At 53.4% G+C, this 49,798-nt stretch carries 46 protein-coding genes; 9 read left to right on the top strand and 37 right to left on the bottom strand.

Annotation, left to right across the window (positions count from 1 at the left end; translation table 11 throughout):
* From C5O24_RS14565 to galE, 9 genes are all read right to left on the bottom strand, one after another.
* Positions 1–115: YccF domain-containing protein (locus C5O24_RS14565; RefSeq protein ID WP_275541800.1), on the bottom strand; the 115-nt coding region annotated here is incomplete at its 3' end.
* Position 116: 1 nt separating this feature from the next.
* Positions 117–1,640, bottom strand: a complete 1,524-nt coding sequence (gene guaA / locus C5O24_RS00525) for a glutamine-hydrolyzing GMP synthase (protein WP_107034893.1) — start codon at positions 1,638–1,640, stop codon at positions 117–119.
* 115 nt (positions 1,641–1,755) lie between these two features.
* The gene (locus tag C5O24_RS00520) at positions 1,756–3,996 is read right to left on the bottom strand and encodes a cation:proton antiporter (RefSeq protein WP_107034892.1); all 2,241 of its coding nucleotides are present in this window, start codon (positions 3,994–3,996) and stop codon (positions 1,756–1,758) included.
* Positions 3,993–4,718, bottom strand: a complete 726-nt coding sequence (locus C5O24_RS00515; protein ID WP_107034891.1) for an MgtC/SapB family protein — start codon at positions 4,716–4,718, stop codon at positions 3,993–3,995. Before C5O24_RS00515 ends, C5O24_RS00520 begins: the two co-directional genes overlap by 4 nt.
* A complete protein-coding gene (locus C5O24_RS00510; RefSeq protein ID WP_107034890.1) occupies positions 4,715–5,632 on the bottom strand; it encodes a DUF8429 coiled-coil domain-containing protein in 918 nt (305 codons plus the stop codon). Before C5O24_RS00510 ends, C5O24_RS00515 begins: the two co-directional genes overlap by 4 nt.
* Before the next feature lie 87 nt (positions 5,633–5,719).
* A complete protein-coding gene (gene secA, locus C5O24_RS00505; RefSeq protein ID WP_107681329.1) occupies positions 5,720–9,070 on the bottom strand; it encodes a preprotein translocase subunit SecA in 3,351 nt (1,116 codons plus the stop codon).
* A gap of 182 nt (positions 9,071–9,252) precedes the next feature.
* Positions 9,253–10,860 (bottom strand): alkaline phosphatase family protein, encoded by a 1,608-nt coding sequence (locus C5O24_RS00500; protein WP_107681328.1) that lies wholly within the window; start codon positions 10,858–10,860, stop codon positions 9,253–9,255.
* On the bottom strand, positions 10,803–12,065 hold the full coding sequence (locus C5O24_RS00495; RefSeq protein ID WP_161553746.1) for a lipoprotein N-acyltransferase Lnb domain-containing protein: 1,263 nt from the start codon (positions 12,063–12,065) through the stop codon (positions 10,803–10,805). Before C5O24_RS00495 ends, C5O24_RS00500 begins: the two co-directional genes overlap by 58 nt.
* A 28-nt stretch (positions 12,066–12,093) precedes the next feature.
* Positions 12,094–13,131: a UDP-glucose 4-epimerase GalE gene (galE, locus tag C5O24_RS00490; protein WP_107034886.1), complete on the bottom strand. Its 1,038-nt coding sequence runs from the start codon at positions 13,129–13,131 to the stop codon at positions 12,094–12,096.
* 289 nt (positions 13,132–13,420) lie between these two features.
* Here galE and C5O24_RS00485 point away from each other — a divergent pair, with 289 nt between their 5' ends.
* Entirely contained in the window at positions 13,421–14,185 is a 765-nt protein-coding gene (locus C5O24_RS00485; protein WP_107681327.1) for a YczE/YyaS/YitT family protein, read from the top strand.
* Positions 14,186–14,207: 22 nt separating this feature from the next.
* Here C5O24_RS00485 and cysK read toward each other — a convergent pair whose 3' ends face one another.
* From cysK to ispE, 7 genes are all read right to left on the bottom strand, one after another.
* A complete protein-coding gene (gene cysK, locus C5O24_RS00480) occupies positions 14,208–15,140 on the bottom strand; it encodes a cysteine synthase A (RefSeq protein WP_107034884.1) in 933 nt (310 codons plus the stop codon).
* A gap of 39 nt (positions 15,141–15,179) precedes the next feature.
* Entirely contained in the window at positions 15,180–15,929 is a 750-nt protein-coding gene (gene cobS / locus C5O24_RS00475; RefSeq protein ID WP_107034883.1) for an adenosylcobinamide-GDP ribazoletransferase, read from the bottom strand.
* A complete protein-coding gene (gene cobT, locus C5O24_RS00470; protein ID WP_107034882.1) occupies positions 15,929–16,969 on the bottom strand; it encodes a nicotinate-nucleotide--dimethylbenzimidazole phosphoribosyltransferase in 1,041 nt (346 codons plus the stop codon). Before cobT ends, cobS begins: the two co-directional genes overlap by 1 nt.
* Positions 16,966–17,478, bottom strand: a complete 513-nt coding sequence (gene cobU, locus C5O24_RS00465; protein WP_107034881.1) for a bifunctional adenosylcobinamide kinase/adenosylcobinamide-phosphate guanylyltransferase — start codon at positions 17,476–17,478, stop codon at positions 16,966–16,968. Before cobU ends, cobT begins: the two co-directional genes overlap by 4 nt.
* Before the next feature lie 82 nt (positions 17,479–17,560).
* Entirely contained in the window at positions 17,561–18,724 is a 1,164-nt protein-coding gene (dnaJ, locus tag C5O24_RS00460) for a molecular chaperone DnaJ (protein WP_107034880.1), read from the bottom strand.
* Between the two features lie 25 nt (positions 18,725–18,749).
* Positions 18,750–19,349, bottom strand: coding sequence for a nucleotide exchange factor GrpE (locus C5O24_RS00455; protein WP_107034879.1), 600 nt, complete (start codon positions 19,347–19,349; stop codon positions 18,750–18,752).
* A 92-nt stretch (positions 19,350–19,441) separates the two neighbouring features.
* Positions 19,442–20,266, bottom strand: a complete 825-nt coding sequence (gene ispE / locus C5O24_RS00450; RefSeq protein ID WP_107034916.1) for a 4-(cytidine 5'-diphospho)-2-C-methyl-D-erythritol kinase — start codon at positions 20,264–20,266, stop codon at positions 19,442–19,444.
* Positions 20,267–20,461: 195 nt separating this feature from the next.
* Here ispE and rd point away from each other — a divergent pair, with 195 nt between their 5' ends.
* Positions 20,462–20,623, top strand: coding sequence for a rubredoxin (gene rd / locus C5O24_RS00445; RefSeq protein ID WP_107034878.1), 162 nt, complete (start codon positions 20,462–20,464; stop codon positions 20,621–20,623).
* A gap of 347 nt (positions 20,624–20,970) precedes the next feature.
* On the opposite strand, the gene C5O24_RS00440 is transcribed toward rd, so the two are convergent.
* The 20 genes from C5O24_RS00440 to C5O24_RS00340 all read right to left on the bottom strand — a co-directional run bounded on the left by C5O24_RS00440 (position 20,971) and on the right by C5O24_RS00340 (position 39,125).
* Positions 20,971–22,089, bottom strand: coding sequence for a universal stress protein (locus C5O24_RS00440; RefSeq protein WP_107034877.1), 1,119 nt, complete (start codon positions 22,087–22,089; stop codon positions 20,971–20,973).
* Between the two features lie 354 nt (positions 22,090–22,443).
* A complete protein-coding gene (locus C5O24_RS00430) occupies positions 22,444–22,701 on the bottom strand; it encodes a DNA-binding protein (RefSeq protein WP_107034875.1) in 258 nt (85 codons plus the stop codon).
* Positions 22,702–22,826: 125 nt separating this feature from the next.
* On the bottom strand, positions 22,827–23,612 hold the full coding sequence (locus C5O24_RS00425; protein ID WP_107034874.1) for a tetratricopeptide repeat protein: 786 nt from the start codon (positions 23,610–23,612) through the stop codon (positions 22,827–22,829).
* The gene (locus C5O24_RS00420; protein WP_107034873.1) at positions 23,609–25,441 is read right to left on the bottom strand and encodes a BatD family protein; all 1,833 of its coding nucleotides are present in this window, start codon (positions 25,439–25,441) and stop codon (positions 23,609–23,611) included. The genes C5O24_RS00425 and C5O24_RS00420 overlap by 4 nt, the downstream gene beginning before the upstream one ends.
* A gap of 91 nt (positions 25,442–25,532) precedes the next feature.
* Complete coding sequence (locus C5O24_RS00415) at positions 25,533–26,360, bottom strand: tetratricopeptide repeat protein (protein WP_107681326.1); 828 nt, start codon at positions 26,358–26,360, stop codon at positions 25,533–25,535.
* Positions 26,344–27,426: a vWA domain-containing protein gene (locus C5O24_RS00410; protein WP_107681325.1), complete on the bottom strand. Its 1,083-nt coding sequence runs from the start codon at positions 27,424–27,426 to the stop codon at positions 26,344–26,346. The genes C5O24_RS00415 and C5O24_RS00410 overlap by 17 nt, the downstream gene beginning before the upstream one ends.
* A 30-nt stretch (positions 27,427–27,456) precedes the next feature.
* On the bottom strand, positions 27,457–28,443 hold the full coding sequence (locus C5O24_RS00405; RefSeq protein WP_107681324.1) for a vWA domain-containing protein: 987 nt from the start codon (positions 28,441–28,443) through the stop codon (positions 27,457–27,459).
* 22 nt (positions 28,444–28,465) lie between these two features.
* Positions 28,466–29,530 (bottom strand): cell wall anchor protein, encoded by a 1,065-nt coding sequence (locus tag C5O24_RS00400; protein ID WP_133165416.1) that lies wholly within the window; start codon positions 29,528–29,530, stop codon positions 28,466–28,468.
* A gap of 25 nt (positions 29,531–29,555) precedes the next feature.
* Entirely contained in the window at positions 29,556–30,434 is an 879-nt protein-coding gene (locus tag C5O24_RS00395; protein WP_107034868.1) for a DUF58 domain-containing protein, read from the bottom strand.
* A gap of 45 nt (positions 30,435–30,479) precedes the next feature.
* Positions 30,480–31,475 carry an AAA family ATPase gene (locus C5O24_RS00390; RefSeq protein WP_107034867.1) on the bottom strand — a complete coding sequence of 332 codons (996 nt, stop codon included), beginning with the start codon at positions 31,473–31,475 and terminating at the stop codon, positions 30,480–30,482.
* A gap of 210 nt (positions 31,476–31,685) precedes the next feature.
* A complete protein-coding gene (locus tag C5O24_RS00385; protein WP_107034866.1) occupies positions 31,686–32,603 on the bottom strand; it encodes an HU family DNA-binding protein in 918 nt (305 codons plus the stop codon).
* Positions 32,603–32,875 carry an HU family DNA-binding protein gene (locus C5O24_RS00380; RefSeq protein WP_107034865.1) on the bottom strand — a complete coding sequence of 91 codons (273 nt, stop codon included), beginning with the start codon at positions 32,873–32,875 and terminating at the stop codon, positions 32,603–32,605. The genes C5O24_RS00385 and C5O24_RS00380 overlap by 1 nt, the downstream gene beginning before the upstream one ends.
* The gene (locus tag C5O24_RS00375; RefSeq protein ID WP_107034864.1) at positions 32,872–33,843 is read right to left on the bottom strand and encodes a glycosyltransferase family 2 protein; all 972 of its coding nucleotides are present in this window, start codon (positions 33,841–33,843) and stop codon (positions 32,872–32,874) included. The genes C5O24_RS00380 and C5O24_RS00375 overlap by 4 nt, the downstream gene beginning before the upstream one ends.
* A 64-nt stretch (positions 33,844–33,907) precedes the next feature.
* On the bottom strand, positions 33,908–35,389 hold the full coding sequence (proS, locus tag C5O24_RS00370) for a proline--tRNA ligase (protein WP_107034863.1): 1,482 nt from the start codon (positions 35,387–35,389) through the stop codon (positions 33,908–33,910).
* A gap of 30 nt (positions 35,390–35,419) precedes the next feature.
* Entirely contained in the window at positions 35,420–36,118 is a 699-nt protein-coding gene (locus tag C5O24_RS00365; RefSeq protein WP_107034862.1) for an OmpA family protein, read from the bottom strand.
* A complete protein-coding gene (locus tag C5O24_RS00360) occupies positions 36,096–36,398 on the bottom strand; it encodes a hypothetical protein (protein ID WP_107034861.1) in 303 nt (100 codons plus the stop codon). Before C5O24_RS00360 ends, C5O24_RS00365 begins: the two co-directional genes overlap by 23 nt.
* A gap of 53 nt (positions 36,399–36,451) precedes the next feature.
* Positions 36,452–36,982 carry a ribosome maturation factor RimM gene (gene rimM, locus C5O24_RS00355; RefSeq protein ID WP_107034860.1) on the bottom strand — a complete coding sequence of 177 codons (531 nt, stop codon included), beginning with the start codon at positions 36,980–36,982 and terminating at the stop codon, positions 36,452–36,454.
* Positions 36,983–37,010: 28 nt separating this feature from the next.
* The gene (locus C5O24_RS00350; protein ID WP_107034859.1) at positions 37,011–37,598 is read right to left on the bottom strand and encodes a DUF4290 domain-containing protein; all 588 of its coding nucleotides are present in this window, start codon (positions 37,596–37,598) and stop codon (positions 37,011–37,013) included.
* A 135-nt stretch (positions 37,599–37,733) separates the two neighbouring features.
* A complete protein-coding gene (gene fabG / locus C5O24_RS00345; protein WP_107034858.1) occupies positions 37,734–38,480 on the bottom strand; it encodes a 3-oxoacyl-[acyl-carrier-protein] reductase in 747 nt (248 codons plus the stop codon).
* Positions 38,481–38,492: 12 nt separating this feature from the next.
* On the bottom strand, positions 38,493–39,125 hold the full coding sequence (locus C5O24_RS00340; RefSeq protein WP_107681322.1) for a TetR/AcrR family transcriptional regulator: 633 nt from the start codon (positions 39,123–39,125) through the stop codon (positions 38,493–38,495).
* Between the two features lie 151 nt (positions 39,126–39,276).
* Between C5O24_RS00340 and dacB the strand changes: the two genes are divergently transcribed.
* From dacB to C5O24_RS00315, 5 genes are all read left to right on the top strand, one after another.
* Positions 39,277–40,770, top strand: a complete 1,494-nt coding sequence (gene dacB / locus C5O24_RS00335; RefSeq protein ID WP_107681321.1) for a D-alanyl-D-alanine carboxypeptidase/D-alanyl-D-alanine endopeptidase — start codon at positions 39,277–39,279, stop codon at positions 40,768–40,770.
* A gap of 67 nt (positions 40,771–40,837) precedes the next feature.
* On the top strand, positions 40,838–41,554 hold the full coding sequence (locus C5O24_RS00330) for a DUF8457 domain-containing protein (RefSeq protein ID WP_107681320.1): 717 nt from the start codon (positions 40,838–40,840) through the stop codon (positions 41,552–41,554).
* Positions 41,554–42,285: a 16S rRNA (cytidine(1402)-2'-O)-methyltransferase gene (rsmI, locus tag C5O24_RS00325; protein WP_107034854.1), complete on the top strand. Its 732-nt coding sequence runs from the start codon at positions 41,554–41,556 to the stop codon at positions 42,283–42,285. Before C5O24_RS00330 ends, rsmI begins: the two co-directional genes overlap by 1 nt.
* A 47-nt stretch (positions 42,286–42,332) precedes the next feature.
* Complete coding sequence (locus C5O24_RS00320) at positions 42,333–43,193, top strand: Cbp1 family collagen-binding glycoprotein adhesin (RefSeq protein ID WP_128702784.1); 861 nt, start codon at positions 42,333–42,335, stop codon at positions 43,191–43,193.
* Between the two features lie 203 nt (positions 43,194–43,396).
* A complete protein-coding gene (locus C5O24_RS00315) occupies positions 43,397–44,794 on the top strand; it encodes an undecaprenyl-phosphate glucose phosphotransferase (protein ID WP_107034852.1) in 1,398 nt (465 codons plus the stop codon).
* A gap of 362 nt (positions 44,795–45,156) precedes the next feature.
* Here C5O24_RS00315 and C5O24_RS00310 read toward each other — a convergent pair whose 3' ends face one another.
* Complete coding sequence (locus C5O24_RS00310; protein WP_107034851.1) at positions 45,157–46,965, bottom strand: DUF349 domain-containing protein; 1,809 nt, start codon at positions 46,963–46,965, stop codon at positions 45,157–45,159.
* A 228-nt stretch (positions 46,966–47,193) separates the two neighbouring features.
* On the opposite strand from C5O24_RS00310, the gene C5O24_RS00305 reads away from it, so the two are divergent.
* Positions 47,194–47,877, top strand: a complete 684-nt coding sequence (locus tag C5O24_RS00305; RefSeq protein WP_107034850.1) for an IspD/TarI family cytidylyltransferase — start codon at positions 47,194–47,196, stop codon at positions 47,875–47,877.
* On the top strand, positions 47,865–49,798 hold a 1,934-nt coding region (gene recG, locus C5O24_RS00300), incomplete at its 3' end, for an ATP-dependent DNA helicase RecG (protein WP_107681319.1). The genes C5O24_RS00305 and recG, both read left to right, overlap by 13 nt.

Raw genomic sequence — 49,798 nt, 5'->3', positions numbered from 1 at the left:
GTCCGAACGGTATGCCGATGATTGTCACCATCATGCCGATGCTCGCCACGGCATATTCGATGGCTATCATCAGTCCGCCGAACACTACCCAGATGATATTGAGGACTATATTCATATCACTCCCACTCGATCGTCGACGGCGGTTTTGAGGAAATGTCGTAGGTGACGCGGTTCACGCCTTTTACCTTATTGATGATCTTGTTTGACACCTCGGCGAGAAAGTCGTAGGGGAGTCGTGCCCAGTCGGCGGTCATGGCGTCGGTCGATGTGACAGCGCGCAGAGCCACGGCGCGTTCGTAGGTGCGTTCGTCGCCCATCACTCCTACGCTCTGCACGGGAAGGAGTATCACTCCGGCTTGCCATACCGAATCGTAGAGGCCATGGTCGCGGAGACCCTGTATGAATATGGCATCGGCCTCCTGCAGCACGGCCACCTTTTCAGGAGTGATGTCGCCGAGAATTCTGACTGCCAGCCCAGGCCCCGGGAACGGATGACGGCTGATGAGATGTTCGGGCATTCCGAGCTGGCGTCCGACGGCGCGCACTTCGTCCTTGAATAGCAGACGCAGGGGTTCGCACAGTCTGAGGTTCATTTTCTCGGGAAGTCCGCCCACATTGTGGTGGCTCTTGATGGTGGTGCCGGTGATAGAGAGCGATTCGATGCAGTCGGGATATATTGTGCCCTGTCCGAGCCACTTCACATCGGTGAGCTTATGTGCCTCTTCGTCAAACACGTCGATAAATCCTTTGCCGATGATCTTGCGTTTCTTTTCGGGATCGGTCACTCCGGCGAGTTCCTTGAAGAACTTTGCCGAAGCGTCGACTCCGATCACATTGAGGCCAAGTCCCTCATAGTCGCGCATCACGTCGCTGAACTCGTCCTTGCGGAGCATGCCGTGGTCAACGAATATGCAGGTGAGATTCTTGCCTATCGCCTTGTTGAGGAGCACGGCCGCTACCGAGGAATCGACACCGCCGCTCAGGCCGAGCACCACCTTGTCGTCTCCGAGCTGCTCTTTGAGCGCGGCCACGGTCGATTCTATGAACGACGCGGCGTTCCAGTCGCATTTCGATCCGCAGATGCCCTTGACGAAGTTGGAGAGCAGCTGCGTGCCGCACTCACTGTGGTATACTTCTGGGTGGAACTGCACGCCCCACACTTTCTCCTCTTTGGAGCGGTAGGCGGCAACGGGTACATCAGCCGTGGAGGCTATGATTTCGAATTTGTCGGATATGCCGGTGATGGTGTCGCCATGGCTCATCCACACCTGGCTTCCCGGACGTATGCCGCGGAGCAGCTGGTCGGATTCGTCGACATATTCGAGGCGTGCGCGTCCGTATTCGCGGCTGCCGGCCGGCTCTACCTTGCCTCCGTTGGTGTAGGCTATGAACTGCGCTCCGTAGCATATGCCCAAAATGGGAAGACGCCCCCATATCGATGACAGATCGGTGCGGAACGCTTTTTCGTCATAAACTGAGAATGGCGAACCGGAGAGGATGACGCCTATCACTGACTCGTCGCCGTGGGGAAACTTGTTGTAGGGTACGATCTCGCAGTAGGTATTCAGCTCGCGCACACGGCGTCCGATTAGCTGTGTGGTCTGCGATCCGAAATCGAGGATTATGATCTTTTCCTGCATAAGGATTGGTGTAAAAGAATTATCGCTTTGGTGTAGGTTGCAAAATTATGAAATTTTTGTCATCTTGCCGCTGTGCGTGGAGGTGTTTTTGACCGTGGCGCTATCATTTGAGGAGTCATTTGAGGCGGGCAATCTGTTTTTTGGGCGCTACGGCCCAGATGATGTCGTGAGGTTCAAACCGGGTCGAGGCCACCGGGGTGATGAATTCTCCATTGCGGTCTATGGCTACAAGCAGGGTAGAGTAGTCCTTGCTCAGCCGGGCCTCTCCCACTGTCTTTCCGGCCAGCGGTGATGATGCCGAGATCTGCACGGTAGTCATCTTGAAGTCGTGGGCCGACGGTCCGGCGGCTTCGTTGCTGTCCGTTGCCTCGACGATGGGCAGAAGTTTCTGTATTTCCTCGTCGGTGCCGATCACGCCGAGCACGTCGCCGGGAAATATGCGGGTGTCGCCCGACGGCACCGGCAGCACTTGCGCTCCACGCTGTATGTTGGCTATGCTGACACCGTATCTGCGGCGCAGATCAGAGTCCTGAAGCCGCTCGCCGACAAACGGGCAGTCGTAGCCCACGGTCATGAAAGCCATATGAAGATTGCCCACGACGTTGTTGCGGCGTCCGCTGCGCCTGAGTTCTCGCTCGTTGAGATTGTCGATAAACCGCGACTCGATGCCGCGCATGCGGCGCCTGACGTTGCGCGAGAAGCCGAATACAAGCAGCATGAAGATGAAAATGCCGAATATGAATCCTACGGCCACTGAGAATGTCACCGACAGGGTATAGATGATGATAGCCAGGCCTATCAGAAGCCTGAAGAATGTCATCACCACCAGTGGCACGTCGAATTTGGCGTTGGCTTCGATCAGACGCTGCCGTTCGGTGCGTTTCGATGCCGGAAACGACAGGGCGATGAGAAATGGTGTCATGGCGGCCAGTGTCAGCAGCGCGCAGAGAAGCGGCCCCCAAACTTCGCTGACGCCTGTAAGCCATGGAAGCACCCATTTCTGTGATATCAGAGCCATAGCCACCAATACGGCGGAGTAGAGCATCACCCTCCACAGATAGCGGTGTATCAGTGAGCGCCACAGGCGTCCTGTTTCGCTCTCGGCGGCTGCGCTTTCGGTGTAGCGGTCAATTAGGAAGTGCAGGCGGCGGGGGAGCAGGCGGCGGATGATCCCGTAGGCCGGATCGGCCATGCGTATGAAGTATGGCGTGGTGAAGGTGGTCAGCACCGACACGGCCACGACTATCGGATAGATGGTAGGATCGAGCACTCCGAGGCTCATGCCGAGGGTGGCTATGATGAAAGCGAATTCGCCGATCTGTGTCAGGGAGAATCCGGCTTCGATGGCCACCTTCAGGTTTTGGCCAGTGACGAGCATGCCGAAGGTGCCGAACAGTATCATGCCGAAGATCACGACTCCCGACAGCACAAGGATCGGCGCCCAGTATTGCGTGATGATGTGCGGATCCACCATCATGCCGACGGATATGAAGAATACTGATCCGAACAGATCCTTTACCGGAGTGACTACGCGCTCGATCCGTTCGGCAAAACTCGTGCCGGCAAGGATAGAGCCCATCACGAACGCTCCCAATGCAAGCGAGAATCCGCAGCAGACCGAAAAAACGGCCATGCCGAGGCACAGTCCCATCGACATGATCAGAAGTGTTTCGGAATTCAGATAGCGACGCACCTTGTTGAGCAACGAAGGGAGAACGAACACTCCGGTGGCAAACCACATGATGAGGAAAAACACCAGCTTCATGACGCTAAACAGCATCTCGCCACCTTTGACGGTGGAATTGACAGCTATCGACGACAGCAACACCATCATCACCACTGCAAAAAGATCCTCCACTATCAGCACAGCAAACACCAGCGAGGCGAATTTCTTGTGCTGAAGCCCCAGATCGTTGAAGGCCTTGATGATTATAGTGGTCGACGACATGGACAGCATGCCGCCGAGGAAAAGGCAGTTGATGGCCGAGAAACCGAGAATATGTCCGACAACAAACCCACCGCACATCATGCCCGCGACGATGATCATAGCCGTCACCACAGCCGACCCTCCGGCATTGACAAGTTTCTTGAAGCTGAATTCAAGTCCAAGCGAGAAGAGCAGCACCACGATGCCTATCTGAGCCCAGAACTCGATATTGCTGTCGGTAGTCACCGACGGCAGATACTCGAAGTGGGGGCTCGCCAGAAATCCGGCTACGATATAGCCGAGCACGACAGGCTGACGCAACCATTTGAACAGCACCGTCACCACGGCGCCGAGTATGAGTATGAATGCCAGATCGCGTATCAGGCTTTCGATGGGCAGAGATTCTGCGGCTATTGTGGCGAGGATCATATGGTCACTTGATTGGCGAGCGAGATGCCCTGTGTGGGATTAAGTTGTCGGAGCAGTCCGAACACTTTGACGAAATCGGTGGTGTTTTTGGCGAGCACCACCAGATTGAGGCGCGTGCAGGGCGTTTCGAAATCATACTCCACAAACACATTGGTCAGTGTGATATTCTGTTCCGACAGACAGTGGCGGTAGGCTTCTATATCCTTGACGATCGCTCCGATGCGTATGCGCACTATGCGTGTCTCCCATCCGACATGGATGCGGTGCTCCAGTTGTTCGAGCAGTACGAGTATGACGAGCATCAGTCCGGTGGCCACGACCGACACCAGATACATGCCTACGCCCACGGCCATGCCTATCGTGGCCACCATCCAGATGCCGGCGGCGGTGGTCAGTCCGCGCACCGATCCTTTCATCTGTATGATGGCTCCGGCGCCGAGGAAACCGATGCCGGTGATCACCTGCGCGGCGATACGTCCGGGGTCGCCGTTTTTCAGCCCGAGGTATTCCTGCGGCACGTAGATCGAGAGCAGCATGGCCAGCGTGGCTCCCATGGAGATGAGGGCGAATGTGCGTATGCCGGCGATCTGTCCTTTGCGCTTGCGCTCCATCCCGACGCAGCTGCCGAGCAACAGGCTTACGCATAATTTGAACACCGCCGAGGTCGTAGTGACCTCGACGGAGTTGACGGCTTCGTAAAAATGTTGCAGTGCCTCGATCATTTCTTGAAGGTGAAGCGTCGCGATGCCAGACGGTAATTGTCGGCAAACAGTTCTACCGTATATTCGCCGGCCGAAAGAGCTGTGTTCACATCCCAGTAGATTGTAACGCCCGGTATTTCCTCACCTGCGTATTCGATCTGCTTCTTGGCTGTGCATGCCACGTTTGATCCTTCGAAATCAAATGTGCCGGCATTGCCGAGAAGAGCGCCTTCGGGCGAAGTTATCCGCAGATACACGGTTTTCTGTCCCACGGGAGTGGAGTTGTTCTGCGGTATGGTGAATGTCACCATGAGCTGTTTGGCTTTGGTGATTTTTTTCTCCTGTTTGCCGTTTTTCTTGAGCGGGGTGAGAGCCACGCCTGTGACGTTGAGTTTCTCGGCCAGTGTCATCCGTTCGCTGAGGGTCTCGTTTTTGCGGGTCACCTCCTGCATGCGGTTCGACAGTGAGCGGTTCTCGTTGCGTATCTCCGCGTTCTCGGCCCGCAGTCCGGCATTCTCCTTGCCGAGCGAGTCCACCTGGGCTATATAGTGGCGCAGGAGTCCGCGCAGAGTGGATATCTCGTTCTGTAGCTGCGATATGCGCTTCTGGCTCTTCACCTTCTCGGAGTTGAGTTCCTGCAGCAGCTGTTCCACTTTGTTTTTGGCAGCGGTGTACTTGGCCAGTATGGTGTCGCCGGCCATCTGCGTGGCCTGGTTCTCATACTGTGCAAACTGCGAGTTGATGGCCTCGTACTCGTTGGCCAGCTGCAATTGGTCGTTGGTGAGCTGGAGCTGTTCGTTTTCGGCTTTCTGCTGGTTGACTTCAAGTTTCAGTGAGGTCACCTGAAACAGGCTTACTGCCACTGCTATCACCAGAAGTGCCACAAGCCCTATGGCAAGCCATAGGAGCTTGGGCTTGTTGCTGAGTGAATTCATGTCTCGTGTGATTGGAATGTTGTGATGTAAGCTGACCGTTTTTAGCGGATCAGTCTTCTGCGTTTTGTGATTTTGTATTTACGATGATTAAAGACCCTGTCCGTGGCAGTTTTTGTATTTCTTGCCGCTGCCGCAGGGGCAGAGATCGTTGCGGCCGATTTTCGGGCCGGCCTTGACGGGCATGGGACGCTGCTGCTCTCCCTGGCTGGACGCTGCTGCGGCACGCTGCTCGGCTTCACCGGGCAGATTGCCGCGGCTCTCGCGGTAGTTGCTGGCCTGACGGTGGCTTTCGGGCATGGCGCGCTGCACTTCGGGCTGGGGCGCCTGTTGCTGAGCGCCTTCGGGCTGCTGCTGAGCCGGACGCTGCTGTATGTAGAGCTGTCCGCGCATCAGAGCCGAGATCACCTTCACGTTGAGATTGTTGAGCATATTCTCGAAGAGGTGGAACGACTCTACCTTGTAGATTACCAGAGGATCCTTCTGCTCGTATGATACGTTCTGCACCGACTGCTTGAGCTGGTCGAGCTCACGCAGATGCTCCTTCCAGAGTTCGTCGATGCTCACGAGCATGATAGCCTTGTGCCACTCCTTGACGATGGCGCGGCCGTCGGAATTGTAGGCGTCGATGATATTGACCGGAAGGCTGAACACGCGTTTGCCGTCGGTGATAGGCACGAGTATCATGGAGTTCAGACCACGGTTTTCGACGCAGTCCTTGATCACCGGCATGGCTACTTCGCGGATACGGTCGTTTTTGCGGTCGAAAGCTTCGATAGCCGCCTGATGCACGCGGTCGATGGCTTCTTCCTTGCTCATGCTGCGGAATTCCTCTTCGGTGAAGGGTGCCTCGATCGTAAGGGTCTTGAAAAGTTCAAGCGACAGATCGCCGAATGCGGCAGGTGAGTCGTAGGTCGTGATGAGGTTCTCGATATAGTCATAGAACATATTGGCGATGTCGATGCCTATACGTTCGCCGAGCAGGGCATGATGGCGTCGCGAATAGATGTAGGTACGCTGCTTGTTCATGACGTCGTCATATTCGAGGAGGCGTTTGCGTATGCCGAAGTTGTTCTCTTCCACGCGTTTCTGAGCCTTCTCGATGGCGCGGGTCACCATGCCGCTCTCTATCATTTCGCCCTCTTTGAGGCCGAGGCGGTCGAGCACTTTGGTGACATGGTCGGTGGCGAACAGGCGCATCAGAGTGTCCTCGAACGATACGTAGAACACCGACGATCCCGGATCGCCCTGACGGCCGGAACGTCCGCGGAGCTGACGGTCCACACGGCGGCTCTCATGGCGTTCGGTGCCGATGATGGCCAGACCTCCGGCCTTCTTCACTTCTTCGGGGAGCTTGATGTCGGTGCCTCGGCCTGCCATGTTGGTGGCAATGGTGACAGTACCTGTCTTGCCGGCCTGTGCCACGATGTCGGCCTCTTTCTGGTGAAGTTTGGCGTTGAGCACCTGACAGGGTATGCGGCGCATGTCGAGCATGCGCTTGAGCAGCTCGGAGATCTCCACCGAGGTGGTGCCCACGAGCACCGGACGTCCCTCCTCGCGCAGCTTGACGATCTCGTCGATCACTGCGGCATATTTCTCTTTCTTGGTCTTGTAGACGCGGTCGTTCATGTCGATGCGTGCCACCGGACGGTTCGTCGGGATGGTCACGACGTCGAGCTTGTATATATCCCACAGCTCTCCGGCCTCGGTCTCGGCCGTACCGGTCATGCCGGCAAGCTTGTGATACATTCTGAAGTAGTTCTGCAGGGTGATGGTGGCGAAGGTCTGCGTGGCAGCCTCAACCTTCACTCCCTCTTTGGCCTCTATGGCCTGGTGGAGTCCGTCGGAGTAGCGCCGGCCCTCCATGATGCGTCCGGTCTGTTCGTCGACGATCTTGATCTTGTTGTCGTCGATCACATATTCCACATCCTTCTCAAAGAGGGTGTAGGCTTTGAGCAGCTGTGTGACGGTATGTACACGCTCGGCCTTGACGGCATAGTTCTGCATCAGCTCATCCTTTTTCTGCTGGCGCTCTGCGGCGTCGGCGATAGTCTCGGCCTCCGAGAGCTGGGCGGCTATGTCGGGGAGCACGAAGAAGTCGGGGTCGGCCGATGTGCCGGTAAGCATGTCGATACCCTTGTCGGTAAGATCCACACTGCGGTTTTTCTCGTCAATGACGAAATATAGCGGTTCCGTGGCCTTGGGCATCTCGCGCGAATTGTCCTGAAGATAATAGCCTTCGGTTTCGAGCAGTATGTTCTTCATACCCTCCTGGCTGAGGAACTTGATCAGCGCGCCGTTCTTGGGCAGACCCTTGAACGACCGGAACAGTTCGAGAGCGCCGGCTTTGCGGGTATCTTTGTCGTCCGATGCGAGCTTCGCCTTTGCGTCGGTAAGCATCTGTGTGACGAGTTTGCGCTGGGCGGCGACAACTTTCTCTACGTTGGGCCGGTATTCGTTGAACATCTGGTCGTCGCCTCTCGCCACCGGACCGGAGATGATGAGCGGTGTACGGGCGTCGTCGATAAGCACCGAGTCTACCTCGTCGACAATCGCATAGTAGTGTTTGCGCTGCACGAGATCGGAAGGCGAGAGAGCCATATTGTCGCGCAGGTAGTCGAAGCCGAATTCGTTGTTGGTGCCGAAAGTGATGTCGCAGTTATATGCGTCGCGTCGTCCGGTGGAGTTAGGCTGATGCTTATCGATGCAGTCTACGCTCGATCCGTGGAACATATAGAGCGGTCCCATCCATTCGGAGTCGCGTTTCGACAGATAGTCGTTGACGGTCACCACGTGCACGCCGCGTCCGGAGAGCGAGCGCAGGAATACCGGCAGTGTGGCTACAAGAGTTTTGCCCTCACCGGTAGCCATCTCGGCGATCTTGCCCTGATGGAGCACCACGCCGCCTATGAGCTGCACGTCGTAGTGGACCATATCCCAGGTGATCTCGTTGCCTCCGGCAAGCCAGTGGTTTTTCCAGATGGCCTTGTCGCCTTCGATGCTGACAAACTCCTTGCCTGCGGCGGCCAGATCGCGGTCCATCTGTGTGGCTGTAACCTCAACGGTCGGATTGGCGGCAAAGCGTGCGGCGGTTTCGCGCATGGTAGCGAACACTACCGGAAGGTGCTCGTTGAGCTTGTTCTCTATCGTGTCGAGTATGTTTTTTTCATGACGGTCTATTTCATCCCACAGCGGCTGACGCTTGTCGAACGGCAGGGTCTCGATCTCGGTCTTGAGTCCGGCGATCGCTGTTTCATCGGTTTCTATGGCCTTCTTGATGTCAGCGCGCACATCGCTGATGGTCTGTCGGAGCGCATCGTTGTCGAGCGTTTTTACTTTTTCTCCGCAAGCTTTGATTTTGTCGATGATTGGCTGTATCTCCTTGAGATCGCGCTGTGATTTGTTGCCGAATATCTTGCTTAAAAATGAGTTTAGTGACATGTTGTTATTTTGATTCTGATGAATATGATGTTTGCGTTTATGTCGCGTAAGGGATATTGTGTCGCACAATAGATCCCATCGTGGAGTCAGCCTGTATTCCGACAGATATCTGCATCAAGTCATAAGGTGATATTCTGTCATGCGTCATCAGGCGCGCTCCTGCTTTGATCGGTGATGATGCCTCAGAGTCTGACGGCAGGAAGGGATGCCGCTCCGGGCGAACGGATGCGAAGAAGCCGGCAAACGGTGGGAGCAATGCGCCTTGCGTCGATTTTCTCGTCAATGGTCTGTGGCTTCACTCCCGGTCCCATGACTATGACGGTGGAAGGGAAGAAGGCTTCGCGAGCCACTTGCGGAGCGTTGACAGCTCCGCTGACAGTGTCGTCGGTCACTGACCAGCCGGGAGTGATGTTTACCACCACGTCGCCGGCGTATTTCACCAGGGTGTTGCGTTTCAGTTCGTTGGCGTTGTCGCCTGCGCGTGATGCGATGATGTCGTCGATAGTGTACACCCCGCTGACGCCGCTCATCCGTGCAAGGAATTCGGCAGCCTCGGCTCTGACATCTGAAGCGTCAAGACGGTTCTCCTTGATAAGCCGCTGGTTGAGGTAGAAGTTGCGGTTGAAGTATCCTGTCACCCAGTCGCCGTTGCCGTGGAGAGCGATGAGATACATGTTGAGGAGCGAGATGGCTTTTCGTGGCGAGAATTCGCCTGAGGGCAGTCCCCATTTCTCGTCGTCGCGCCTCGATGTCGGGCGGGCGGGATAGCCGGCAAGGAATATCAGCGAGTTTCCGGCTCCGGTGCGGTGGTCGATGGCTTTCATCAGCCTGGCCAGATCGCGGTCGAGGCGCAGATATGCGTCAATGGTTTCCATGCGGTTGTCGCCGTCGGCAGTGTAGGGATAGGGCGAGAGAGAATATCCGATGTTGACCATATCCACCGGGCCGCGAGTGCCCAGCGCCATGGTCGAAAGATACTCTTCGGCTATCGATGTCACCTCTTCGTTGGCTTTGGCCGAGGCTTTGTACTGTCGGTAGCGGTCAACGTCCTTCCGTCCGAAATAGTGGCGGAAAGGGTATTGCCGTTTATAGTCGGGTACGTCGGGATACTGTGCCGGCGTCAGAAGTGGCTCCCACTTTAGGGTGTCGAGCACGGTGGATATCGGCCGGCGGTAATTGCGCGAGGAAATGCTTCTCGGCACATCCTTGTAGTGTGTGGTCGTTGCCCATGAGCCGGTGTGATCATTGATCCAGAACCCGCTGTTGCCGGCGTGTCCGGTCATGATTATGGCCTGCGCCGGATCAGGAGCCACGCTGTAGACCCACCCTGTGCCTGCGGCGTCGAGCCTCACTTCATCGCCGAGAGTCGATACGAGTATGGCGGCGGGTGAATAGGTTTCGTTTGTGAAATTTCCTATCTTGGCTGTGTCGAGCAGTATGCTGCGGCTGCGGCGACGCTCGCGGTCATATACGTATTCCGCCGGAATGCCGTTGACGCTGGGAGCCGCTCCCGTATAGATTATTGCTGTGGCGGCGGCGGCATCCACTCCCGGACCGTAGTCGACGTTGCTCAGTGTGGCTCCGTCGCGCATCAGGCGCTTGAAACCGCCGTCGGTGAAATGATTATGCAGCAGGTCGAGATAATCCTGACTGAGTCCCTCCACCATTATGCCTACCACCATCTGAGGCCGCTTGGGAGCGGTCTGGGCGCCGGCTGATGCAGTGACAAGAGTCAGGAGTACCGCACAGAGTATTTTATGCTGTATGTCAGTTCTTTTCTTTTTCCGCATAGCGAAATGTAGATATAGCTTGTCGAACGTAGCGCGCTACATGCTATCAAAGGAATAAACGCTGAGTTGCAATTTTGTTCGCCGACGGTCATTAAAATCGTCATTGTCAAAATCGCTGCAAAGTTAACAAAATGATAGCAAATAAGAAAGGCACGACAGCGTCGCGACCATTCCAGTATTGCCGGTATGAAGCATAACGGGTTGAGCCACAGTATAAGCCAGTTGGGCGACGTGGCTTCGTGAACCGAGATGAAAATGAGAAATGCGATGACGCATCCGGTCAGTCCCATCGCGCCGAACAGCAGCGAGTCAAGCCATCGGCTGACAGATCCGCGGTTTATGTCGGCGACGGTCAGTGAAATGACTACGGCAAAGATAGCCCAGCATACGGCCAGTGGTGTTATCCACCATGGTGTCGGGGCGAGGGCAGTGCCATGCTCGTCGCCCGCCACAAGTATTTCCGTGCCGAGCGTCAACGGGGTGCCGTCTGGACGCAGAGCCTGCTCGGCCTGACATTCGAGCACCGTGGGAGCAAATGCTTTCTGACGGTTGGTGAGCGTATGGTCAATGCCATTGCCAAGGGCAAGATCTATGCCGAACTGATACCATGGATAGTTGCGGTGGTGGTAGGCCATCATGTCGCGGAAGCTGACATTTCCGGCCAGTTCACCGGCCGGTGCGCCCAGATACACGGAGTCGCCGATGGCACGCTCCACGATGTCTATGCAGCGGGTCGAACAGTTGTCCCTGATGTAGTTGTATCGATACGTACGGTTTTCAGGCATAAGATTGATCTCGACAAGCTCGCGCAGACGGCCGGCTTCCTCCGGCGTGAGGTTGAATGTCTGCTCTTTGAGTCGTCGGCCTTCACGACGGTATTGCTCGATGAAATAGGCTGTCGGTATCGCACCGGCCATATAGTCGGTTTCACCCTTGACAAACCGGTAGACAAAATTGGGTGAATCGAAGTCAAACAGTCCCCAGTTGACGGTCATGTCATAGGTGGAGCTTTTGAGCCTCAGGGCTGCATGTCCTTCGAGCTCATAGATGTCGTCGCCGGGTGCGGCAGTCAGCAGGCTTACGGTCAGTGTTGAGTCCGGTTCAGCCGGGTTTTTCGTGCCGGTGGGTTGTGATAAAGCGTATGGCGGCAGTCCGAAAAGGATTGCCGCCACAGCTATGATTTCTTTGACGCAGGCTGATCGCATTGTCGTCATACGGTGTGGTCGACCTGCATCACATTATGCCGCGCTCGCGGAGCTTGCACTGCCATGCCCATGCCGAACGCATAGTGTCGTCGATAGGCGTTTCGGCCTTCCATCCGAGCACATTGTTGGCATGTTCGGGATTGGCCCATACTTTTTCGATGTCGCCGGTGCGGCGTCCCACGATCTTGTGAGGCACCTTCACGCCTGTGGCGCGCTCGAATGACTCTATGAGTTCGAGCACCGACAGTCCGATGCCTGTGCCGAGGTTGAAGATCTCGATCTTGTCCTGGCTCTTGTCCTCAAGCATGCGCTGTATGGCTATCACATGGGCTTTGGCGAGATCCACAACATTGATGAAGTCGCGGATGCACGATCCGTCGGGAGTGTCGTAGTCGTTGCCAAACACCGAAAGCTCTTTGCGGATGCCGATCGCCGTCTGGGTGACAAACGGTATGAGGTTCTGGGGCACACCGTTGGGCAGTTCGCCTATCTCTGCGCTGGGATGCGCGCCGACGGGATTGAAATAGCGGAGTATGACGCTTTTGAACGGTGCGCCGGAAGTGATGACGTCCGTTATTATCTCTTCGGAGATCTGCTTGGTGTTTCCGTAGGGAGAAGTGGCTTTCTTTATGGGCGACTGCTCTGTGACGGGGTTCACGTCGGGTTCGCCATAGACGGTGCACGACGATGAGAACACGATGCCCTTGACTCCGTTGGGACCCATGATATCGAGCAGGTTGAGCAGGGTGTTGAGATTGTTGCGATAGTAGAGTATGGGTTTCTCAACCGATTCGCCTACAGCCTTGCTTGCGGCAAAGTTGATGATGCCTTTGATGCCGGGATAGTCGGCAAACAGTTTCTGCATGGCAGCGAGGTCGGTGCAGTCGGCCTCTACAAAAGCCGGACGCTTGCCGGTGATTTTCTCTATGCCGTCGAGCACTTCAACATTGGAGTTGGAGAGATTGTCGACAATGACAACGTCATATCCTGCATTCTGAAGCTCGACTGTTGTATGCGAGCCGATGTAACCGGTGCCGCCGGTGACCAGTATTCTTTCTTTGCTCATGACTTAGACTTGCTGTTTTTGATGTTTTGGTTTTATACTGCAAATTTAGTGATTTATAGTTCCGTCTACAAGTTTTTTCTTATAAAAATCTTATATATCCGTCCAAATAACCGTTAGCGGCCACGGGGGTAGTCTGACATTCGCAAAATACAGTCGTGAAACGCCCGACTTTGGTAGTACTGTCTACATTGTGGGAGGCTTTCGGCTGTCAGCGGATTTTTTTGTAGTTTTGCAGGTGGAAACGCCGGTGAGGCGCTGTCCTGAGTAGATATTCAATATTAAGTTTTTTATGGAGATTTCAACAACGTTGTCGCGCAAAGAGGCTGTCTTGTCATTCGTATGGCAGCATGCTCTTCTGCTTGTTTCAATCTATCTGATGACTCTTGGTGTAGTGTTGTGTATCAAGTCCGATCTCGGCAGCAGTGTCATATCGTCGTTGCCGCTGTCGCTCTCTATCGCCGGGGCGCGGGGGCTCGCGCCGGCTCTGACGGTGGGAGGCTATACGATAGTGATGAATTTCGTGCTGGTGGGTCTTCAGATAGCCGTCCTGCGTAGCCGGTTCAATCCCATGCAGCTGTCTCAGCTTGTGATAGGTTTTGTGTTCGGTTGGTTGATCGACATCAACATGATGCTCACCGATTGGCTTGAATGTGCGACAGTGATCTCGCGGATAGCCACTCAGTTTGCCGGTTGTGCGGTGATGGGCGTGGGGATAGCCCTTGAGGTGCGCTGCGGTTCGGTGACCATGCCTGGCGAGGGATTCCCGGTGGCGTTGAGCCGTGTCACGGGAGTGGCTTTCCCACGTGTGAAGATAGTGGTGGATACTGTTCTGGTGGTGTTGGCGGTGGTCAGCAGTTATCTGTTTTTTGGTCGCTGGGCCTGGAATATTGTGGGGCCTGGCACATTGTTTGCAATGATTTTTGTCGGCTTGGAAATCAAGCTGCTCAATCCTTATCTTGGATGGTTTGACCGCCTGCTGTCATATCGTCCTGGTTTCAGACGCTATATAGTGGGTCTGGCGCGGTTTATATACCGTCGCAACCCGAGGGACTGATGGCTTGCGTCTGCCGGTCGGTTCAGTCATATACACCGGTCGAGAGATAGCGTTCACCCGTGTCGGGTAGCAGCGCTACGATCGTTTTGCCTTCTGATTCGGGTCGACGGCCTATCTCGAGGGCCGCGGCGAGTGCAGCTCCCGACGATATGCCGACGAGCAGACCTTCCTGACGGGCTATCTGGCGTGTCATGGTTCTGGCATAGTCTGTATATACGGTGACTATCTCGTCGACTACCGAGGGATCATAAATGACAGGAGTAAAACCGGCGCCTATCCCCTGTATGCCGTGCGGCCCCGGATTCTCACCTGAAAGCACGGCCGATTCACGCGGTTCTACCGCCACAATCCTCACATTCCGGTTGCGGCTCTTGAGATAGCGTCCGGTGCCGGTGATCGTGCCGCCGGTGCCTACGCCGGATATGAATATGTCCACTTTCCCTTTGGTAGCGTTCCAGATCTCTGGGCCGGTAGTGGCTTCGTGCGCGGCCGGATTGGCAGGGTTGGTAAACTGTCCGAGCACGATGGCTCCCGGTGTGGAAATCCTGATTTCTTCGGCTCTGGCTATGGCACCGGCCATTCCGTCGGCGCCCGGAGTGAGCACGATCTGCGCTCCGTAGGCTTTAAGAAGCTCGCGGCGCTCCTTGCTCATGGTATCGGGCATGGTGAGTATCACCTTATACCCTTTCGACGATCCTATCCATGCAAGTCCCACTCCTGTGTTGCCGCTGGTAGGCTCGACTATCACGCCGCCCGGGCGGAGCACCCCGGAACGTTCGGCCTCGGTGATCATGCTGAATGCCACGCGGTCTTTGACGCTTCCTCCGGGATTGAAATATTCGAGTTTGGCTATTATGTCGGCTTTTATTCCCATAGCGTCGGAAAAACGCTTGAGGTGAAGCAGGGGTGTGTTGCCTATGAGGTCGGTCAGATGCCGGGCTATGTGTTGTTGCATGTCTTCACTATGTATTGATTGACGTTATAACACGCCTTTTCAGCCTAATGTTCGGTGCAGAGCCGCTGCAGTGAGCAGAAAACAGAGTTCGGAGATGATGAAGATCGCTCCGCAGCAGTCGCCTGTATATCCTCCGATCTTGTGGCGGATATACATGATCAGAAGCGCTGCGGCGATGACCGGCGCGAGCGAGGCCAGTGCCAGCGGCCAATGGAGCAGCGTCAGCGGCCATGCCGACAGGAGAAATCCGGTGAGCAGTGTGGCCGGGCGGATACGTGTGTAGACAGTCAGATTCTTTGCCTCTTCGCGCTGACGTGCGTATGGCATGGCGTTGATGATCATTCCGGCGCAGTATTTGCTCCACACATCGGCCGCGAAGACTGTGGCGCAGGCTACAGCCACCGGCAGAGAGGCTATCGCGGCTGCCGCCAGCATATAATACAGGGCAAGAGCGATGACTCCGTATGTGCCGATGTGTGAATCCTTCATGATGGCAAGAATCCGTTCGCGCGACGTGCCTCCTCCCATGCCGTCGGCGAAGTCGGCGAGTCCGTCCTCGTGCAGAGCGCCGGTGAAAAGGGTGCGGGATGTGAGTGCGAGAAGTGCCGCCACAGGCGCGTCGAAGACCAGAGATGCAAGCCATAACGTCAGCGCGCTCAATCCTCCGGTAAGCCATCCGGCCACAGGCCACAACTCCACGACACGCTCATAGTGGCGCGGATCTATCTCGATCATCCTCCATAGAGGAAGTCTGGTGAAAAACGATATTGCTGCTGCAAGGCGTTGCATCAGTCGAAATATTTTGTCACGTTGACGTCGGCAAACGAATCCATCTCGTTGATCATCCTCACCGCCGACTGAAGGATGGGATAGGCGCAGACTGCGCCGCTCCCTTCGCCAAGGCGCAGGTCGAGGTGGAGCAGAGGCATGGCTCCGAGTGCTTCCAGAGCCAGACGGTGGCCCGATTCGTCGCCCTGATGGCCGTAGACGGCATATTCGGTCACTTCCGGATATAGCCGTGAGGCGGCCAGCATGCAGCTGGTCATGATGAATCCGTCGACAATGATCACCATTCCGCGCTCGGCTGCACGCAGCATTCCTCCGACGGCCATCGCCATCTCGTAGCCGCCGAACCATGCCATAAGGTCGGACACGCTACCGTCGCCTGAATAGTTCTTCCAGGCGCGGGTGAGTACGTTGAGTTTGTGGTCGATGCCTGATCGGTCAAGACCGGCTCCGGCGCCCACGCACTGCGGCAGCGGTGTGCCGGCGAATGCGTGCATCCACATCGACGAGGCCGATGTGTTGCCGCTGCCCATCTCGCCGAAACTGACCACGTTGCAGCCTTCGTCGGCCACCATGTCGACGATTTCCGCGCCATGACGCAGACATAAGTCGAGTTCGTCGTGTGTCATTGCCGGACCATGCAGGAAGTTGCGTGTCGAGCGTCCCACCTTGCGGTCGATTATGCCGTGTCCGGCCGGAATGTCGTAATCAACCCCGGCGTCCACAAGCACCAGACGGAAACCGTGCTGTCGGCACAGGAAATTGATACCGGCTCCTCCTTTGGCGAAATGGCCGAGCTGTTGCCATGTCACCTCTTTGGGCGAAACGCTGACTCCTTCGCTTATGATTCCGTGGTCGGCGGCAAACAGTATATTGCACGGATTGGAGAGTCGCGGGGTGAGAGTCTGCTGTATCAGTCCGATCTGTATGGCCAGATGCTCCAGCTTGCCGAGCGAGCCCTTCGGCTTGGTAAGGTTGTCCACTTTGTGGCGCAGCGCCGGCTCTATCGTGCGGTCGGGACGCCTGAGGTCGAATGTGATCATTTTATTTTTACGGGAATACCTGATATGGTTAGATATACTTCCGACGCAATATCGGCCAGATGCCGGTTGACAAGGCCTTGAAGGTCGGTGAATTTTCGTTGCAGCGGATTGGGGCTTATGCCTCCAAGCCCGATCTCGTTGGTTACTGCTACTATGGTGGCATTCTCCATGGCGGCAATGGTGTCAAGCTCTTGGATGATGGCTTTGAGTGCCTTATCGGCATCCTCGTCGAAGTGAAACAGCATGTTGGTCGACCACACGGTGACGCAGTCGATCAGTGCGGTATCTCCGGCGACAATGCAGCGTGACGGCCACAGCTTCTCCTCGGCCAGACGCCATTGCGGTCCGCGTCGGCATCGGTGTGATTCAACGCGTCGTGCCATCTCTTCGTCGGTGATTACGGCTGTGGCCACATACAGAGGCGTCGCCGAAAGACGCAATGCGGTTTTTTCGGCCAGCTCGCTTTTCCCAGATCGCTGACCTCCTGTGATCATGATGATTTTTGCCATAGCAATGGCAAAATTACAAAAAAAATACGGAGCGGCATACGTGTTATACGAGTCGCTCCGTAAAAAAAATGGTATATGACGGTTAATCGAAGATGTGGCGTAATTTGCTGAAAATACGGTCTTTCACGCTGTCGCTGGGCTTCATATCGGGTTTGTCGCCAAGCTGCTCTATAAGTTTGCGTTCCTCGTCATTGAGCGTTTCAGGCACGTAGACCATCACGTTGACCAGCTCGTCGCCTGTGCCGTAGCCTTCGGTGGAGGGGAGTCCCTTGCCGCGCAGACGCAGTATTTTGCCGGGCTGTGTTCCCGGAGCTATCTTCAAGCGCGCGCGGCCTCCGATTGTTGGCACCTCCACCGATCCTCCGAGGGCGGCGGTGGGGAAGTCGAGCATCAGATTGTAGACCACATCGTTGCCGTCGCGTATCAGTTCCGGATGTTTGATCTCCTCTATGACCACGAGCAGGTCGCCATTGACTCCGCCGTGCATCGGCGCGTTGCCTTTGCCCTTGACGGTAAGGGTCATGCCGTCGGCCACGCCTGCAGGTATATTGAACGAAACCACCTGCTCCTTGTGCTGCACTCCGGTGCCGTTGCAGTAGGTGCAGTTTTCTTTGATGATCTTGCCATCGCCGTTACACTCCGGACACACTGCGGCGCTTTGGCTGAGTCCGAAAATGGTCTGTTGAGTGCGCATTACCGTGCCGGATCCATGACATGTGGGGCAGGTGACGAACGCCGTGCCGTCTTTGGCTCCGGTGCCATTGCAATGGTCACATTTTGCAAAGGCTTTTAGTTTCAGTGTCTTACTGATCCCCTTGGCTATATCCTCAAGCGACAGTTTCAAGGTGATGCGCAGATCGTCGCCGCGACGCTGGCGTTTGCGTGGACGTCCGCCGGCAGCACTGCCGAAGCCTCCCATATCGAAACCGCCATGGCCACCGAATATGTCGCCGAACTGCGAGAAAATATCCTCCATCGTGAAACCGTGTCCGCCGCCGAATCCACCGCCTGGGAAGCCCTGCGGCCCCATGTTGTGGCCGAACTGATCGTATTTCTGGCGTTTCTCCGGGTCGGAGAGCACATCGTAGGCTTCGGCTGCCTCCTTGAATTTCTCTTCGGCCTCCTTGTCGCCTGGATTTTTGTCGGGGTGGTATTTGATAGCCAGCTTGCGGTAGGCTTTCTTAAGCTCTTCCGGTGTGGCTGTCTTCGCTACGCCGAGCACTTCGTAGTAATCTCTCTTGTCCATCTCTTATGCCTCTCGATAATTACAGTCACTGTCCGACAGCCACTTTGGCATGACGGAGCACCTTGTCGTTGATAGTATAGCCTTTGGTGGGCGTGTCGATCACCTTGCCTTTAAGATTCTGATCCTCCACCGGCACCATGGCTATGGCTTCGTGCATATCCGGATCGAAGTCGGCGCCGTTGCTTTCCATCGCCTTTACTCCGTTCTGTTCGAGATATTTCACGAGTTTGTTGTAGATGATCTCCATGCCTTCTCTTATGGCGTTGGGATCGTCCACATCCTTGGTGGCGTCGAGACCGCGCTCGAAGTCGTCGACGATAGGCAGCAGACCTTTCATCGACTGTTCGTTGGCGTTGCGGATTATATCACTCTTCTCTTTTAGGGTGCGTTTGCGGAAATTGTCGAATTCAGCCATAAGAAAGAGATATTCCTTCTTCTCTTTCTCAACCTTGAGTTTCTCTTCGGCAAGCTCTTTGGCAAGCTTGTCGATCTCGCTCATTTCGGCATTCTCGATATCCTGGTCGCTCATATTTTCGGTTTCCTCTACCGATTCACCGATATTATCCAGTATCTCTTCGGACTGCATTCCGTCGGCTTTATCTGATGATTTCTTTTTATCGCTCATATTAGACACTAATTTTTTTATACTGTGCAAAAATCTTGCCAAACTGCAAGGCTCTTTATCTGACATAACAAACGGGAGCGGATAACGTTCAGTCAGTCAAGCCGCCCGATATAGATGTCCATGCCGGGGAACTTACCTGAAATATCGTCTGACAAAATGTCACATCCAAACAGACCGTAGACAGCCGAGCCGGATCCTGACATGGAAGTGTAGACGGCTCCCATGTCGGCAAGTTGCTGTTTGATTGCGGTTATTTCGGGGAGTTGTGCGGCTACCGATGCCTCAAAATCGTTTATTAGGCATCCATCCCATGAAGAAATGGGGCGTGTGATAGCTTCTGCCACCCTGCCAGGGGCAGTATAGGATTTCACGCCGGAATATGCTTCGCGGGTCGAAACTGATCCAGCAGGCTTTGCTATGACTATGCTGTACCCGGCAAGCGAGATGTCGGCCGGAGAGAATGTCGTGCCGGTGCCGGTGGCTGTCACTGGGCGGTTGCGGATAAAAAACGGGCAGTCGGCGCCGATTGTGGCGGCTATTTCCTCAAGCCGCTTGTAGTCAAGCCCGAGGTTCAGCATCGTATTGAGAGCCTTGAGCGCGAAAGCCGCGTCGGCCGAACCTCCGCCCAGCCCGGCGCCGTCTGGAATCACTTTGTGGAGATAGATGCTGACAGGCGGAAGCGTCGTGATGGCATCAAGTGCACGGTAGGCCTTCATGACCAGATTGCTCTCCGGCGGGCACTCTACGCGTCTCCCCGAAGTGAACAATTCGGTCACTCCTGATTTCGATGGCACAATTTCAAGTATATCAGTCCACCCTACTGGATACATCACGGTTTCTATATCATGATAACCGTCGGGCCTCCGTCCGGTGATGGCCAGCCCGAGATTGATTTTTGCGTTCGGAAAAACTATCATACCGACAAATTTAGCCATTTTATCGCAAACAAGCGACAACCGTTCTACAAATATAACAATGGAATCAGTTTGGAAGTATGTCAAAAAACGGTGACTGGCTTGTGTTCATGACAGGGCGACATTTCCGAACACTTTGCGGTGTGAAGGTGTTTGTCAGGTGAAAGGATTATCAACCGACACTAAAAAAAATCTATTATGGACAAGTACGTATGTGAAGTATGCGATTGGGTGTATGACCCCTCAGTAGGAGATCCTGAACATGGTATCGCTCCGGGCACCTCGTTTGAAGATCTACCCGACGACTGGGTATGCCCGTTGTGTGGAGTGGGCAAGGATCAGTTCGCTCCGGTAAAGTGACAATTCACTTCAAAAACCTATGGCCATGTGTCGGAAGTAAAAAATCCTGACTCATGGCCATGTTCATATACTGACGGATCATTCTGGCGCAACCTGAAGCCACGCAGTCATGCTAATCTTAGAGATTGTCTAAATTTATATAATACGGATTTTGAGAAGGATTGTCAGATGGATTTTTGTTTGTGATGAGGGAGTGTAGCCGTAGCTACATGACCGGGGAGCAAACAAAAAGACGCTGGAAAGACTCTCAAAAGCAAAGTGATATGAATTTTAGATAATCTCTTAGCGTTGCCTTGGAAGAATGGGTTGTGATGGCGGAGTGCGGTGGATGTCAGATCTGCGATCGTTCAAACCGGAATAACAATCATCGGTATGTCGGCCCGGAACAACAGCCTATGAGCCATGCCGGGATTGAAGAGGCGCGCGAATACGTTTTTCTTCTTGTTGAGCACGGCAAGCATATTGATTTTCGCGGTGCGGTCGATCGAGTCAAGTTTTTCAGTCGACTGATCGCTTGCCGCGCTCATCATCTCGAATGTGCATAGCGGATAGTTTTCGCGGCAGTATCGTAGCAGGGCGTCCTCGGCGGCAGTAAGGCCGTGTGTCGCGTCTTTGCGGCTTCTGATGTGGAGTAGCGTGACACGAAGCATTGATTCGTCGAACAGCCGCGACAAGGCGTCAAGACCGAGCATGTCCTCCTGGGTGAGAGTGCAGAAGAATACAATGTGGCGCATGCGTTCAATTGTGTCAGTCGATGCTGATTCCGGTATGGTGAATATGGGTGTGCGGCTTGTATCGAGCACTTCGGCAGTGACGCTTCCCACCAGTTCGCGCTCTTTCTTGTCGGCGCCGCGTGTGGCCATGACTATAAGCATCGGCTGATGTTTTTTTGCCCATGCGTTGATGGCGTCCTCGGGCACTCCCTCAGTGATCTCTCTGGTGAACTTCACCGGTGGTATCTCACCCTCCTTGATCATGTGTTTTAGTTCGTCGCACAGTGTGATCATGGAGTTTTCGGCTGCTTTGGCTATGCTTTCGCGCAATTGTGCTCCTGCGACATCGAAGTCGAGAGTGTCGGATAGCTGTATCGAGGCAGTCAGAGCCGGATCGACAAATGCGTTGAGCAGCACGATTTCAGCCTGATGGGCGTGTGCTATCCTGAAGGCGGCCTTGCAGGCTTTGATTGACATCGGGGTGAAATCCACCGGCACAAGAATCCGGCGTGAGAGCGGTAGATCCAACGATGTGACGGCCGGACCTACGAATATTTCACGGTTTTCTATGATCCGTAAGGCTGCCGGAAGATCATGTTCTTTGATTCTGACTCTGACTCCCGAAGAGATGATCGGTGACGACAGGTTGACGTTTTGCAGCACAGCTTCGATCCCTTCGCTTTCAAGCAGCGATTTCAGTTCGAGTGCCCGCTCATAGGTGTGGATGGCAATAGTTATCAGTCGGTCGTCCATGGCTGGGGTTCTATAGATTTATTTGCGGTGAGGAGATTCAGACGTGTCTTTCGGGGCAGGAGAACTGTCCGGACTGTATCGTGGAGAGAGTGGAGGGGAATATGACCGCCGGAAGAGAGAATTAATGAGGAAGGTGGGGAATGAGAAAGGAGAATGCGTATGTGGGGGCTTGATTGTAGCCGCGAAAGTAGGGTGGCGGTCTGCGGCAATCTTTCGGCTTTGCCTTGACGCCTCTGACAAGGCGGTCGGCTGGCCGTCGTCAGGCGGCGTCAAGGCGTTTGTGCCGTAGTATGGTTCTGTTTTCAGCAGTCACGTGGAGAGACGTTCTCTGCCGAGTGGATTTGGGGTGTGACCTCAATCCTTGTTCTGCTCCTTGAGGATTTCGAGAGCCATATCGTAGATAGTGGTGTCGTCGAGTACCACGATGCCGCCATCGGGTCCCGGCTCGATATGAACTCCGGCGTTTTTGCCGAACTCATAGTTGCTTCCGCCGAAGTAGTTTCTTACGGTCTGTACGGTTATATTGAGCTTGTCGGCGATCTGGTGTGTCGCTCCGTCGGGCAGGCTGTCTTTGAGCTTGCGCAACTCATTGAATGTAATAGTCTTAGCCATAATAAAATGATTTATTGGTTAGAAGTGAATATTTTCTTGTTTGTTTTGTCTGCTTAAAAATAGCCCCAATATTTAATATGGCCAAATATTTTGCCGAAAATCCTGATATGTTTTAGAGCATAAAATCATATTTTCTCTACGGCTGTCGATTTGATCCATGCGCGGTGATTGTTGTCGATCTGCACGTCAAACCATTTTAAGCCAGTCGTATCGGAGCGTTCGGAAATCGAGTCGAGTATCTGGAGCTTCACACCTTCGTGCAGCAGCATGGCCTCTTCGTTGCGGTCTTTGGGCTCACGCGGCGAGGTGCTCAGTATGGTCGAGGGCACGATTATGACAGCGAGGTCGTGGGCAGTGGATATTTTGCGTGCTCTGAAGGCCGTCAGTATGGCTCCGACGGAGATCAGCAGCAGCAGTATTCCTCCGAAAAAACCGGCTTTTCTGATGATGACGGTGTCGGTGAGTATATACATAGCCACGCATGCCATGCAAAGGGCGAATATTGCGAATGCCGCCCATGCCCAGCCGTTGGGAGTGAGAAGGGTGGCAAATCGGTCGAAGGCGTTGCTCATGAATGAACCGCGCTCACCCTGTCGGTCGGCCAGACGGGCATTGACAAATTCCAGATTGGTGCGGGCGTCGGAAAAAGTCGGATCGATACGCAGTGCGCGTTCGTAGGCAAGGATGGCTTTACCCGGTGCGCCGAGCCGATAGTAGGAGTTGCCGAGATTATAATACAGTTCGGGCGAGGTGCCATACTCGTCTATCGCCTGACGGTAGAGTGCGGCGGCTTCTTCAAATCTGTCGGCGGAATATGCCGAGTCGGCCTGCTGGTCGAGTGTCCGGGCTGTAAGGCTGCTGGCAGAGAGTGTCAGGGCTGCTGACAGTGATATGATCTGAAAGATTTTCATTTTCTGAACTTGATATTTTCCATACTGTTGATGGCCTGTGAGGCTTTACGGTAGATGTCGGATGTCGACGGACGTGTGTCGGCCGGAGAGTAGCGTGCCATTTCGCAGTCGTCGAGCACCTCGCCGAGATTGGCTCTGACCTCTTCGGGCGCGCCGGCGTCAGCGAGCACGGTCATGATGTTTTCGCGGGTGAGCTGTGAGGCGGGTATGCCGAGCTTGTCGCTGAGATATCCCCAGATCGCTTTTAGGATCTCTTCATGGAATTTCTCGTCCTGACCGGTTTCCGAAAGGTGTTTGGCAAGCTTAAGCCGTCGGCGTGCCACCTTGTTGGCCTTGATCAGGCGGGTGCCCTTTTCGTCCGACGCCATGCGTGCGCGTTTGCCTCTTGCCAGTGCCGCGCCGGCCACACCGGCTACCATCAGCACCATCAGCGCCCAATACCACCATGTGCCGATCACGTAATTGCGATGCATGGCAGGATGCTTGTCGCCGGTCTTGATATGGAGTATGTCGGTGTTTTTGCTTTCGATATCCTTCTGTTCGGCCGATGCTGCCGCAGATGTGCCCTGAGCGACCTTGATGTCATAGACCGGAGTTGACAGTGTGACATACTGGCCGTTTGACGGGTTGAAATACACAAATCTGTCGCTGCCGATCTTGAACTGACCGGTGGCCTGTGGCACAAATGTGTATTCCACGGTCATTGTGCCGCTGACGTTGCTGCCGTTGACACGTGTGTCGTAATCGGTGTGAGGATTGTACAGTTCGAATTCCGACGGGAAGTCGATCTCAGGCTCTTTTACATATTTGATATTGCCGGTGCCGGTGACAGTATATATCAGCGTGGCCGGATCATTGGTGCGGAAGCTGTTGCCCACCAGACGGCTGTCGATGGTGAATGTTCCTACCGCTCCGCTGAATCCTTCGGGCTGCGGCGATGGAAGAGACTTGATCTCTATCGATGCGGAGTTGGAGCTGACTTTGATGTCGCGCTCCTGTGGCGTGCGCACGTTGAAAAAACCCATGTTGACATTGTCGTATTGCACCACGCTGATGTCGTAATTGCCCGAGTTGATGGTCAGGCGTCCGGATTTCTGCGGAAATATGATGCAGCGTTTGAGAAGTGCGGTCATATAATTCTGGCCGCGATAGTTTTCCACCTCGTTGAGCTGAGCCTGTATCGGAACCTCTTCTATGAGAAAACCGTCAAAGCTCGGTTGCTTCGTGGGCATGAACGATGAGATGGAATATTTGGTATAGAGCTTGATCGTACACTCGATTGCCTCCTGTTCGTAGGCTGTGCTCTTGTTGAGAATGATCCGGACAAACACGTCATCGGACTGTACGGTACGGTCGGAGCTTTGGGTGGAGATATCGTCGATGTTTACGGCCGGAGTGCCGTTTCCGGCATTTCCTTGTCCGGAGGAGGACGACTGTGAGTTGGCCACGATGGTGAGCTTGCGTCGCGAGGTCGACAACTGTCGTCCGTCGGCCTCTACGGAGGCCTCGCCGATAGTGACAGCACCCTCCTTTTCAGCGCGGTACACATAGGTGTAGTCGACTCTTGAATTGGAGCGTGTGCGGCCGTTGATCATCTCATAGCTCTGGCTTCTGCTCTCCGACGGTCCATAGAGCAGTTTGCATCCGGGGATCTCCGGGACACGCAGCGAGCGCAGGCTCGGATTGCCGTCGACAACCGAGTAGGTGATATAGAACTGTTCGCCGACCATAACGCGTTCGGGGGCTTTGACCTTGAACGCTACCTCGGCTCGCAGTCCGGCCGATGCGATGATCGTCAGCGCTATGAATGTCAGAAACTTTTTCATCATGCTTCGTGATAAGTCGTGTAAGTCTTATTATGTTGTCGGCCGAAATGTTCTCCGGCTGTAAGTGTCAGGAACAGATTCCGCGCGACAATGATTACCATGGATTGGTGACCTGCTTCTTTCGTGCGGCGGCAGCTTTTTTCTTTTCGGCCTCGACACGTTTGCGTGTGGTAGCCTCTTCGTTTTCCATCGCCTTCAATATCTTGTCGGCGTTGGAATTGCTCATTTGCTGTTGCTGCTGTTGCTTTTTCTGCTGATCTTTTTTGTCCTGCTGCTGTTGCTGATCCTGGTTCTGCTGCTGATCCTGGTTTTGCTGATCCTGATTCTGTTTATCTTGCTGCTGTTGCTGCTGGTCCTGATTCTGCTGCTGGTCCTGATTCTGTTTATCCTGATTATTCTGCTGGTCCTGCTGCTGTTGTTCAAGCTTTTTCTGGGCTATGCGCAGATTCTGGCGCGCCTTGTCGTCGTCAGGATTCTTGCGAAGCGAGTGTTTGTACATATCCACTGCGCCTGCAAAATCATTGTTGTTGAACGCTATGTTGCCGAGATTGTAGAATGCCTTGCCCGACAGATTGGTGTCGAATCCGTCTTTGCCGAGCTGCCGCAGGATTTCCGAGGCATCCTTGATGGGATTGTTTCCGCTGTTGGGATCGGCCGATCCGCTTTGGCGTATCAGTGACGCGGCAAGATTGAAGAGGGCAGTTTCCGACTGTGGCACCTCCTCCAAAGCTTTCCGGTATTTCACTTCAGCTTCGGCAAAACGCTTCTGACGGTAAAGACTGTTGCCTTCCCTTATGAGATTGCGTTCCTGTTTGGTGGTGGGAAGGATCTCTTGGTCACTGTCGGATGCACGGGCGGTAATGCCAAGCATTCCGGCCGCAGCCACCAATATCATAGCCAAAGTCTTATTTGCCGTTTTCATCTTTCTTTCCTGAGGTTTGTTTTGTGAAGAAGTTGATGTCGCGGAGCCACGATATCTTGCAGTAGGGGAGCAGTCCGTCGATCACAAGCATCATTATGGCCAGTATCGCGGCTATGGGGAACAGTTCGTTGGCGGCCGATGCGGCTGTGCGACGCTTGAACTCCGTCTTGCCAAGCTTGTCAAGATGGCTGTCAAGATCACCCACTACCGACGAAGATCCTCCCGAGAGATACACGCCGTCGCCCGCCTGAGCTATCTCTTTGGCCATAGACTCGTTGAGGGCGGTCATCACCACCTGACCTTGCTGGTCTTTGAGATATTCGCCTCCGCTCATGGGTATGGGTGAGCCTTTGCCGCCTCCTATGCCGATCACGTCGACCTGAATCCCTGCCGAGGCTGCGCGTCGGGCTTCCTCCACAGCATTGTCTTCGAAATTTTCGCCGTCAGTGATCACGATTATGGCCTTGCGGAAGTCACTGTCGGGGGTGAATGAATTGATGGCCATATCTATGGCAGCTCCTATAGCGGTGCCTTGAGTGGGCACCATATCGGTATTGATGCCGTTGAGAAACATTTTGGCCGAAATATAGTCGGATGTGATCGGGAGCTGTGTATAGGCATCTCCGGCAAAAACTATCAGACCTACCTTGTCATCGTGCATCTTGTCGATGAGCTTCTCCAGAATGAATTTGGCGCGCTGCAGACGGCTGACACCCCGGGGATCATCGGTCGATGACGCCAGCATCGAATTCGACACGTCGACGCATATCATCACCTCAATACCTCTCGACACCGTTTCCTCCTCTTTTTGTGAAGCAGTGTCGCCACCGGTAGTATAAGGCCGCGCCAATGCTATGATGATGAATGCCAGAGCAAGGCATTCGATTGTAAGCTTGATCCAGCCCATGTAGCGCGATGAGTCGGGCATCATTGCCCTGACCACCTTGAGCTGGCCGAAACGGCGCAACCGACGGCGCCGACTCAGACGGCTCTGGAAATATAATGCTGCTATCACTGGAATGGCCAGCAGCAGATATAGCAATTGAGGATATGCGAAGCTCAACATATTGTTTTACGCGTGTAGTGTGTTATGACTTTACGGGATAGTGCGGAGCACGGTGAATCGAAGCAGCAGCTCAAGTGCCAGCAGTGCGAATGCGATCCAGGCCCACATCATGTAGTTTTCCTCAGTGTGACTGAAATTGCGCACGTCAAGCACTGTCTTTTCAAGAGCGTCAATCTCGTCAAACACCTGCTTTAGGACATTGTTGTCGGTGGCACGGAAATATTTGCCGCCGGTTATGGAGGCTATGTCGCGGAGAGTGGCTTCGTCAATGACTACGGGAAGGTTCACATACTCGATGCGTCCGAACGCATTCTCCTGAGGGAACGGCGCCATGCCGTTGCGTCCGATGCCGATAGTGTACACCTTGATTCCGTATTTCTTGGCGATCTCGGCAGCCGTGACCGGAGCTACATTGCCTGTATTGTTCGATCCGTCGGTGAGCAGTATGATGCTTTTCGACTTGGCTTTTCCGTCTTTTATACGGTTGATGGAAGTGGCCAGACCGTCACCGATTGCCGTGGCGTCCTGAAGCATTCCCATTTTGATGTCGTTGATGTAGTTGACAAGAAGAGCCTTGTCGGTGGTCATGGGCACGGCAGTGAAACTCTCCCCGGCGAAGATCACTACTCCGATATTGTCGCTTTCACGTCCGCTGACAAACTGCGAGGCCACTTTCTTGGCTGCTTCAAAACGGTCGGGCTTGAAGTCGCGCGCAAGCATACTCGTTGATATGTCGAGCGCTATGACTATATCTGTGCCCTGAGTGTTGGAGGTGCTCCAGCGGTCGTATGCCTGCGGACGTGCAAGGATGACGATCAATGCTGCCAGACACAGTGCCCGCATGACGAACAGGCCGTGGAGAAGCCATGCGCGCAGCGGACGTCCGTTTTTTGCATAAGGCGCTATGATCGACACCGACATGGTGGCGTGCTTGCGGTTGCGGTTGAGTATATACCATGCCAGATACGGTATGAGCAACAGCAGAAACCATAGATATGTAGGATGTGCGAATTGCATTTGATCAGAAAGTCGTGTTAGATTATTTGATGTCTTCGGCTGTATCTTTCTCGGTGTCGGTCGGCAGGGGTTTTGTGTCCTCTACAAACTGCAGGGCCGAACGGAATGATGCGGCGTTGTCCTCGGGGAGCGGCCGTGCCTTGGCAAACTTTACGAAGTCGGCTATCTCAAGCACACGGCTCATGTATTTTTCAGGCATTCGCGTCTCCTCATTATTGCGCAATGACTTGACTATCTGCGATGAAGTCATCTCCATTGCGTTGATGCCGAAACGGGTGTCGAGATAGCTGCGAAGTATGTCGGTGAGTCGTGTATAGTATTCCTTCTCCTGACCCTTGTCGCATAGATTCTCTGCGCGCAGAGTTTCAAGACGCTGCATGGCGAGTTCGTAGGGCGGGACAGGTTTTTTCGCAGGTACGAGCGGCAGCCGTCCCTGCTTTATCCATTTGAAATAGATATACAGGGCAGCACCGATGACGAGCAGTGCGAGCAAAATCCACAGGCCATAGTCGGTCATCCAGTCGGGGAGGAAGTCAAAGAAATGGCGAGGCGGATTCTGGGCGTCGTAATAGTCATGGATCGTGGATAGCGAATCAATGGCCACCGGCATCACTTTCAGGGCGGGGCGGTTGCTTTCGGTCACTTGCCCGTCCTGCACGAACAATACCGGAGGCAGAGTGTACAGTCCCGAATCAAAAGCCTGGAGTATCACCTCCTGACGCAGCTCTTTGTTGCCGTTGCCGAGATCGGTCACAAGCGGTTCACCCACTTTGGCCACCTCCACTTCACGCCAGAGAGTGTCGGGGAGCATGATACCTCCCGTTTCGTCGATTTTTCCGGTCACTTCCACATGAAGAGGCGTGGTGCGCCCCATCTCTATATAGGCCGAGTCGAGTGCTACCCTTACTTTGACCTGTGCGGTTGCCGCGCCTCCTGCCCCTATGGCTGCAAGCAGTATTGCGGTTAGGAGTATCAGTGGTTGTCTTGCCGAAAGATTCATGTCTTTATGGTTGGGAATGTAATGTTGGTGGGTGTGGAGTGTGATCTGTCGTCCGGATGCTTGTGGTGATGATTCCTGACGCATCATGCAGCGGTTGCCGCACTGCGCGCTGTCATCTTACGCCACGCCGTTGGAAAAGAGCCATTAATGCGCGCACGTAATCCTCATCGGTGGCAATCGAGGCTATGTCGACTCCGCTGTGACGCATCGTTTCAGTCATTTTCTGTTGGCGGTCATACCACCATTTGCTCAATGCCTGCCGTGTGCGCTTCGACGAAGTGTCGAGCCATCGTTCGCCTCCGGTTTCGAGATCTTTCACACGAATCAGTCCTATATCAGGAATCTGGGTGTCACGTTTGTCGAAAACCTGTATGCTTATCAGATCGTGCTTGTTGGCGGCTACCGACAGTGATGTACGGTAGGATTCGGCATCATCTATAAAGTCGGAGATGACAAAAGCGGTGGTGCGCTTTTTAAGAGCATCGGTAAGATATCGCAAGGCTCCTCCTATATCTGTGCCTTTGCTCTCAGGAGAGAAGTCGAGCAGTTCACGGATGATGAAGAGAATATGTTTCCGGCCTTTTTTGGGTGGGATAAACTTCTCTATTTTGTCGGAAAAGAATAACACACCGATCTTATCGTTGTTCTGTATGGCCGAGAAAGCGATCGTGGCAGCGATTTCGGCTATCATCTCACGCTTTTCCTCGCCTAAGGCTCCGAACAGACGGCTTCCGCTGACATCGACAAGAAGCATCACTGTCAGCTCGCGTTCCTCCTCATACACTTTTACATACGGGTGGTTATGGCGCGCAGTGACGTTCCAGTCTATGTCGCGCACATCGTCGCCATACTGGTATTCACGCACTTCAGAGAAGATCATTCCACGACCTTTGAATGCGGTGTGATACTCTCCGGCAAAAATATTCTGGGAGAGTCCGCGGGTCTTGATCTCGATCTTCCTGACTTTTTTTATGAGCTCGGTAGCTTCCATCAATCAGTCGGTAGGATAGTGAGTGTCGTGTGGAGTTTCTTCGCGTCAGGGCACTTCGACCTTGTCGAGTATCTCCGATATGATCTCGTCGGAAGTGATATTGTTGGCTTCGGCTTCATAGCTGAGCCCGATGCGGTGGCGCATCACGTCGTGACACACTGCTCTGACATCCTCGGGTATCACGTAGCCTCTCTGACGCAGGAAGGCGTAGGAGCGGGCGGCTTTGGCCATGCCGATTGATGCGCGGGGAGATGCTCCGAAAGAAATGATGCCGCTGAGATCCTTCAGATTGTAGTCTTCCGGACGACGTGTGGCAAACACTATATCCACAATATAGCGTTCGATCTTTTCGTCAAGATATATCTGTTCTACGATCTTCTGGGCGTCGAGAATCTCTTCGGGACGCAGAAGTGGTTTGACTTCGATCTTGCGCGGTGAGATGTTCTGGCGTATGATCTGGCGTTCGTCGTCCTTGCTGGGATAACCTATGATCACCTTGAGAAGGAAACGGTCGACCTGCGCTTCAGGCAGGGGATATGTGCCTTCCTGTTCGATAGGATTCTGTGTGGCCATCACCAGGAACGGCTCGTCGAGCTTGAATGTCTGTTCGCCTATGGTCACCTGTCGCTCCTGCATGGCTTCGAGCAGGGCGCTCTGCACCTTGGCCGGAGCACGGTTGATCTCGTCGGCCAGTACGAAGTTGGCGAAGATCGGGCCTTTCTTTATCTGGAACTGCTCTTTCTGCACACTGTAGATCATCGTGCCGGTGACGTCGGCAGGAAGAAGGTCGGGAGTGAACTGTATGCGGCTGTAACGGGCGTCGATCACCTGGGCAAGTGTCTTGATGGCGAGTGTCTTGGCCAGACCGGGGACGCCTTCAAGAAGCACATGGCCATTGGCCAGCAATGCTATCAGCAGAGAGTCAACAAGATGCTTCTGCCCAACGATTGTCTGATCCATCCCTTTGGTGATGAGCTGTACGAAATCGTTCTTGCTCGCCACGAGGTCGTTCAACTCTCTGATGTTAACGGATTCGCTCATAAGATGTTTTGCGGCTTTGTTAAGTGGTTAGTTCGTATGTGAAGTCTAAAATCTGATTGCGTGGCCACTGTACGTGAGCAACAATGACCTACGCAAAATTATATATTATAACACCCGGGAGCGGCTAACGGTGTGTTAAATTTAGCTATTATAGGTTTATTCTTACAAACCTTTTAATTATTTCACAAATATTGGATGTTGTTCGGGCTGTCATTCGGTAATGACCGGAGAGTTTTCAGTTAGCTCGGTCTCAATCGTTTGAGGCTGACCAGAGGTGTGTACGAAATACATCACATAGCAGCATAGCGCCAAAGCACCTATGGCCAGTCCGACGATTAGTCCGACTATGAATCCTTTGCCGAATCCGTTGTCAGCAGCTGCGTCGTCAACGTCCGTGCTCACCATGTATTCTTCATGAGTATCCTCGTTATCAGTCGTATCGGCGTTGTCGGTCAGGAACCCTATCTCGGCCGGATACGCTTCAGATGTGGGTTGCAGGCTGTCGTTGGAGACAGTTTCGTCCGTTTCGGCTGTTTCGTCGGCGTCAATAAATCCTGGTGTGCTGTCGGACTCCGTTTCGGCGATAATCTTTGTCTGGACTGTGATCTCTTCCTCGACTCCGGCCGCATCTGCGGCAGTCGGCTCTTTATGCATCACAGGCTGCTGCTCGCAGGCTGCGACAGTTTCAGCGGTTGCAATCTCCGTGTCTGTCACTGCCTCTGGCAGTGGTTCTTCTGTCAGGACCTCCTCTGTCGCCGCATATACGTGAAGGGGCGTTTCCTCTTCTATGTCTTGTTCGGTCGTGACGGAAGCTGAAGTATCAGCCGGAATATCGTTAAAGTCGCTTTCAGTTGCCTCTTCGGCAAGTTCTTCAGGCTCAAACATGGCGAAAGGGGCGTTGATTCTTTCAGCCCACGCATCCGCCGGGCTGAACTCTACCGGATCCGCCGGATTGTCCGACAGAGAGAATGTGCCGAGGCCTTTCACCTCCACTTTTCGTCCTTCGTGGAGTCCTTCGGCGATGAGTTCAAACAGACGTTTGATCAGAGTTTCCATTTCGGCCGAACTGCGTCCGGTGGTTTCAGCCACTCTGTCGGCGAGTGCCCGCAAAGGTATCTTTTCGTTCATCAGTTAAGGGATTTGCGGAGCACAACGCTCGATTTGAATTCTACGGTAATGGATGGAGGTATCAGCATACGGCGTCCTTCATCATCGGTATCGATGTGTTCATCGGTCTTTACCGACTGGAATGTGCCGAATCCAGGTATCGCCACCGAATCGCCCTGGGCGCAGAAATCGCCCAAAGCATCGACGATGGCCTTCACTTCAGCCTCTATGACGTCGACATTGTGGCCGCTCTCCATTGAGAGCTGTGTTTCGAGTGATTTGGTGTCAGTCATTTTATTATTTCTTTGATGGCATATCGAGGACGGTGTTTGACCTCGATAAAAATCTTGCCGATATATTCGCCGACGATGCCGAGCGCCATAAGTATGAGGCTGCCCAGAAACCACACCGAAAGCATGAGTGAGGTCCAGCCCGGTTCCACGTCGTGGTGAATCCATGAAAGCAACACGTATATGGCTGTGGCGATATCAGCGATCAGCAAGCCGAGCCCTACATAAAAAATCATTCTGATCGGACGCGACGAGAATGAAGTGATGCCGTCGACCGAAAAACTCAGCATTTTTTTGAGAGGATATTTTGATTCGCCAGCCACACGTTCGTTACGGTCATATTCCACTACGGCTGTGGTCAGGCCAATCTGAGGCACAATGCCTCGCAGGAAAAGATTGCTTTCGCCGTATGACGAAAGCAGTTCGAGCGCTCGTGCGCTCATAAGCCTGTAGTCGGCATGATCATATACGGTATCGAGTCCCATGCTGTGCTGAAACCGATAGAAGCCTCGCGCCGTGGTGCGCTTGAACCATGTGTCGGACTGACGGCTGCGCCTGACACCGTAGACAATTTCTGCACCCTCGCGGAAGCGCTTCACCATCTCTATCATGGCCCGTGGGTCATCCTGCAGGTCGGCATCGATGCTTATGGCCGCGTCACACTCGTTTCGGACTGTCATCAGGCCGGCGAGCAGAGCATACTGATGTCCCCGGTTGTGGGCGAGCGACAGTCCCCTGACCATCGGATTGGAAGCGTGCAGATTGCGGATTGTGCGCCATGTGGCGTCGCGGCTTCCGTCGTCGCAACACATTATGTAACTGTCGGACGACACCAGACCGTCGCCGACCATAGATCCGATGATATCTGTCAGCCGTGCGACAGTCAGCGGCAGTGCCTCCTCTTCGTTGTAGCAGGGGATCACTATGGCCAGACGTGTGCTCTTGCCTGACGTAATGTCGGTCGAACTCATTGCGTGGGGAATTATACCTGCGACCCTTCTGCAGGTCGCAGGTAGTGTTTACGTTGGTGTTGAATCAGTAGTTGCGGGCAAAGATCACGCGCTGCTTCGACGGACGTCCGGTCACCATGCATACTCCCGGAGTCGTGTCGCCGTCAAGGGGAATGCAACGGAGTGTGGCTTTGGTGTCCTCTTTAATCTTAAGCTCTGTTTCGGTTGTGCCGTCCCAATGTGCGAGGATAAATCCGCCCTTCTCGATCTCTTTCTTGAATTCGTCGTAGGTATCCACGGTGCGTGTCATTTCCTGCCGGTGGGCAAGAGCTTTCCTGTAGATATGGGTCTGTATCTCTTCGAGCAGAGCCTTTACGTGGCCGGCTATGCCTTCGAGCGGGGCTTCGCTCTTCTCGAGCGTGTCGCGGCGCATGATCTCAACGGTGCCTTTTTCTATGTCGCGCGCTCCGACTACCAGACGCACAGGTACGCCTTTAAGCTCGTAGTCGGCAAACTTGAATCCCGGGCGGCGGTTGTCGGCATCGTCATATTTCACGCTGATGCCCATCTCCTTGAGCTGGAGCAGGATCGGTTCGATGTGTGAGCTGATCTGCTTGAGCTGTTCGGCGTTTTTATAGATAGGCACTATCACTACCTGTATGGGGGCGAGGTGGGGCGGAAGTACGAGGCCGTTGTCGTCGGAATGGCTCATTATCAGCGCTCCCATCAGGCGAGTCGACACTCCCCATGAGTTGGCCCATACATATTCGGGCTGGTTGTCCTTGTTGACAAACGTCACGTCGAACGCCTTGGCGAAATTCTGGCCGAGATTGTGCGACGTGCCGCTCTGGAGGGCTTTGCCGTCCTGCATCATAGCCTCGATGGTATAAGTGTTGACAGCTCCGGCAAACCGTTCGTTGGCCGATTTGACACCCTTGATTACCGGCATTGCCATATACTTTTCGGCAAAGTCGGCGTAGAGGTTGATCATCTGCACTGTGCGCGCTTCCGACTCTTCGGCTGTCGCATGGGCGCAGTGGCCCTCCTGCCAGAGGAATTCAGATGTGCGGAGGAACATGCGCGTGCGCATCTCCCAGCGCATAACGTTGGCCCACTGGTTGCAGAGTATGGGCAGATCGCGGTAACTGTGTATCCAGTTGCGGTAGGTGCCCCATATTATTGTTTCCGATGTCGGACGCACTATAAGTTCCTCTTCGAGGCGCGCGTCAGGATCTACAATCACTCCGCGTCCGTCAGGATCGTTTTTCAGACGATAATGGGTCACTACGGCGCACTCTTTGGCAAAGCCTTCCACATGTTCGGCTTCACGACAAAGAAAAGACTTTGGTATCAGCAGAGGGAAGTAGGCGTTCTGTACGCCGGTTTCCTTGAACATCCGGTCGAGTTCACGCTGCATTTTTTCCCAGATGGCATAGCCGTAGGGCTTGATGACCATGCATCCTCTCACCGGCGACTGTTCGGCAAGGTCGGCTTTTATAACGAGGTCGTTGTACCATTGCGAATAGTTGTCGGCTCTCTTGGTGAGGTCTTTGAGTTCTGTTGCCATTTTCGTATGTTAAGATGATATGTTGTTTTGTTATTTCAATTGTCCTTTATACGCCTCGTCGATCAGCTGCGGCCCTGGTATGAAATACACCTCCAGCCGTCGGTTGAGCGCGCGGTTGTCACGAGTGTTGTTGTCGGCCAGCGGCATGGTGGACGACATTGCGAACGGTATGATGATGAGGTTTTCCTGAATCTGTCCGGATTCGACTGCAAGCATGAACCAGTCGTAGACCGAATTGAGGCGTGAGGTTGAGAGTTCATCGCGGTAGAGCTCTGATCCGGTGTCGTCGGTATGCACGGCCAGCACAATCTTGTACATCATCGGATTCTTCATGTGTGGCAGCAGCGGTGCGAGCAAAGCGGTGCCTTCGGTGGTGAGCATGGTGTCGTTGGGCAGGAAGAGATCGTCGGTCGGAAATGTGACAAGCACCACCTCGTCATCTCTCACAAGATCCACGGTCACTTTATTCTTCAGCTGTTCGGCAAGGGCTCTTATGGTTTTCTTTACTCCGCTTTTTGCTTTTTTATGTACTTCTGGAGTAGAGATGTTGGGCAGAAAATCCATATCCATGTAGGCCTCTTCTGTAAATCCCTTGTAAGGATCGGTGTAGCGGTTCTCTTTCTTTTTGAAAAACTGCGCTTCGGCATCCATGGGCCATGCGAGCAGCGCTACAAGTGCCACCGCCGTCAGAAAACGGGCTGCGAAATTACTGGTCGAGAGAGTTTTCATAGTCTATCTCGGCTTCGATGAGCGGTGCGATGTCGTCATCGTTGATCTTTGATTCCTTGTCTTTGCGGAGCATGCGTCGCGCGTAAGCCACAAGATCGTCGAGCACAGCTTCTTCATCGTCGATCTCTTCGTCGGCATCTATATCGAGCAATCCGTTCTCTTCATAGAAGTCCCAGATGATGTCGATGAGATTAAGCAACTGGTCGTCATCATAGGCTTCGGCGCGCCGGCCTATGGCTTCGCGCATATATTCTATGGCTTTTGTTTCGTCGAACTCCATGTGGCAGGGGATTTTTAGACTATTTAATGGATTCTTTATCTGTATAGCGTCTGTCAAAGTGATTCGATTCCGTCAGGAGCGTCAAAAGTGATAATCTGTCTGTCGGGATCAATATCGGTTATGAATTCATCGGCAAGCGGCATGTAGACGGTGCGGTCATTATCGGCGTGAATGATCGCGAGCACATTGATAGTGCTGTCCTCTATTCCGTCGATGACACCTATCGCAGTGCCGTCGGGCTTGACGGCCTTGAATCCTATTAGATCGGATGCGTAGAATCCGTCGTCGCTCTCGTCGGTCATTTCGGCCATGTGTTCGCGCAGCGCATATACTGTCTTGCCGTTGAATTCGGCCGCGGCAGTGTCGGACGTTATGCCTTCGATGGCTATTATATACGACTCGCGCCCTTTCTGACGGACGTTTTCAATGAAAAAAGGCACATAGATCCCATCTATATCCATTACGATGCATTCGGTGCGTTCGATATCGATCCGGTCGTCACGAAGGTTGATCACCATTTCGCCCTTAACTCCGTGGGGCTTGATGATGGCTCCTATGGCGGTGAGTTCGCTTGCCTTGATCATGTAGTCTGTTTTTGCGGATATGGAAGGATCAGCGTTTGCGTCGTTTCTTGCCTGTAGGCTGTTGTACGGCCTTGAATTCGTGAAGTCTCATCTCTTCGGGATGTATCCGTATCTCTCCATGCGACAATTCTGCAAGATCTTTGAAGATCTTCATGTCGTCAACACCGTCGCAGTTCACCTCCAGCATGAGTTTTTTCATGTGGTTTGCGATCAGTCTGACTAATGTGTCGCGTTCCTGCCCCGGCTCCATGGCTGAAGCGGTGGCGACAAGGCGTTCGACCGATTTGCCGTAATGACGGTAGCGGATATTCTGCAGGCCGTAGGCCACACGCTCGGGTGTACTCTGGAGCGTATCCTTCTCTACCTGATCGAACGGATAGTCGATGTCAAGCCTGAAGTCTGAGATAATGGCCAGATGATCCCAGAGTTTACGCGTGTGGTCGGGATCGTTCTTGGCCTGTGGCGTCAGCCGGATCATGGCTTCTATGATGCTTCTTGCGCAGGCATTGCGCTCGTCGCGGTCGGTCAGGGTGAGGCAATGCTCCACCATGTTCTGTATGTTGCGTCCGTATTCAGGCAGTTTCAGCCGTTCAAGCTGAGTGTTGTATCTTAACATCAGTAGGTTTTGAAAATTTCCTCAAAGTTACGCATTATCCCGCATTTCTGCAAATAATGAAAAAATCCGTGCCGCTGATGGAAATATCCCATAGTCGGCACGGATTGTGACTGCTTCGGTCTGGGTAAGTCTGGCTTACATGTTCATTCCGCCGTCGACCTGTATCACCTGGCCGGTGACATAGCTCGACATGTCAGAAGCGAGGAATGTGGCCACGTCGGCGATATCCTCGGGCTTGCCTCCGCGGCGCAGGGGTATCTTCTGTACCCATTCGGCGCGGACGTTGTCGGGGAGAGCGGCTGTCATGGCTGTCTCGATGAAGCCGGGGGCAATGGCGTTGGCGCGGATGCCGCGTGAACCTACTTCCTGCGCTATGCTCTTGGCCAGAGCTATAAGGCCTGCTTTGGAGGCGGCATAGTTCGACTGGCCGGCATTGCCGTGTACTCCTACCACCGATGCCATGTTGATGATGCTGCCGCTGCGCTGGCGCATCATGATGGATAGGGTGGCGTGGATGAAGTTGAACGCGCTCTTGAGGTTGACTGCTATGACGGCATCCCACTGCTGCTCGGTCATGCGCATCATGAGTCCGTCTTTGGTTATGCCGGCGTTGTTCACAAGTATGTCGATCGAGCCGAAATCCTTGTGGATTTGATCTACTACCTCTTTTGTCTGCTCGAAGTCGGCGGCGTTGGATGCGTAGCCTTTGACTTTTACGCCCAGAGCGGCTATCTCTTCTTCGGTGGCTTTGCCGTTTTCATCGATTACCAGATCGGTGAAGGCGATATTGGCGCCTTCCTGGGCGAAGCGGATTGCCAGTGCCTTGCCGATGCCGCGTGCGGCGCCGGTGACGATGGCTGTTTTTCCTTCAAGTAGTTTCATCTTTTAGGTGTATTATTGTTTGATATTGGTGTTGTTCTCAGATTTGTCGGTATGGTGCTGAGGCGTGACTATGCTCTCCATGACAAAATCGATGACGTCGCGGCGCAGTGATCCTATCTCGGCTGCCCCCTCCTCAATGTTGCCTTTGATCATACAGTAGTAGGCTCCCTGAAACACCATCGCCAGCATAGCTTCGAGGCGGTCGGCCTGTGATCGTGAGAATATGCCTTTCCTGACGCCCTCGTGGAGTATCTCGCGCAATATCTCACGCTCCTTGACAATGGCCAGCCGCCTTATGCGCTCCACTCTCTTAAAGTCAAGAGTGAAGAGCGATCTTATGGTGCCTGGGTGATATGCCACGACATCGTCGATGGTGTCGAACCGTCCGATGAGAAACTGGCGAAGCTTCTCTTCCGGTGGAAGATCAGACTGTGCTGTCAGCCTTATCCGTTCCACCTGCCGCTCGCTTTCGCGCTCTATGACGGCATTGTAAATCTCCAGCTTGTTTTTGAAATAGGTGTAGATGGTGCGCCTCCCCTTGTCAGAGGCGGCCGCAATGTCGTTCATCGTAGTGTTTTCGACGCCTTTGTGCACAAAAAGCTGTCGAGCCACATCTATGAGCTTTTCGCGAGTTTTCAGTACCATATCTGCACAGTTGCTCTTTCGATGTGCGAAATTACTCAAAATTGTCGAATTAACATCTATTGTGGGGGTCTTTTTAGTTTTTGGAAAGCATATACGGGGCTTTTTTAGTAATTTCGCGACTTGAATTTCAACTCTGACCTAATCTTATCGGATGATAAAATACAGTACATTACGTAGATCGATATTTGTCGTGTTGGCCATGGCCATGGCCATGGCCATGGCTGTGTCCGTCAAAGCCGCCGGGCCGGCGTCGCCGATCGGCGTCAGCGGTGTGGGCGAATCACATCTTGGTATATACATAGCCGATATAGCGACAGGCGAAACGTTGCGTGATATAAACAGCAACGCTGCTTTTGTGCCGGCCAGCATTACCAAAGCACTGACATCGGCGTCGGTGCTGACTCTCATGAACTCCTGTGACCGTTATGAAACCCGGGTTGAGGCGGTGGGCAAGATAACTGATGACGGCACACTCAAGGGCGATATAGTGGTGCGTTGTGTCGGTGATCCTACCGTCGAGTCGGCTTATTTCGATGAGGCCGGAGGATTCGCCGACAGCATAGCCGCTGCCGTTGTTGCAACAGGTATAAAACGAGTAGAAGGCACGGTGGTGATTGATTCGTCGTTGATGCCTGAGGAGGGCGTGCCCGACGGATGGGCTGACGAAGATATCGTGTGGCCCTACGGGACATCGCACCATGCGGCGAATTTCCGTGACAACAAGTTTGTGCTGACCCTCCCGTCGCGAAAGTCAGTGCCTTATGTGCCCGGACTGCAAGTGTCGCACACCCCGGCAAAAGGATCGCTCAAGATTGACCGCAAGAAGGATTCCAACGTCATAATATCGCGTGGAAATCCACGGCGCAATGGCGAAAGCATCACCGTCTCTACGCCGGATCCTTCGGCGGTGATGCGACATGAAGTGATGCAGAAACTTCGCCACAATGGGGTGGAGATGTCCGATGCTCCGGTGTCGGCCGATGGCGATGACGTTGCGTCCACACTCTATATCCACCGGTCGCCTGAACTTGTCGATATATTGCGCAGTCTGATGTATCGGAGTGACAATATGATGGCTGAGGCCATGCTGCGGTCGGTAGCGCCGGGGCAGTCACGCGCATCGGCGGTCAAGACAGAGCTTGACATGTGGGAAACGCGCGATGTGGATACGCGGCGTGTGGTGATCGAGGATGGAAGCGGACTGTCGCGCAACGACCGTCTGACCCCAATGTTTCTTGCAAACGTTTTCACATGGATGGCATCACACTACAAGGCTCCCGACTATGTCAGCCTGTTTCCAAAAGCTGGCTGCGACGGCACTCTCAAGAGTTTTCTTCGTGACACACCTCTTGAAGGGCGAGTGGCGTTGAAGACCGGAAGCATGAGGGGAGTGCAGTCATACGCCGGCTATATGCTTGGTGGCGACGGACAGCCTACGCACGTTATAGTCATAATGGTCAACGGTTTTACTTGCGGACGGACAGCTTTGAAGACCGGGATAGAGGATATGTTGCTCTCTATGTTTGCCCCAGACTATGTGCGTCCGGTCAAGCAAGTGACCAAAGCACCTAAGAAAAAGGGTGGGGCGTCTCGGACTAAATCGCAGAAATCCCGCAAGTCATCGAAGAAGAAACGACGGGTATGATAGTGGATTTGTTGCCATTCTGAAAATTTTCGGTAATTTTGTGTCTGAAACCAAAAGCATTAAAGATATGTATAATAACGATAAGGCCGGGCAGATCCTTACACTCGCTCTCGAAATCGAAGGACTTGCTCTTCTGATACAACGCCGCGGTGACCTTGTCAACCCGGAGGTGAATTGTATTTTGCATGATAAGGCATCGGCACTGCTCGAACTGACAAAAGTTATTGCCGGCTCGCATGAAAGCGTTGAGGCAGTGGCTGCGGCCGATTCAGCGCCAGTGGTGTCATGTGTAGAGTCCGTAGGCTCTAAAGAACAATACCCGGAGTTAGAGCCGATGGAGAAAAAAGATGTTGAGACAGCCGTGGAGTCAGAGCCGTTGGCTGGCAATATCGGTCGCGACGACGTGCATGCGTCCGGATCTGTTTCGTCCGATGACATGGCGGTGGCTGATTCGGCGATCGCCGAGGAAGTGGCCGACAGCAGCGACTCCATGGTCGAAGATCGGCAAGCAGACCGTCATGTGGCAGAGCCTGACGCTGTCTCAGTGACTTATGCATCTACGCCTGTGGCCGGACATCCGGTGTTCACGCTGAATGACCGTTTCAGATTTATACGCGAACTGTTCAAGGGCAGCAGTCAGGATTTCAACGACACTCTGCGTCTGGTATCCTCAATGTCGTCGGCCGACGAAGTGATCGAATATCTGTCCGATGATCTGTGTCTGGATCCTGAAAACCCTGATGTGGTTGACTTTACGGCAATTGTGACTCAGCGTTTCCATTGATGGCCGGACGATTGTATATGGTGCCTACTCCGGTGGGTAACCTTTCCGATATGCCCCCGCGTGCCGTGGATGTGCTGCGCGAAGCTGATGTGATATTGGCCGAGGACACACGCACGAGTGGTGTGTTGCTGCGTCATTTCGAGATATCGACTCCGGTGGCAAGCCACCACAAATTTAATGAACATCAGACCGTAGGGTCTTTCGTCGACCGTATGGAGGCCGGCGAGAATATCGCGCTTATAACCGATGCCGGCACTCCCGGCATATCCGATCCCGGATTCCTGATATCAAGAGAATGCCGACGTCGCGGAATTGAGGTGGTGACATTGCCGGGGCCGACAGCTTTTGTGCCGGCGTTGGTCGATAGCGGCATTCCGTGTGAGCGGTTCTGCTTCGAAGGATTCCTGCCGCAGAAAAAGGGGAGAGCCACGCGACTTGCAGAGATCGCTGCTGATCCGCGGACAACAATTATCTATGAGTCGCCTTTGCGGCTGGCCCGAACGTTATCAGATCTTGCCGCAGTGTGTGGCGTCGGACGTGAGGCCTCTGTCAGCCGTGAGATATCAAAACTGCATGAAGAAACCCGCAGAGGCACATTGGGAGATCTGGCAGAATATTTTTCGCAAAACAATCCGCGCGGAGAAATCGTTATTATCGTAGCGGGCAACAAAGAGTTGTCGCCACGCCCAAAACATAAAAACAAATATAAAAACGACACCGACGACGAATGAATGATTTGCTGGCGGTGGCGTATCTAAAAATCAACAATTCAACTATTATGAAGAGAACAGTCTTTATGGCTATTGCCGTGGCTGCTGTCATGACTTCATGTGGCACACGCGAAAAACTTGAAAAAGCCGAAGAACAGAACGTACAGCTCAATTCAGAGCTTCAGGCAACCCTCGCTACGCAGGATTCGTTGTTTGCACTTATCAACGACATTACAGCCGGGATGGGACAGATCAAGGATCTGGAACACATTATCGCTACTCCAGGAAATGGCTCGGATGCACGCTCGCAGAAAGATCAGCTGCGCAACGACATGGTGGCCATTCAGGAAGCGCTTCAGCAGCGCCGCGACCGTTTGGCTCAACTTGAGGAAAAACTGCGTAAAAGCGGCGTACAGAATTCCACTCTTACCAAAACCATAGAAAACCTCAAGGCACAGATCGCCGAGCAGGAAACAGAAATGGCCACTCTCCGCAACCAGCTTTCGGCTGCCAATGTGCAGATAGCAAGCCTTGGACAGAAGGTCGATTCGCTCAGCTCCACAGTCTCGACTGTCACCACAGAGCGAGAGGTGGCGCGTCAGGAAGCAACACAGCTCAATGACGAGCTCAACACCTGTTACTATGCCGTAGGCAACAAATCGGAACTGCAGAAAAACAAGATTATACAGACCGGATTCCTTCGCAAGACAAGAATACTTGAAGGTGACTTCGAAAAAGCCTACTTCATAAAGGCTGACAAACGCACACTTAACAACATACCGCTTCACAGCAAGAAGGCGGAGGTGATGACAAAGCAGCCCGCAGCAAGCTATTCTATCGAAGATCAGGACGGACAGAAGGTGCTGGTGATCAAAGATCCGACACAGTTCTGGGAAGTCAGCAACTTCCTTGTGGTGAAGATTGACTGATCAAATTATAGCAAAGATAATATACGATCGTGTCCCCTATCGGTGTTTCACCGGCGGGACACGATCTTTTTTGTGGTTTATATGCTCATTATGGCAATAAGTGGAAATGTGTTGCGTTTATATGAAAAATGGCTCTGAGAATACTTCATTGAATGTAGCGTAGTGAAATCCCGACAGATTCCAACAGGACCGATTAGTGTATCATGACCGGATTATTAAATAGTGGCAGACGTTACGGCTGGTTGATCAATCCGGCTTTGTCGTTCATGGCCATAGTCATGGCGGTGTTATCGTATTATCTGACTTCATTGTTGGTCGGGATGGCTCAGGCTCGGGTGTGGATGTCACCCAAAGTCATTATCGTCGCATCGGTTGCATGGATCATTGCTGGATGGCGGTTGATACGTCCGGAGGAATTGCGCGCGCTTAAAATGGAACGTACTGCCCGCAGTGCCATAAATGCATGTGGCGTTCATGCTGTTTTTTTTGTTGTGTTGTTGTATCTGATTGACGCTCCTTATGTGGAATGGAGTACTCTGGCTGTGTTCTATGCGCTGATGTTCATATCGCTTCCGATAGCCTGCGTAGTTTCGTTGCAGCTGCTGAAGTTTCTACGTCGTTGCGGACGCAATCATCGTCGTGTGGTGATAGTGGGGATGAATGATACAGCTCTGCGGCTTTACGACATGATGGCCAACGATGGTTATGGATATGTCGTAGCGGGTGTGTTCGACGACAATGCCGTAAGTTCGGTTGACCCAGATCTGCCGGTAATGCCTGTCGGCGATTTGGGCGGCTTTGTCAGAGCCAATGACGTAGAGGAGATTTTTTGCACTCTTTCCGGTGACAATGAATCGGCGCTTCTCCAGTCTATTGAAGTGGCCGACAATAATGCTGTGACGCTTCACATCGTGCCACAGCTCACGCGTTTTGTCAACCGTGGGTTTGCAGTCAATGAGATCGGACGGCTGCCGGTCATGACACCCTTGAACAGTCCGCTCGCCTCACGGTTTAATATATTTATGAAACGGATGCTGGATATAACGGCGTCGTTGGTCGGAGTGGTGTTGTTCCCTGTTTTTTTTATACCCATAGCAATATCTATTAAGCTGACATCGCCTGGCCCGGTATTCTATCGCCAGCTGCGCACCGGACTCAAAGGCCGCACGTTCAATTGCTTGAAGTTCCGTACTTTGCGATATGATCCATCGGACGATGAGTCGCCGGTGGCCAAGACCGATCCGAGAGTCACAGCAGTGGGGCGTTTTCTGCGGAAAACGTCGCTCGACGAACTGCCACAGGTGTTTAATGTGCTCAAGGGCGACATGTCTATAGTCGGGCCGAGACCTCACATGGTATCGCATACCGATGTTTACAGAGATCTGGTCGACCGTTATATGATGCGACACACTGTCAAGCCGGGTATCACCGGATGGGCTCAGGTCAATGGATTAAGAGGTGGAACCGACCATCTGTGGAAGATGGAGAAGCGTGTGGAGTGCGATGTGTGGTATATCGAACACTGGTCGCTGTTGCTCGATATAAAGATCATTTTCCGCACATTGTTTAATATATTAAAAGGCGATGACAATGCCTATTGACGCGTCAGTGCGCGGTGTTTACCCGTCGGTCAGTACGTGGATCATTGTCGAAAATTAAGAGTATGTTTGAATTTCACGTCTATTCACTTAAAGAGGATTTTCGTAGAGATTGGCGTGAGTTGATGAGGGAGCGATGCGGGCATCGTGACCGATGCAGCTTGACGCAAATCGCCCGAAAAGACCTTTGAGGGGATAGAAAGAAGTCCATATATATTTATTCGTGTTAAATTCAAACATGCTCTAAGGTTCGAAATAGTAAGACGCTGTGTCACATCATTGTATGACACAGCGTCTTGATGTTTTGTCATTATGGGCTGACCTTCAGATCGAAATGTCGGCCAGGTCGACAGGGAAGTGGTGGATCAGATATTCGAATCTATGATCTTTATCTTCTCTGAAATCTGTGCGATCTCTTCTTTGAGATGCTGCATCTTCCGTTCCATTTCTCTGACTATAGAGTCGCCGTTCTTCGATTTGGAATTGAAAAAGCCCATATTGTTCTCATAGGTTTTCAACTCCTGACGGCGCTGTTCGCATGCCCTGACCAGACGTTCGCGTTCGCGCGACAGTTTGCCGGAGTCGCCGGCCGACGCTTCTATGCCGGCCTGGAAGTCGGCCATGCGTGCGCGGTTCTCCTTGATGTCGAGCTTGTCGAAGAGGGTGCCTACGACTTCGCGATATGCGTCCTGAAGCTTGTCTTTCTCTTTGAACGGCACATGACCGGTTTCCTGCCATTGCTTGCGCAGTTGCTGTACTTCTGCTATGGCCTGTTCGCGCGGTGTGGTGTTTTCATCCGACGCTATGACATTCAGGCGGCTGATGATTTCGCGTTTGGTAGCCAGATTGGCTTGCTCGGCTCGGCGTGTGTCGCCGTTGACCTTTTTCTTGCGGTCAAAGAATGTGTCGCATGCCTTGATAAACCGCCGCCATATCGCATCGCTGTGTTTACGTGCCACCGGTCCGATCGTTTTCCATTCTTTCTGAAGTTCTACAATGGCATCGGTAGTCTTTTTCCAGTCGGTGCTTTCGGCCAGCACCTCGGCTTTTTCGCATAATGACGTTTTCTTTGCAAGATTTTCGGCGAATTCGTTTTTAGTCTTTTTGAAAAACTCCGATTTACGTCCGAAGAAGTCATCACACAGTGCCCTGAAGCGGTTGAACAGTGCCGTGTTTGTCTTTCGCGGGGCAAATCCGGCCTTTTTCCATTCTTCCTGTGCCTCAAGTATAGTCTTGGTCATGGCGTCCCATTCCTGATACGTCGAGGGCTTGCTGAAGTCGAGAGCTTCTATCCGTTCGCACAAGGCTGTCTTGATCTCTTCGTTTTCCCGCTCGCGTGCTTTACGTTCTTCGAAATGTGCCTGATATTTTTTGTTTATTTCAGCTGAGGCATCCTTGAAGGAGGTCCATATTTCCTCACGGACATCCTTTGCCACCGGCCCGATCTCTCTCCATTTGTCATGTAGGCTCTGCAGCCGTCGGAATGCTGTGATCACGTCAGGCTCTTCGGTCAGTTTGCGGGCCTCGTCGAGAAGAAGCTGCTTTTCGGCCAGATTTTTCTTGAAGTCATAGTCGCGGAGTTCCTTGTTGACTTTCCACTGGTCGTAGAATGCTTCCACGGCATCCTGATAGTTTTTCCATAGCGCAGTGGCATTCTGTGGCGGTACCTCGCCGATCTCTTTGAATTCGCTCTGTATCTCCTTGATACGCTGATAGTGACGGTTGACATTGTCAGTGTCGGCGCCAAGAGTTTTAAGTTCGTTGATCAGGGCTTCCTTTTTGTCAAGATTAGCGGCCTGACGTGTTTCTATCTCGGCTCTCTGACGCGCTTTCTTCTCTTTGATAGCGGCAAGGGCGGCCTTGAACCGTTCTTCGATCGGATCTTCGGTGTCAGTAAATGCTTCGCCCTCTTCGCCGGCTTCATCTTTACGGCGGAGTGTCAGCTCATTGTGGAGTGTATAGAATTGTTGCTTGATTCGGGCAACGTCATCGGCGACAATCTCCGAATCGTCGGCGACAATCATTTCAATGGTCTTCAGCAGGGACTCACGGGTGACGTTCTCTTCACTGGCGCATTCGGCATCCTCCGGTGTTTTGCCTGGGAGCTCTTCGTTTGGCAGGTTAGGCGTGGCAACCTTTTCATTTAGTTGTTCGGCCCGGTCAAGCATTTCCATAATTTAGAAATTAACTGGTTGATGGTATTCTATAGGGTATGTCCGATCAGTCGGCATTTGCCGGCATGATCCATTGAAATGCCAAAATTAGACATTATTTCTAATAATTCAATTTTTTTGTGGAAAAAATCGTAGAAATTATGCGAACGAAATGCACCCCGCAAAATTTATGTTGCCAAGCTTTTCGAAAAAGATGGAGATGATCATGGAATTGTGTAATTTTGCGCTATGAATCGAATCCTCCATATTGTGGTGGCCGCAGGCAGTGGCCGTAGATTTGGGGCAGAGTTGCCTAAACAGTTCCATCTGATAGGGGAGCGTCCGGCGCTGATGCTTGCTGTCGACGCCATGAGGCGCTTTGGATGCGGCGGCACGGTCGTAACGGTACTTAATCCCGATTATATTGGATATTGGACCGAGGTGTGCGTGTCGGCCGGTTTCGATCCCGGGCCGATTGTGGCCGGTGGCTCCACCCGGTGGGAATCGGTGAAAAACGCTGTCGACGCGTATGGAGCAGATGCGGATATAATCACAGTCCACGACGGCGCGCGTCCGCTTGTCGGACGATGCGTAGTGGAAGCTGTGGTGGCGGCTGTGGCATCAGGAGCAAAGGGTGCAGTGCCGGTCGTGGCTCTTTCCGATTCGATAAGGCATGTCGGGGCAGATGGAAGTTCGAAAGCCGTCGATCGTGCCGCCTACGTGGCCGTACAGACTCCGCAGGGATTTTCAGGAATGGAATTCCGTCAGGCTTACGGAATGCCCTACAGTCCGGCGTTCACCGACGATGCTTCAGTGATGGAGGCTGCTGGATATGATGTGAGCCTGGTCGAGGGATCGCCGATAAATATCAAAGTGACAAATCCGTCGGATATCGCCATAGCTGAACTATTGCTCAGACAATGCAACGACTGAATGCCACCGACATAAAATACGTAAAAGGTGTCGGACCGAAGCGTGCGGCGCTGCTATCGTCCGAGCTTGGTATCAAGAGCGTAGGCGATCTGCTCCGTCATTTTCCCGCTCATTATATTGACCGCACAAGGATGTATGCCATATCATCATTCAGCGGCGAGATGCCGGCGGTGCAGGTCAGAGGGCGTTTCGTGTCGTTTGCCATACAGGGCGAGGGAGCGAAATCGCGTCTTACGGGGTTGTTTTCCGACGGAACGGCGACGATGGAGGTCGTGTGGTTCCGGCAGATAAAGAAGCTGAAGGAACTTTATGCCACGATGACCGACTATGTGCTTTTCGGAAAGCCCACCTCATTCTGTGGCCGTTGGAGCATGGTGCATCCCGAGGTGGAGCCGCCGTCGGATATGCATGGCGAGGGGAGTCTGCGTCCGGTGTATCCGTTGACTGAGAAACTGCGTAATCAGGGGGTGAACTCACGCGTCATCCATACGATGATCCGTACGGTGGTCGACAGGATAGCCCTCGGAGGCGTGACAGATTCCATGCCACCTGATATACTGCGTAGGCTCGGACTTCCGCCTTTGTCTACAGCTCTACGCGACATTCATTGCCCTTCATCGCCATCGTGTGCCGATATGGCCAGGGCGCGAATGAAATTTGACGAGCTGTTTTATCTTCAGCTCGATATACTTCAATACACCCGTCGACGAAAACTTTCGGTCGGAGGAATGCGATTCCCCCACATCGGCCATTATTTCAATACTTTCTACAAGGAATGCATGCCGTTCGAACTGACGGGAGCGCAGAAGAGGGTGATCAAGGAGATCCGGGCCGATATGGGATCGGGCCGGCAGATGAATCGCCTGTTGCAGGGCGATGTGGGCAGCGGCAAGACTCTTGTGGCTTTGCTGTGCATGTTGATCGCTCTCGACAATTCCACACAGGCGTGCATGATGGCGCCGACGGAGATATTGGCGGCGCAACATTACGAGACCATAAGCCGGCTGGTGGCGCCTATCGGCATTAACGTGAAGATGCTGACGGGATCAACTCCCGCATCGCAGCGGGCTGTTATCCACCGGCAGCTTGAGGATGGCTCGCTGCATATACTCATCGGCACTCATGCTGTGATTGAGGACAATGTGGTGTTTCGCAATCTCGGCTTCACAGTCATAGACGAGCAACACCGTTTCGGGGTGGCTCAGCGTGCGAGAATATGGAAAAAGAATACTGTTCCGCCCCACATTCTGGTTATGACGGCTACTCCAATACCGCGTACGCTTGCGATGACGGTGTATGGAGATCTTGATGTTTCGGTTATCGACGAGTTGCCGCCCGGACGCAAGCCCGTGACTACGATGTTGCGGTTTGACGACCACCGTATCGATGTCTACAAGGGCATGGGACGCGAGCTCAAAGCCGGTCGTCAGGCATATATCGTATATCCGCTTATCAAAGAAAATGAAAAGGTGGATATGCGAAGTCTGGAAGAGGGATATGAATTTGTCCGCGACAATTTTCCGTCGTATCGTGTGGCTTTTGTCCACGGACGTATGAAACCGGCCGAGAAAGATCATCAGATGGAGCTGTTTGCCACGCATCAGGCTGATATTCTTGTGGCGACAACGGTGATTGAGGTCGGAGTAAATGTTCCTAACGCTTCGGTCATGATCATAGAAAACGCCGAACGTTTCGGACTATCCCAATTGCATCAGCTTCGCGGACGTGTCGGCCGGGGTGCTGACCAAAGCTACTGCATACTGATGACTAAACAGAATATTTCGGCCGACACGCGCAAACGCCTGCAGGTGAAGACCTCCACTACCGACGGTTTCCTCGTGGCTGAAGCCGATCTGAAAATGCGCGGTCCCGGCGATCTGGAGGGAACGCTTCAGAGCGGGCTGGCGGTGAACCTTAAGAT

It is taken from the genome of Paramuribaculum intestinale (assembly GCF_003024925.1).
Lineage (GTDB): Bacteria > Bacteroidota > Bacteroidia > Bacteroidales > Muribaculaceae > Paramuribaculum > Paramuribaculum intestinale.
This window is presented reverse-complemented; position numbering and strand designations above follow the sequence as displayed.

Bases quoted from the DNA above. Each gene is read 5' to 3' on its own strand.
- C5O24_RS00455 (WP_107034879.1), bottom strand. From the start codon at position 19,349: ATGAGCGATAAAAAGAAATCATCAGATAAAGCCGACGGAATGCAGTCC.
- rimM (WP_107034860.1), bottom strand. From the start codon at position 36,982: ATGATCAAGGCAAGCGAACTCACCGCCATAGGAGCCATCATCAAGCCC.
- C5O24_RS00305 (WP_107034850.1), top strand. From the start codon at position 47,194: ATGAATCGAATCCTCCATATTGTGGTGGCCGCAGGCAGTGGCCGTAGA.
- dacB (WP_107681321.1), top strand. From the start codon at position 39,277: ATGATAAAATACAGTACATTACGTAGATCGATATTTGTCGTGTTGGCC.
- C5O24_RS00375 (WP_107034864.1), bottom strand. From the start codon at position 33,843: ATGAGTTCGACCGACATTACGTCAGGCAAGAGCACACGTCTGGCCATA.
- guaA (WP_107034893.1), bottom strand. From the start codon at position 1,640: ATGCAGGAAAAGATCATAATCCTCGATTTCGGATCGCAGACCACACAG.
- secA (WP_107681329.1), bottom strand. From the start codon at position 9,070: ATGTCACTAAACTCATTTTTAAGCAAGATATTCGGCAACAAATCACAG.
- cysK (WP_107034884.1), bottom strand. From the start codon at position 15,140: ATGCAACAACACATAGCCCGGCATCTGACCGACCTCATAGGCAACACA.
- dnaJ (WP_107034880.1), bottom strand. From the start codon at position 18,724: ATGGACAAGAGAGATTACTACGAAGTGCTCGGCGTAGCGAAGACAGCC.
- C5O24_RS00315 (WP_107034852.1), top strand. From the start codon at position 43,397: ATGACCGGATTATTAAATAGTGGCAGACGTTACGGCTGGTTGATCAAT.
- C5O24_RS00350 (WP_107034859.1), bottom strand. From the start codon at position 37,598: ATGTTAAGATACAACACTCAGCTTGAACGGCTGAAACTGCCTGAATAC.
- C5O24_RS00420 (WP_107034873.1), bottom strand. From the start codon at position 25,441: ATGATGAAAAAGTTTCTGACATTCATAGCGCTGACGATCATCGCATCG.
- C5O24_RS00415 (WP_107681326.1), bottom strand. From the start codon at position 26,360: ATGAAAACGGCAAATAAGACTTTGGCTATGATATTGGTGGCTGCGGCC.
- cobT (WP_107034882.1), bottom strand. From the start codon at position 16,969: ATGATCACATTCGACCTCAGGCGTCCCGACCGCACGATAGAGCCGGCG.
- C5O24_RS00410 (WP_107681325.1), bottom strand. From the start codon at position 27,426: ATGTTGAGCTTCGCATATCCTCAATTGCTATATCTGCTGCTGGCCATT.
- C5O24_RS00360 (WP_107034861.1), bottom strand. From the start codon at position 36,398: ATGGAGTTCGACGAAACAAAAGCCATAGAATATATGCGCGAAGCCATA.
- C5O24_RS00500 (WP_107681328.1), bottom strand. From the start codon at position 10,860: ATGCGGAAAAAGAAAAGAACTGACATACAGCATAAAATACTCTGTGCG.
- C5O24_RS00430 (WP_107034875.1), bottom strand. From the start codon at position 22,701: ATGGCTAAGACTATTACATTCAATGAGTTGCGCAAGCTCAAAGACAGC.
- C5O24_RS00340 (WP_107681322.1), bottom strand. From the start codon at position 39,125: ATGGTACTGAAAACTCGCGAAAAGCTCATAGATGTGGCTCGACAGCTT.
- C5O24_RS00520 (WP_107034892.1), bottom strand. From the start codon at position 3,996: ATGATCCTCGCCACAATAGCCGCAGAATCTCTGCCCATCGAAAGCCTG.
- C5O24_RS00400 (WP_133165416.1), bottom strand. From the start codon at position 29,530: ATGATGCGTCAGGAATCATCACCACAAGCATCCGGACGACAGATCACA.
- rsmI (WP_107034854.1), top strand. From the start codon at position 41,554: ATGGCCGGACGATTGTATATGGTGCCTACTCCGGTGGGTAACCTTTCC.
- fabG (WP_107034858.1), bottom strand. From the start codon at position 38,480: ATGAAACTACTTGAAGGAAAAACAGCCATCGTCACCGGCGCCGCACGC.
- cobS (WP_107034883.1), bottom strand. From the start codon at position 15,929: ATGCAACGCCTTGCAGCAGCAATATCGTTTTTCACCAGACTTCCTCTA.
- C5O24_RS00390 (WP_107034867.1), bottom strand. From the start codon at position 31,475: ATGAGCGAATCCGTTAACATCAGAGAGTTGAACGACCTCGTGGCGAGC.
- C5O24_RS00510 (WP_107034890.1), bottom strand. From the start codon at position 5,632: ATGAATTCACTCAGCAACAAGCCCAAGCTCCTATGGCTTGCCATAGGG.
- C5O24_RS00395 (WP_107034868.1), bottom strand. From the start codon at position 30,434: ATGGAAGCTACCGAGCTCATAAAAAAAGTCAGGAAGATCGAGATCAAG.
- rd (WP_107034878.1), top strand. From the start codon at position 20,462: ATGGACAAGTACGTATGTGAAGTATGCGATTGGGTGTATGACCCCTCA.
- ispE (WP_107034916.1), bottom strand. From the start codon at position 20,266: ATGATAGTTTTTCCGAACGCAAAAATCAATCTCGGGCTGGCCATCACC.
- C5O24_RS00440 (WP_107034877.1), bottom strand. From the start codon at position 22,089: ATGGACGACCGACTGATAACTATTGCCATCCACACCTATGAGCGGGCA.
- C5O24_RS00425 (WP_107034874.1), bottom strand. From the start codon at position 23,612: ATGAAAATCTTTCAGATCATATCACTGTCAGCAGCCCTGACACTCTCT.
- galE (WP_107034886.1), bottom strand. From the start codon at position 13,131: ATGAGCAAAGAAAGAATACTGGTCACCGGCGGCACCGGTTACATCGGC.
- C5O24_RS00405 (WP_107681324.1), bottom strand. From the start codon at position 28,443: ATGCAATTCGCACATCCTACATATCTATGGTTTCTGCTGTTGCTCATA.
- C5O24_RS00485 (WP_107681327.1), top strand. From the start codon at position 13,421: ATGGAGATTTCAACAACGTTGTCGCGCAAAGAGGCTGTCTTGTCATTC.
- C5O24_RS00365 (WP_107034862.1), bottom strand. From the start codon at position 36,118: ATGAAAACTCTCTCGACCAGTAATTTCGCAGCCCGTTTTCTGACGGCG.
- cobU (WP_107034881.1), bottom strand. From the start codon at position 17,478: ATGGCAAAAATCATCATGATCACAGGAGGTCAGCGATCTGGGAAAAGC.
- proS (WP_107034863.1), bottom strand. From the start codon at position 35,389: ATGGCAACAGAACTCAAAGACCTCACCAAGAGAGCCGACAACTATTCG.
- C5O24_RS00385 (WP_107034866.1), bottom strand. From the start codon at position 32,603: ATGAACGAAAAGATACCTTTGCGGGCACTCGCCGACAGAGTGGCTGAA.
- C5O24_RS00330 (WP_107681320.1), top strand. From the start codon at position 40,838: ATGTATAATAACGATAAGGCCGGGCAGATCCTTACACTCGCTCTCGAA.
- C5O24_RS00310 (WP_107034851.1), bottom strand. From the start codon at position 46,965: ATGGAAATGCTTGACCGGGCCGAACAACTAAATGAAAAGGTTGCCACG.
- C5O24_RS00320 (WP_128702784.1), top strand. From the start codon at position 42,333: ATGAAGAGAACAGTCTTTATGGCTATTGCCGTGGCTGCTGTCATGACT.
- C5O24_RS00515 (WP_107034891.1), bottom strand. From the start codon at position 4,718: ATGATCGAGGCACTGCAACATTTTTACGAAGCCGTCAACTCCGTCGAG.
- C5O24_RS00380 (WP_107034865.1), bottom strand. From the start codon at position 32,875: ATGACTGACACCAAATCACTCGAAACACAGCTCTCAATGGAGAGCGGC.
- C5O24_RS00495 (WP_161553746.1), bottom strand. From the start codon at position 12,065: ATGCGATCAGCCTGCGTCAAAGAAATCATAGCTGTGGCGGCAATCCTT.